Raw genomic sequence first — 57,671 nt, 5'->3', positions numbered from 1 at the left:
AGGGATTAGAAAGATTAGCATTGCAACATATATAGACTGCCGGGAGGTTAAGTCGAGAAGTTCATTAAAGAGATGTCATTTACAAACGTAGCGAGGTAAACACGTACAAGTTCAAAGTACATGAACCGCGCGAGTTTTTTAAGTCTATTCTGACAGACAAATAAGAATAAAGACTATTATTAATACAAGTTAAGAATGGTCAGCGTTCAAACAACACATTTTACAATGGAGAGTTTGATCCTGGCTCAGGATGAACGCTAGCGGCAGGCCTAATACATGCAAGTCGAACGATAGTTACCAGCTTGCTGGTAGCGAAAGTGGCGCACGGGTGCGTAACGCGTATGCAACCTACCTTAATCAGGGGGATAGCCCGAAGAAATTCGGATTAACACCGCATAAAATCACAGTACAGCATTGTACAATGATCAAATATTTATAGGATTAAGATGGGCATGCGTGACATTAGTTAGTTGGCGGGGTAACGGCCCACCAAGACCACGATGTCTAGGGGATCTGAGAGGATGACCCCCCACACTGGTACTGAGACACGGACCAGACTCCTACGGGAGGCAGCAGTAAGGAATATTGGTCAATGGAGGCAACTCTGAACCAGCCATGCCGCGTGCAGGAAGACAGCCCTCTGGGTCGTAAACTGCTTTTATTCGGGAATAAACCACATTACGTGTAATGTGCTGAATGTACCGAAGGAATAAGGATCGGCTAACTCCGTGCCAGCAGCCGCGGTAATACGGAGGATCCAAGCGTTATCCGGATTTATTGGGTTTAAAGGGTGCGTAGGCGGCTTTTTAAGTCAGGGGTGAAAGACGGTGGCTCAACCATCGCAGTGCCCTTGATACTGAAGAGCTTGAATGAATTAGAGGTAGGCGGAATGTGACAAGTAGCGGTGAAATGCATAGATATGTCACAGAACACCGATTGCGAAGGCAGCTTACTATGATTTTATTGACGCTGAGGCACGAAAGCGTGGGGATCAAACAGGATTAGATACCCTGGTAGTCCACGCCCTAAACGATGAATACTCGCTGTTAGCGATACACAGTTAGCGGCTAAGCGAAAGCGTTAAGTATTCCACCTGGGGAGTACGGTCGCAAGATTGAAACTCAAAGGAATTGACGGGGGCCCGCACAAGCGGAGGAGCATGTGGTTTAATTCGATGATACGCGAGGAACCTTACCCGGGCTTGAAAGTTAGTGAATCATTTAGAGATAGATGAGTCCGCAAGGACACGAAACTAGGTGCTGCATGGCTGTCGTCAGCTCGTGCCGTGAGGTGTTGGGTTAAGTCCCGCAACGAGCGCAACCCCTATGTTTAGTTGCCAGCACGTTAAGGTGGGGACTCTAAACAGACTGCCTGTGCAAACAGAGAGGAAGGAGGGGACGACGTCAAGTCATCATGGCCCTTACGTCCGGGGCTACACACGTGCTACAATGGATGGTACAGAGGGCAGCAAGCTGGTAACAGCAAGCAAATCTCCAAAAGCCATTCACAGTTCGGATAGAGGTCTGCAACTCGACCTCTTGAAGTTGGATTCGCTAGTAATCGTATATCAGCAATGATACGGTGAATACGTTCCCGGGCCTTGTACACACCGCCCGTCAAGCCATGGAAGTTGGGGGTACCTAAAGTATGTAACCGCAAGGAGCGTCCTAGGGTAAAACCGATAACTGGGGCTAAGTCGTAACAAGGTAGCCGTACCGGAAGGTGCGGCTGGAATACCTCCTTTCTGGAGAAAGGTAGATTACTCGCTGCGTAAATGATATACCGATTGATCAATTGGTATAAGTAAATGACAACAAATCTCAAAAGAAAAACCCATAGGATGAAACATCGAATAAGTGTTCACCTACTGCAGTAAAGACAATTTAGTCCCGTAGCTCAGTTTGGTTAGAGCACTACACTGATAATGTAGGGGTCAGCAGTTCAAATCTGCTCGGGACTACAGTTATAATTCTAAGGGGGATTAGCTCAGCTGGCTAGAGCGCCTGCCTTGCACGCAGGAGGTCAACGGTTCGACTCCGTTATTCTCCACCATTGGCCCGTACTTAAGATAAAAGGTACAGGAAATAGGATACGAGTAGAAATACAAATATCTGGGACAATAAAGTTCTTTGACATATTGGAAGAAGTTAATAAAGAAGAGCAAACAACAATAGAGACGTTGTTAGCTTGAAGGAAGGTAAAGGTGCTTGCACTGATACAATCCGTAGGGTTAATAACCATCAAAAAAAGCATTTCCATAGGCGCAAAAGGCTATGGAGAGAAGAAAGTAAGAAAGAGTACACAGGGGATGCCTTGGCTCTCAGAGGCGATGAAGGACGTGATAAGCTGCGATAAGCTTCGGGTATTAGCAAATATGAATTAATCCGAAGATTTCCGAATGGGGAAACCTGGCTAGTTGAAGACTAGTCGCATTACGATGCGCAAACCTGCCGAACTGAAACATCTAAGTAAGCAGAGGAAGAGAAAATAATAATGATTTCCAAAGTAGTGGCGAGCGAACTGGAAAGAGCCCAAACCAGCTATGTTACGGCATAACTGGGGTTGTAGGACTACGATGTGGCATTAATGAAATGAAGTGGAACAGGATGGGAAGCCTGGCAATATAGCGTGAGAGCCGCGTACACGTAAGTAACATTAGTCTAGTAGTATCCTGAGTACCGCGAGGTCGGAGACGCCTTGTGGGAATCTGCCGGCACCATCCGGTAAGGCTAAATACTCCTGAGAGACCGATAGTGAACCAGTACCGTGAGGGAAAGGTGAAAAGAACCCCGAACAGGGGAGTGAAATAGAACCTGAAACTGTGTACTTACAAGCGGTCGGAGCGTCCAGGTGGCGTGACGGCGTGCCTTTTGCATAATGAGCCTACGAGTTACTCTTCTCTGGCAAGGTTAAATGTTTAAGACATGGATCCGAAGCGAAAGCGAGTCTGAATAGGGCGTATAGTCAGGGGAGGTAGACGCGAAACCTTGTGATCTACCCATGGACAGGTTGAAGGTGCGGTAACACGTACTGGAGGACCGAACCGATAAACGTTGAAAAGTTTCCGGATGATCTGTGGGTAGGGGTGAAAGGCTAATCAAACTGGGAAATAGCTCGTACTCCCCGAAATGTTTTTAGGAACAGCGTGGTGGTTAAGTTTACTAGAGGTAGAGCTACTGATTGGGTGCGGGGGAGTCAAATCCTACCAAATCCAGACAAACTCCGAATGCTATTAAATATACACTGCAGTGAGGCCCGGGGTGCTAAGGTCACGGGCCGAGAGGGAAAGAACCCAGACCATCAGCTAAGGTCCCTAAGTTACTACTAAGTTGAACTAACGAGGTGCGATTGCCTAGACAGCTAGGATGTTGGCTTGGAAGCAGCCATTCATTTAAAGAGTGCGTAACAGCTCACTAGTCGAGCGATCGTGCATGGATAATAAACGGGCATAAAGTAGTACACCGAAGCTATGGGTAATATTAATATTACGGTAGGGGAGCATTCCAGCGGCAGCGAAGTTTTGGCGTAAGCCAGGGTGGAGCTTCTGGAAAAGCAAATGTAGGCATAAGTAACGATAAGGCAGGCGAGAAACCTGCCCACCGAAAGGATAAGGTTTCCTGATCAACGCTAATCGGATCAGGGTTAGTCGGGGCCTAAGGAGAACCCGAAGGGGAAATTCGATGGACAACTGGTTAATATTCCAGTACTTTTTATAACTGCGATGTGGGGACGGAGTAGTGACACTGCCGCGATCTGACGGAATAGATCGTTAAAGACTGTAGGTATAGGGAATGTAGGCAAATCCGCATTCTTTGCTAAAGGTCGATAGTACCGCAAGCCTTCGGGTAAGTGGATAGCGCAGGTAATCAGACTTCCAAGAAAAACCGCTAAGCTTCAGGTTATAAAAACCCGTACCGCAAACCGACACAGGTATCCGGGAAGAGAATTCTAAGGTGCTCGAGTGAATCATGGCTAAGGAACTCGGCAAAATGGCCCTGTAACTTCGGGAGAAGGGGCGCTGACAGCAATGTCAGCCGCAGTGAAAAGGCCCAGGCGACTGTTTAACAAAAACACATGGCTTTGCAAAATCGAAAGATGAAGTATAAGGCCTGACACCTGCCCGGTGCTGGAAGGTTAAGAGGGGATGTTAGTCGCAAGGCGAAGCATTGAATCGAAGCCCCAGTAAACGGCGGCCGTAACTATAACGGTCCTAAGGTAGCGAAATTCCTTGTCGGGTAAGTTCCGACCTGCACGAATGGTGTAACGATCTGGGCGCTGTCTCAGCCATGAGCTCGGTGAAATTGTGGTCCCGGTGAAGACGCCGGGTACCCGCAACGGGACGGAAAGACCCCATGCACCTTCACTACAATTTAACATTGACATTGGATACAGGATGTGTAGGATAGGTGGGAGACTATGAAGTGGCATCGCTAGGTGTTGTGGAGTCAACGTTGAAATACCACCCTTTTTGTATTCGGTGTCTAACTCTTTCAGGAGAGGACATTGTTTGATGGGTAGTTTGACTGGGGTGGTCGCCTCCAAAAAGGTAACGGAGGCTTTCAAAGGTAAGCTCAATACGCTTGGTAACCGTATGAGGAGTGCAATAGCATAAGCTTGCTTGACTGTGAGGCAGACAAGCCGAGCAGGGTCGAAAGACGGATATAGTGATCCGGTGGTTCTGCATGGAAGGGCCATCGCTCAAAGGATAAAAGGTACGCTGGGGATAACAGGCTGATCTCCCCCAAGAGCTCATATCGACGGGGAGGTTTGGCACCTCGATGTCGGCTCGTCACATCCTGGGGCTGGAGAAGGTCCCAAGGGTTCGGCTGTTCGCCGATTAAAGTGGCACGCGAGCTGGGTTCAGAACGTCGCGAGACAGTTCGGTCCCTATCTGTTGTGGGCGTAGGAATTTTGAGTGGGGCTGACCTTAGTACGAGAGGACCGGGTTGGACTAACCTCTAGTGAATCTGTTGTTCCGCCAGGGGCATTGCAGAGTAGCTACGTTGGGAATAGATAAGCGCTGAAAGCATCTAAGTGCGAAACTAGCCACGAGATGAGAATTCCATATAGGACCGTAGCAGACTACTACGTTGATAGGTTACAGATGTAAAGCTGGTGACAGCATAGTCGAGTAATACTAATCATCCGAAGCTTTCAAGAGCAATAAACTGTTGTTTGTTCTTCATAACTAACTTCTTTCAATAATATGTCATCGTTTGTCTCTGAGCTGGAAACAGGATAACTGTAAAGGTTATTTGGAGAAAAACAAATAAAATACTGATCAATAACAATTGATAAAGACATTTAGGTGCCTATATCGGTGGTGTCCACCTCTTCCCATTCCGAACAGAGAAGTTAAGCCCACCAGAGCCGATGGTACTGCGGTAACACGTGGGAGAGTAGGTCGGTGCCAAATCTTAAAGAAAGCTTGTAGGAAACTACAGGCTTTTCTTGTTTATAGACCATCCGGTTTGTATGCTTTTATAATCTCCTTCTCATGGAATCAGTGCTGATTCTTATGATTTATTATCGCTAAAATTTACAACAATTTTCTATTTTCAAACGTTCTACATACAGATGTATAAAATTCTTTTAGAGTTTGTCTTCACAGATAAACATTTTTTAGCTTAATCTGCTATTAAGTGCTGCCAGAAAGGCATTATGAAATAATTTTGGTTATCTTTGGTGTTAAACTAAAACACACATATAATGAGTTTTTTTGCTGAAAAAAGACGGGAAGTAATGCTTCACATTGAGCAGTATATGCTTGATATGATGGGTACTTACCTGAAACCGATTGATACTAATTGGCAGCCGACTGATTTTTTGCCTGTTTCTACCAGTGATACTTTTATTCAAGATATAAAATCTCTTCGCGAAACTGCAAATGACCTTTCGTACGATCTGGTTGCTGTACTAATTGGCGATACTATTACAGAAGAGGCATTGCCAACATACGAATCATGGTTATCCATGGTTGATGGCGTTTCCAGAAATGAACAGGGTGGCTGGATGAAGTGGGTACGCCACTGGACTGCTGAAGAAAACAGACATGGAGATTTGTTAAACAGATACCTTTATTTATCAGGACGTGTTGATATGCGTCAAATGGAAATCTCCACACAATATCTTATTGCTGATGGTTTTGATATTGGTACCGGTCATGATCCTTACCGTAACTTTATTTATACGAGTTTCCAGGAACTGGCAACCAATGTATCTCACCGCAGAGTAGCTTCTCTGGCTAAGAAAGACGGAGATACATTACTATCAAAAATTTGTGGTGTAATTGCTTCCGATGAAGCGAGACATGCAAAGGCTTATAAAGACTTTATGTCTAAAATCTTTGAGGTCGATCCTAGTGAAGCTATGATTGCTTTCGAAGATATGATGCGTATGAAGATAGTTATGCCAGCTCACTTCCTGAGAGAAATGGGCTTAAAGATGGGACAGACTTTTGGCCATTTTACTGATGCTGCACAACGTTTAGGTGTGTATACTGCAATTGATTATGTAGAGATCATGCAACAGCTTATTGTAGAATGGAAAATTGAAAGTATGCAGGATCTTAATGAAGCCGGTGAAAAAGCACGTGATTATATCATGGCTCTGCCAAGCCGTTTGTTACGTGTTGCAGAAAGAATGAAAACTCCTGTTATGGATTATAAATTTAGCTGGATACATGCATAAAAAAGTATTAACTGCTAACCACAGATCTTATTATACAGAAAAGGCCCGGATAACTTATCCGGGCCTTTTCTGTATAATAAGATTTTGGTATATAAAGTGTAGCTTATTGTAACTTTTGTTTATTGTTTTTAATAATTAATTAAGCGTATAGCTTTGAGTTTATTCTATATTAGACTGGATATATAACTATATGATTAGGAGAAACAAAATGAAAATAGCCGCTGCAATGATTGCATTAACCGTATTTTTTATCGCGGGATGCAGTAAAAAAAATGAAGATAGTTTAACCACTAAACAAGGTACTGGAAACGCTGCCACCGGCAACATGAAAAGTACTACGTTGAAAGAAATGGGGTATAATAATGTAGAAGAGATGCTTAAAAACGGATGGCAGCTTGTTCAGGAGTTTAAGCCTGAACCTGTATCAGCATCCGGAGCTGCATTGAAATCAGGTGCAGCTTCTGCTGTACAACAAGATAACAATATCCCTTTGACTCTAGATCATTTAAGACAATTAGGATATAACCCGGATAATGATGCCGGCAGAATAATTTTGAAAGATTTGTTCCGCCGGAATGGCGTCAGACCTGATGGTATAGTACTCAGCAGAAGTCAGTATATCGAAGGGGGAGTTGTGTCATCAGATGTAGCCAATGGTAGTATACAGGCTTATGTGACGACCGGATCGCCAATAGTAACTGTTGATGCCAAAGGCATTGAATATCCGGATGAAGTATACACTACAGAAGCAATTAATAATGCAGAGACCAGTGCTAAAATTACAGTAGATTATACTTATCAGTCGGGCTATAAAACCAGCTGGGCAAGACAAGTGACAGGTTCCTTTAAACTTGGTGCTAAGGGCAAAATTGGAATTCCTTTTGTTGCCGAAGGAGAGGTGAGCACTGAAATTATGATTGGTGGTGCTACAACTGATGGTACGGAGTCATCCAACACTAAAACCATAAAGAGTGCCTATACAGCTGACGTGCCTGGAAACTCAAAGGTGATTATTACTGTCCTGACTAAGAAAAAACAATCTAAGGTATCCTATAAAGTGCCAATGGCGATAACAGGGAAACTGAGCGTGAATTATCCCAGCGCTGTAGATGGACATTACTTCTGGTATGATAACGCAAACATCTTATTAAAGAATCCTAAAGCAGAAGAAGGAGTTGCTCAGGCAGTAGAGAATATAACCACACAGATTATTGCATCAAAACCTATAAAACTCTAATTCGTCAGTTTATTTTCTAATATGCTGATCAAAAATAAATGGCGGAGAATAATACCATTATCCAGGTATTACTCTCCGCCGTTTATCTGACAAATGTTTTAATGAAGTCTACATATTTCTTCTGTACTGACCACCTACTTCGTAAAGCGCGTTTGAAATTTGTCCAAGTGAACAGATTTTACAAGCTTCCATTAAAGCTTCAAATGTATTACCGCCTGTAACAGCAATTTTCTGCAGATCTTTTAATGCCTGTACAGTCTGATCGGCATTTCTTTTCTGGAATTCATCAAGAGCCTCAATCTGATACTGTTTTTCTTCCTCTGTTGCACGGATAACTTCTCCGGGAACAATAGTTGGTGAGCCATTTTTATTTAAGAAAGTATTTACCCCAACAATAGGATATTCCCCTGAATGTTTTAATGTCTCGTAATACAAACTTTCTTCCTGGATCTTACCTCGCTGATACATCGTTTCCATAGCTCCCAATACACCGCCACGATCGTTGATTCGCTTAAATTCAGCCAGTACAGCTTCTTCTACCAGATCAGTTAAGTCTTCAATGATGAATGCACCTTGTAATGGGTTTTCATTTTTCGCCAGTCCCAGTTCTCTGTTTATAATCAGTTGAATAGCCATAGCTCTTCTTACCGATTCTTCTGTCGGTGTGGTAATAGCTTCATCATATGCATTGGTATGCAGTGAATTACAATTATCATAGATAGCATATAGTGCCTGCAGGGTAGTCCTGATATCATTGAAATCAATCTCCTGGGCATGCAATGATCTTCCGGAAGTTTGAATATGGTATTTAAGCTTCTGTGAGCGATCATTACCTTTGTACTTGTTCTTGATCGCTTTAGCCCAGATACGTCTGGCTACGCGGCCTATTACAGCGTATTCAGGATCTATTCCGTTTGAAAAGAAGAAAGACAGATTGGGTGCAAAATCATCAATATGCATTCCTCTGCTCAGATAGTATTCAACAAAAGTAAATCCATTACTTAAAGTAAAAGCCAGCTGTGATATAGGATTAGCTCCTGCTTCGGCGATATGGTAACCGGATATGGAAACCGAGTAGAAGTTTCTTACTTTTTCATCGATGAAGTATTTCTGGATATCACCCATCATTCTCAGTGCGAATTCAGTAGAGAAGATACAGGTATTTTGTGCCTGATCTTCTTTTAGGATATCTGCCTGAACTGTACCGCGAACGGTACTGATAGCGTAAGCACGGATTTTTGCATAAACATCAGCTGGTAAAACCTGATCTCCGGTAACACCTAAAAGTAAAAGACCAAGCCCATTGTTACCTTCGGGTAATGTTCCGTTGTAAACGGGTTTTTTAATTTTCTTTTCCTTATAGATCTGGTTTATCTTCTCTTTAACTTCTTCGACCAGTCCTTGTTCTACAATATATTTTTCACATTGCTGATCAATAGCAACATTCATGAAAAAGCCCAGCAGCATAGGAGCGGGACCATTGATCGTCATTGACACTGAGGTAGAAGAAGCACACAGATCGAAACCTGAATAGAGTTTCTTGGCATCATCAAGTGTGGCAATACTCACCCCTGAGTTACCTATTTTGCCATAAATATCCGGTCTGATATGCGGGTCTTCGCCATAAAGTGTAACGGAGTCAAATGCTGTTGAAAGACGGTGTGCAGGTTGTCCCAGGGAAACATAGTGAAAACGTTTATTGGTTCTTTCTGGTCCGCCTTCTCCGGCAAACATTCTGGTAGGATCTTCTCCATCCCGTTTAAGTGGGAATACTCCTGCTGCATATGGAAATTCACCAGGTACATTTTCTGTGAGTAACCAGCGGAGGATATCTCCCCAGTCTTTATATCTTGGCAGAGAAACCTTAGGTATTTTTAGTTGCGATAAAGATTCATAGAACAGGGGCTGTTTGATTTCCTTATCTCTGACCTTATAAACAAAATATTCTTCTTTGTATTTTTGAAGGGTTTCAGGCCATTCTCTGAGCAACCTGCGGCATTGACCATCCAGTTGTTCTTCAAGGTGGTTATACACGTCCTGAAGGGAGGTTTTTAATGCTGCTGAGTCTTGTTTTTTTGCTTGTTTTTCTTCGTCATAAAGATCGAGAACACCTTTAAGCTGATATAGTTTTCTCGCTATACTGCTTTGAAGTTCTACCCATTCATTATAAGCCTGACTGGATTCTGCAATTTCTGCCAGATATCTGGACCTGTCTGGTGGAATGATATAGATCTTTTCTGACTGACCGGCAGTCATGAGCATTTTTGCTTTGAAGTCCGTTCCTGTTTTCTCTTTGATTTTAGACATCAGGGCGGTAAACAGGTTATTCATACCCGGATCATTAAACTGGGAAGCCATGGTACCAAATACAGGGATGGTATCATCTTTTGCTTCAAACAGGTTATGGTTCCTTTTGTATTGTTTACGCACATCACGCAAAGCATCCAGTGCTCCGCGTTTATCAAATTTATTAATAGCTACCAGATCAGCAAAATCAAGCATGTCAATTTTCTCCAGTTGTGTGGCAGCACCAAATTCCGGGGTCATTACATACAGAGAAACATCACAATGTTCTGTGATTTCAGTATCAGACTGGCCAATACCTGAAGTTTCTACAATGATCATATCATAACCTGCAGCTTTACAGATATCTATACTTTCCTGTACGTTTACTGATAAAGCTAAATTTGCCTGTCTTGTAGCCAGAGAGCGCATGTAGATCCTTGGATTGTTAATCGCATTCATCCGGATACGGTCACCAAGCAATGCACCGCCAGTTTTCCTTTTAGAAGGATCGACAGAAATAATAGCCAGTGTTTTGTCTTTAACTTCCATCAGGAAACGTCTTACCAGTTCATCAACGAGTGATGATTTTCCGGAACCACCAGTACCTGTAATACCTAATACCGGAGCCTGGCTTTTACTGGTTAGTGTTTTGAGTTCATTTACAAATGCCTGTGCACCTGCCGGATCATTTTCAGCAACCGTGATGGCAGAAGCTATACTTCTTACTTCCTTCTGCGGGATTGTTTCCAGCTCGTTGGTAATTGATTTAGTGGTAATAAAATCGGTTTGTTCAAGCATATGATTAATCATACCCTGCAAACCCATTTTCCTGCCATCATCTGGAGAATAAATTCTTGTGATGCCGTAGGCCTGTAATTCTTCAATTTCAATGGGTAAAATAACACCCCCACCACCTGCAAATATTTTAATCTTTGTGGCCCCTCTCTCCTGGAGCAGATCATACATATATTTGAAATATTCCATGTGTCCGCCCTGGTAAGAGGTCATGGCGATACCCTGAACATCTTCCTGAATGGCACAATTCACCACTTCATCTACAGACCTGTTATGTCCAAGGTGGATGACTTCCGCTCCTGTGGACTGCAGAATACGGCGCATAATATTTATGGTTGCATCATGCCCGTCAAAAAGGGCAGCTGCAGTTACAAAACGAATCTTATGTTTGGGGACGTAGCTCTTAATTGGTTCCATTAATGAAATTATATTTGGTCAGTAAAGGTAATAAAAACTAAATAGCAAGTTTGATTATTGAAAGTCAAAATAAAATACAGGAGCTGTTTTTAGCTATTTTAAAATTACAGGACATAAAAAAGACAAACCCTGTCTGGACATGCATGCCTTTGAAAAAAGGCACGGGAACGGAGAGCGTTTGTCTTTTTATTTTATTGATGCGTAAGCTCTGTAATAGGTTCCCCTATACATCCGCTTGGCATTTGAATATGAAGCATGGCTGCCAGTGTTGCTGCAATATCTGTCATATGATGTGTCTGATTGGTTTTTCCGGGTTTAACATTCCATCCCATAAAAACCAGCGGAATGTGTGCATCATATGGATTCCAGGCTCCATGCGTAGTGCCGGTTTTTCCTCCGTCAAACCAGTTTGGTTGCAGGATGAAGTAAATGTCTCCACTGCGACGGGCATTGTAGCCATTGGTAATCATTTGCTTTTGTACAGCAGTTAATGTGCTTTCTGAGATACGTGCTAAATCAACAGCATCAGCAAATCCTTCAAGAGTTCTGAGATATTCAATAGCAGCAGATTTCATTGCAGTAAAGTCAACCTGTTTGAAATCCGGGTTTTCATGATTAAAGATAATCTGGTTGTTTATCGCTAACAATACAGGTTTTTTAATCTTGAATTTACTTTCCAGGAATGTATTCAGGCTGGTAACAATTGCTTTATCGTCTACTACACCACCTGGCAGTTTGTTTTCTTTCATGAAACCCGGAACATGTGCTGCACCGTGATCTGCAGAAAGAAACAACAGATAATTCCCTTTACCAACTGTCTGATCCAGATAACTGAAAAAATCTTCCAGATCTTTATCCAGACGCAGATAGGTATCTTCTGCCTCGATTGAATTAGGTCCGTACTGATGACCAATATAATCTGTGGATGAGCAGCTTACTGCCAGGAAATCTGTGATATTATCCTTACCTAAATCCTCTGCTTTGATAGCCACTTTTGCAAGATCAAGAGTGATTGTATTTCCATAAGGAGTACTTCTGATCATATCATAGTTTTTTCCTGCATAAAGTTTTAAAGGATGTGGGAAGGTTGGTGTTTGCTCACCTCTGGTTTTGCCTTCATAATCTTTATTATCAGCCGTGCTTTGTGTATAGCTTTCAATAGGATAAAGCGTATTCCAGTTCTGGTCGTAATACTTGTTGGCCATTTTCAGCTTATTATAGTCTTGTACCCAGGCAGGCAACTGACTCATATAATAAGTACTGGTAATCCAGTCTCCTGTTTGTCCGTCATACCAGTAAGCACCATTGGGTGTATGGCCAGCAGGCAGGATAGATCCACGGTCTTTTAATGAAATACCAATTACTTTACCTCTGAAATTTGTTGCCAGACGCAGCTCATCAGTGATTGTACTGCTCAGTAGATTTTTAGGTGACATCATACCTGCTCTGGTAGTTGAACCCACAGAAACTACCGAAGTATCTTCGGTACAGTAAACGCCTCTTTTTAATTGTGGATCATACCAGTCATTACCAACGATACCTGTGATTGCAGGTACAGAACCGGTATAAATGCTGGAGTGACCAACAGCAGTATAAGTTGGTGTATAGGGAATAAAGGTGTTTTCAGCTGAAAATCCGTCGTTGATCAGACGTTTAAAACCTCCGTTGGAATATCTGTCATAATAGCGGTACAGGTAGTCCCAGCGCATTTGATCAACTACAAGTCCGATAACTAGTTTTGGGCGGTCAATGGATGCAGGGTAGTTCCCGGAACTCTTTGTTTTTTTTTGTGCTAAAGTCACACTGCACAAACAACAAAGTGCGGTGAATAACAAGTAAGTTTTTTTCATCAGTGCTAATTGTGGTTTAACGGTAATGAAGCTTGTATGAAACCTTTTAGTTCACGCAAGCTTCATCAGCATTCATTATTTAGTTATGAAATTTTAAAGTGCTTCGGCCACTACGAATGTACTGCCGCCTACAAAGATTAAATCGTCGGCTTCTGCACTCTTTCTGGCTGCATTCAAAGCTAAGGTTACAGTTTCGAAAACGGAGCCTTGTAACATAAATTTTGCCGCCTGTTCTGCCAGTTCAGCAGCTGGCATTGCTCTCTCCAGATCAGGCTGACAGAAATAGTACTTCGCATGGACAGGCAGGAGCTCAAGGACACTGGTGATATCTTTATCTTTAAGCATCCCGATTACGATATGTAAATTGTGATATTCGGTGGCATTGATGTTTTCCAGGACTTCCTGGATACCGGCTATATTATGTCCTGTATCGCAGATCACAAGCGGGCTTTCACTTAGCGTTTGCCATCTGCCCTGTAAGCCGGTAATTTTAGCTGTATCGGCAAGGCCGCTATAGATGGCCGTATCAGGAATATCAAATCCATTCTGATTCAGCGTAAGTACTGACTGAATTACTGTAAGGACATTTTTTAGCTGATAGAAACCGGTAAGGTCGAGTTTAAGATCTTTAAATAAGCATTTGTCCTGTGTATACACAGAGGTAATTAGCTGCATACCTTTGCGGCTCGTGTCCCTGACATGAAGTTCACTGTTTGCAAAAACAAGTTTACTTGAGGTTGCAATAGCTTCATCAATAAATACCTGTGCGGTTTCTTCTTGTTTTTCACCTATAACAACAGGGATACCGGGTTTGATAATTCCTGCTTTCTGACCTGCAATTTCCTGTAGTGTATCTCCAAGCATGTTCATATGATCCATGCTGATATTGGTAATTACAGAAAGCTCCGGATGAATAATGTTGGTTGAGTCCTTTCTGCCACCAAGACCTACCTCAATAATAGCAACATCAACATTCTCTGCTGCAAAGTAAGCAAATGCCATAGCCACTGTCACTTCAAAAAAAGAGGGGCTGATAGCTTCAATCTGATCTTTTTGCTGTGCAGTAAAATCAACGACATACGATTCTGTCATCATTTCGCCGTTGACTCTGATTCGTTCCCTGAAATCTTTTAAATGAGGAGAGGTATATAATCCGGTTTTATAACCGGCTTTTTGCAGAACAGCTGCCAGCATATGGGAAGTTGAGCCTTTGCCATTTGTACCACCTACATGAATAGTCTTATATTTATTCTGCGGGTTTCCGAGATTTTCACACATTACGATTGTATTGTGTAAATCTTTTTTCATTGCTGCTGCACCGATACGGGTAAACATAGGAAGCCTGCTGTACAGGTAATCCAGGGTTTCTGAATAAGTCATTGAAATGATTTTAAGGGTGCAAATTAGTAAAGAAACCTAATTATTTCACTTTAAAATTGAAAACTACGACACCAACCTGAAGATCGGGAGCTGATTCGGACTGATTAAGACGAGCACCCATTACAGCGGCTTTACATTTAGCCCAAAGATCCAGGTCCTGTAAAGTTGTTCCTTTAACTCCCGGAGTAGCATCGACAACTATTCCTTGTTTATTAATACTGATCCGGACAGCTATTTTTCCTGTTTTCTGTCCGTTATCCTGTGGAGTAACCAGGTTTGTGAAACGTCTTAAAGCAATTGGTGTACCTCCAAAACCAGAACCGCCTTCGCCATAATTATTAGCCAGTGGATCTCCGTTCACAGAGCCCTGATTACCTGGGGTTGATCCTGTACCATCCCCCTGGCCTGTACCTTTATTCGCTTTACCTTTGTAAAGTGCATTCTGGTTTACGGTTGGTTTGGCTGGTTTATCAACAACTTTGGTTGTGGCTGCAGGGGTGGAAGGTTTATTCGTTTTTTTTGTATTGATACTTACTGCTTCTTCATTGTCCTGTGTAGCAATTTCCTTATCTGTACTTTCTGAAGATTTTACCGGAGTCACCTGCTTTTCAGGAACTACTTTATCAGGAAGCTGTTTATTGGCATTAGGATCAGCGGAAGGCTCTTCGATACTGGTATAATCAGTACCCATACCTTCTACAGAAGTACCATAATTCACTACCATTCCGCCCATACCCGCTTCTTCCACAGGTTTGAATGTCCCGATAGCAATAAAAAAGCTTAGTATTAATAAACCAGCCATGATGGCGGTGGATATTGCTACGGCTTTAGGATAATTATTTTCTTCTTTATAGTAGGCCATTATTTTTTTGGTTCTACAGCTAATACAACTTTCAGTTTCAACTGATTGGCTACATCAAACACTGCCATAGTATTTTCTATGGAAACTCCTCTGGCAACATATAATACTATGGTCAGATCCGGTGAAGCCTTCTGGTAGGTTTCAATGGTTGCCTTCATATGATCCAGCGTTACCGGTTGTTTCTCTACAAAATAAGTCAGATTGTCATTGATAGAAACAGTCACTGTTTTCTGTGCAGCAGACTGTTGTCCGGATTCAGAACGTGGAAGAAGTAGTTTTACTACCTGCGGATTTACTGCGGCAGAGGCCAGCAGGAAAAACAACATCAGGAAAAACATGATGTCATTCAGCGCAGAAGTATGTACTTCGACAGTTCCTTTATTTCTTTTGCGTAGATTCATTATTTACCTGGTTCCTCTAATAGATCAATAAACTCTAATGCATCTGTTTCCATTCTAAGGATGATTCTTTCTACCATTGCATTCAGGATATGATACAAAACGTAAGCAATAATACCTACAATCAGACCTGTAGCAGAAGTAATCATTTTAGTATATAAACCACCGGATATAGTTCCGATTTCAATAGCACCCTTTACAGATACATCATGGAAGATTGTAATTACTCCGACAATAGTTCCAACGAAACCAAGCATCGGTGCAATACCGGCAATAATACCTAAAATACTGATGTTCTTCTCCAGTTTAGATACTTCCAGTTTACCAACGTTTTCAATTGCAGCTTCTATATCCTTGATAGGACGGCCAATACGTTTTAAGCCTTTTTCCAGCATACGTCCCAGTGGGGAATTTGTATTTCTACATAAAGCTATTGCATTTTCCAGTCTTCCTTCATGAATATATTGTTTAATCTGAAGCATCAGATTAGATTCTGTTTTTGAAGATTTTCTGATAGTCAGATAACGTTCAACGAAGATTACCAGACCAGCAAAAGCAAGAAATGCAAGTGGGAGCATTACCCAGCCACCCTTCATTAATAAATCAAAGAAATGAAGTTCGGGAGGTGCAGCAGTTACAGCCTGTTTCGCGAGGTTGGCGCTATCCGTTAATTGGTGTACTGTATCTGTAGCAACCTGTAGCAAAGTGATCATATTTATTGTTTGTTTTTATAAATGTATATTCCGGGTATCTTTAGTTTTTTTGCTAATCTTTCCAATTCCAGTTTGGCTGATTCTTCATCTTTTAACGTCGCAATACTCATCTTTAGTCTTCTGCCAGACATATTGGTAACCACTTTGGCGTTAATACCGCTTTTTTTCATCAGCTCAATGAACTTGTCTGCTTCTTTCTGATCGTGCATAGAAGCACCAATAATTTCATAAGTTACAGTTGTATCACTGCTTTTTACTACAGTCTGTTTAATGACTGAATCTTTTTTATTAGCAGGGGTACTGGCCGGTGTTGTTGCAGCAGGTACTGGTTTTTTAAGCGTATCAGCTGTAGCGGTTGAATCAGGTTTATATCTTACCTGTATTGGCTGTTTGACAGGCTGCTCAGTTTTTGGCGTGTTAAAAGGACTGTTTTCCAATAGGCCATTGAACCAATCCGGTTTAACGATATAAGCAACAATCATCATAATAATCAGAATCAGCAAACCAAGAATGATCTTCAGATATAATGGTGTTGATCTGGGTTTTTCTTCCTCTTCTTCTTCCGGAGTATAAACCTCTTCGTTTTTATTATAAAAAGGAGCAGGCTCAGTAGTTTTTGTATTATCTTTTATGTTCCAGATTACTTCTTCCTGTTCTGGTACAGTAGTCTTCGTAACAGGAGATTTGGATCTGTAAAAATTCAGGGCTTCAATTTCTGCACGAAGTTGCTTTTCATCTTTACGGGCAGGGACAGGACTGTCAGGAATAAAGTTTTCATGATCAGGAACAACAGTTTCAATTGCAGGCTCTTTAACAGGGATAGGAGCTGGTTCTTCCTCAGGGATAACCAGATGTTCTTCCACCTGCTCTATATGTTCAGCAGGGGCCTCTGTGTGATGTGGGGAAACCGATGTATCTGCAGTAGTTACCGGAGTTGCAATTTCTTCTTCAGGCTTTTCTGTTGTTTCGGTATGTTCTGCTGTTACAGGGATTTCAACCGGGGATACAGTTTCAATAGCAGGCTGCTCTTCAGGAGTCTCAGCAGGCAAGGTAATAACCGGAGCAACTTCTTCTGCTGTTGAATCTTCTTCTTCTTCTGAATGTGTTTCAACCGAAGGAGTTTCAAAAGGAATTACTTCATCAATATGACTATGTGCATTTTCTTCGACAGACGGAGTTTCGGGCATAATCTCTTCAGCCGAAGGTTCCTGTTCTGCTTTTACAACAGGTAAACCATAAAAGTCAAAACCATAATTCAGTTTCTCTGATGGTTCGAAGCGAAGTTCATCATCGGCTTTGTACAATTTGCCTAATTCACCAAAATCTGCTTCCTGCTGATCATTCAGCTGTTGCAGAATACCAGTGCTGAATTCATCAATAAAGTAGTTGGCAGTATCAATTGATACATTTCTTTTTTTACTGATGAATTCGGCTAATATAGTCTCTTCCTTAACTTCAGGTGTAAAGTCAATAGTATAACTGGGAGGTATAAACGAATGCGTTTCTGCATCATACCTTCCCGGTAATTTCTTTTTGTAGACAGTTCCCAATCCGGAAACTCCTACAGCTTTACGGGTTTGAATAAGTTCTGAGAGGTAAGACAAGATATCCATTCTGGTAAAAATAAATTTTAATTCCGTATCAACCAATTATAATTTTAAACAGGCCATTAGAATGAATAGCTGATTCCACCGAATACATTGACACCAATTGCCTGATAGTACAGGTATTTAGTGTATTTTTTATTAAGCAGGTTATTAGCTTTGGCAAAGGCTGAAAATCTGTTATTGATCTTATAGGTTGCACCAATTCCTAAATCTACGAAACCTTTTACATTCACTACCTGTTCGATAGCCGTATTAGGGATGATGTATGGAGAGGCAGGTGCCTGAGTATAGATCTTTGCATTGGATGCATCCTGAATAACTACTGCAGCATTAAAGCCTAATTTATCAGTTACATTGTATAACAGGTCTGAACTTACGCGCAGTTGAGGTTTGAACCAGCTGTAAGTTTCTGAAGATGGTTTGTAATCCTCTACATTTATTTTACCAGTCCATTTTAACTGATCACTTACCTGTACTGAGATTTCACCTTCCAGACCTAACAGTTTCATGTTACCAAAGTCGTAAATCACATCAAACTTATTGAAGTCGGTGAAGTTATTTACAAATAAAGGCATGTCTGTAATTTCTTTACGATATACTCTTGCTTTGTAACCAAAACCGGGGCCACCTGTACCTTTAATACCAGCGCTGAAACTTAGTTTTTCAACAGAGTTTTTGATAGCGATATTATTATTCAGGAAAGGATTCTCATCAGTAAATTCTTTCATTGAATTTCTGTTTACATCACCTTTGATTTCTCCAAATACCTGCAGGTAATCAGGAATAATAGTAAAGTCTGCAGTTACTGCCGGGAAGATTCTTGATTTGGAAACTGTACCAAACTCCTGAACAAAGTTTATCCCTGCTGTAATTTTTATTCCATTTGCCTGTAAACGGATATATGGATTTAAACGCAACAGATTATTCGTTACACTGGTTGAAACATCTTTGGTATTACCAAACTCTCCTGAAGCAGCTAAGCCAAAATTGAAGCTGCTGATTCTTTTGTTTAAATAACCATTAATTACCACAGAATTTTCTCTGGCTGATAACTGGTCTCCCCAGATATAACCATTCAGTTTAGCGGCATAACTTAAAGCATCTTCATCTTCACTATGTTTATTAACCACTTCGGCTTCGGCTTCAATAAAATTGAATGACTGTTTGGCAGGGTTCAGGTTTCTGTCCGGTTTGCTTTCGTCATAACCATAGAAATAAAGACCTTTTCTTTCATAGTTAATACGACCGCTAAAAATAGCTTTCTCACCAATACTGCGACCAAAAACACTTAGCTGCTGCTGATTGAATTTCTGACCTTCTAATTTTCCTGACTGACTGAAGTGTCTGAAATAACCACCAGCCTGTAAATCTTCAGAGCGTCCCATATTGATATAAGCTTCCCCCAGTAATGTATTGGCAGAACCGAATGCACCTTTTACATAATTGTTAATGATCTCTGTCTGTCTTTCGGCAGCTACTTCCTGCGCATAAAGTTTATCAATATCAGAGTTCAGTTCCAGTTTCCTGTCGGTCAGACTATAGTTGAAACGGGCTTTATAAGTTTTAACATCATTTAAATCCGGACTCCTTCTGAGTTTAACTGCTTCAGCCAAAATTGGCTTATAAGGTCTTACTACTTCAATTTCTTCAGTTACCTGTTTGTCTTCAGCAGGTTTTTCAGGAGCTTTTTTATCCGTGTTTTTTTTCTCTGTAGTTTTCTTTTCCGTCGTCTTTTTTTCAGTTGGCTTTTTATCCTGAGCCTTTAAGGTCAGCGTACCTGCGGTTAATAAGAGAACAGTAGTATATATTAATTTGTTAAATCTCATGGTGCTTGGTCTTATTTAATTTTTTCTAATTTTTCTTTGGCAGTAGCGACAATTTCATCTTTACCGTCATAGTTATCAATAATACTTAAGAGCGTACTTTTTGCCTGCAGTTTGTCTTTTAATGCGACATAGTTATCTGCCAGCAGGATAAACGCCTTAGCTACCCAGTAATCGTAAGAAGGCATGTTATTGACTAAATCAAAACAAGTTTTCTGAGATGTTTTATAGTCATGTTTATTATATTGAATTTCTGCCAGTGTATATTTAGCTTCTGCCGCCGCCAGTGTTTTGGTTTTACCCACTACATTGGTAAAGGCTTTTACTGCCATGGTTGTATCTGCTTTCAATAAATAAGCTTTACCTGCATACAGATCTGCACTGTTTACCTCTTCTTCAGAAGCTTTGTCAGATTCTTTGGTCAGAAGCACATATTTAAGTATGTCATCCGGCATGTTTAAAGCAGTGTAGGCTTTAAGCAGGTTGTTAATTGCAAAGGAGTAATGCGCTTTGTAATCTGCAGTGGTTTCCAGTCTTTTCAGATAAACGATAGCTTCATTGTACTTTTTCTGAGCCAGGAATAATTTAGAAATACTTACCAGTGAACGTTCTGTATAATCGCTTGTCCAGTCATTCAGGATAAATTCATAATCAGGCACAGCTTCATCCGGACGATTCAGTTTAACCAGCGATTCCGCTCTCATAAACTTAGCTTCCTTGGCATGTATAGCTTTCGGGTATTTATCAAAGTATGCATTGATACTTTCTACCGTTCCCTGTGCATCACCTTTCAGATATCTGTTTTTTGCGGCCTGGAAAACAATATTATCCTGTTCTGCTACCGTGTAATTACCAATTGGTGTGGTATTCGCATAGGCAATAAAGCCATTGGCGTCACCGCGGTCAACATAGATATTTTTGATGGACTCCAAAGCCTGTTTTGCTTCTTCTGTACTTGCGTAATCATTGATTACCTTTTTGAACGTTGCCAGTGCTTCTTCATCTTTATCCTGATTATACTGTACAAGTCCGATAGTAACCAATGCTCTTGGTACATAACTGCTGTTAGGATATTTCGCAATTAAAGCGGTAAGATCAGTTCTTGATCTGTCCAGATCACCTTTATTGAAATAGGTATAAGCGATTTCAAAACCAGCATCATCTGCGTAGTTTGAAGAAGGGAATTGTTGCAGCAGACTTCCCATTGTAGCGATCTTTGTATCGTCCTGTCCCTGTAATCCCTGAATCATTCCTCTCTGGAACAAAGCATAGTCTTCACCGGTTGATCTGTCGGCAATAATCCTGTTGTAATAAGTTAATGCATTTCCATAACTTTTGCTGACAAAATATGAATCCGCTAATCGCATGGTTGCATCAACTACTGTATTTTTGTCTTTATCATTTCCATTCAGGAAACGTTCAAAATAAGTTGCTGCCTTTGCATATTTTTCATCTTCGAAAGCTGAATAAGCCAATGCATAATTAGCAAAATTATATACTTTGGTTTTATCTGCATCAGGCATGGCAAGGAATTTCTCGAATGTCTTTACCGCTTCACCGTATTTACGCAGTTCATACATTGCCTCAGCCATCCAGTAAGTACTTAATGCATGGATTTCAGCGTCGCTTGGAAGTGCATTTGAGCGTTGAAACATAGAAAGTGCATTTGGGAAAGCACGTTCATTATAAAATTCCAGACCTCTGAAATATAGTACTTTCTGATAAGCCTCTTTAGCTTCAGGTGATTTATTCGGGATAGGATCTAAGATATCTATCGCCGCCTGGTAGTTTTTGCTGGTCAGCAGAATCTCACCTAATAATGTTTTTGCCTCGTTGACTTTACGTGAACCAGGGAATTGTTTTAAGAAACTCTGTGTAGATTCTAAAGCCTGCTGATTAAAGTCAAGTTCATAACTTAATCTGGCATAATTGATCCAGGCATCTTCCTGAGTTACCTTATCAAACTCAAGACGTGACGCACGGAAGAAAGCACTTCTCGCTTTTGATTTATCACCTAATTTGATGAAAGCACGTCCAAGAGTGTGCATTCCGCTTTGAAGATATACATCATCAGCTGTTAACTGCTCTAAAATACCTACCGATTCTCTGTACATACCCAGCTCAAACAGGGAATAACCGTACTGATAAATGAAGAGATTATTTTTAGTTTTGGCAGTTCCGCTTTTTGTGTAAAAATCACTGAAATACAATGCCGCATTTTTATAATCAGATTTGGCAAAATAAGAGGCTGCTATCAAACTAAGCATTTCTGCTTCAAATTGCTGTTTGGTATCTTTTAATATTGGAACAGCATAATTGATGACATCATCATAGCGTTCATCCAGGTAATACATCGAGGTGATGTAATAAGGATAACTTGCTTCGTAAGTTTTAGAACCTTTTAGTTTTTCAAAGTTACTCAGCGCTGTTTTATATTCTTTGTTCAGATAATTGATATAGGCAAAATAGTAGGTTGCACTTTCCTGGAAAGGACCGTCAACTTTTTTTACTGCTTCAAATAATGGTTCTGCTTTCTCTATGTTTTTCAGCTCAAAGTAGGAGTATCCCTGTTTGAACTGGTATTCTGTTCTTTGTTTCTGAGAAAGGGTAGAAGGATCAGTTTTTTCAAACCAGTCCAGTGCTTTCTGATAGTTTTTTTGTGCAAAGTAAGATTTACCTACATGGAAGTAAGCTAATTTGGTGTTAGGATTTAAAGGGTAATCTTTAATGAAGGTTTGAAACAGGCTTTCTGCATCCCGGTTCCCTAATTCCAAAGCACAGACAGCAGCATAAAACTTCGCATTTTCTTTTAATAAAGAAAGCTCAGCATTACTTTCCTGAGCAGTTCCTGGCTTTTGTCTTAACTGTTCAACCAATCTGAATTGTTGAGCTGCAGCGACATACTTTTCGTTTTGAAGTAATTCAAGGCCAGTCTGATAGTTTTTATTGAGGTTTACTAGCGCACTTACCTGCGCATAACCTGCGGTAAGGTTACCAGCTAATAAAAGCGGAATAAAAAAGTATTTTTTCTTCATTGGTGTTTAATTTCTTTAAGCGGTTATGAAACTAACATGAGCCCTTTTGATCGCAGTAAGTTCATGATGGTTGCAATGATTTCAAATATGGTTGCTGCTAATATAAATATTGTAAAGTGTCTTATTAACATAAGAAGTTAACAAGTGTTGATAACACTGTTTAACGCTAATTTAGCGGGAATGGTATAAAAGAAAAGGAATGAGGACTAATCTCTCTGAGATGCAAGGAGATAAAGTACAGCCATTCGGATAGCTACTCCATTTTCTACCTGGTCCAGAATAATGGATTGTTTACTGTCAGCTACATCACTGGTAATCTCTACACCTCTGTTAATAGGACCGGGATGCATCACAATAATTTCTTTATCCAGATTATCAAGAATCTGCTTATTCAGACCATACATCATCGCATATTCTCTTAAGGAAGGGAAATATTTAATGTCCTGTCTTTCCAGCTGTATACGCAGCATATTTGCTACATCACACCAGTTTAAGGCTTTAATCAGGTCATGTTCTACTTTTACGCCCAGGCTGCCAATATGTTTTGGAATCAGGGTGGTCGGACCGCAAACCATAACTTCAGCACCCAGTTTTTGCAGACAGAGTATGTTTGAAATAGCTACTCTTGAGTGCAGAATATCTCCGGCAATAACTACTTTTTTGCCTCTTACGTCCCCTAATTTCTCGCGGATCGAATAAGCATCAAGTAAAGCCTGGGTAGGATGCTCATGTGCCCCATCTCCTGCATTTACAATCTGTGCATTGATATGTTTACTCAGAAATACGCCGGCGCCGGCATAAGGATGTCTCATGACAACCATATCCACTTTCATGGCCAGAATATTATTTACTGTATCAATCAGGGTCTCTCCCTTGCTTACTGAAGAAGAGGAAGCTGCGAAATTAATCACATCCGCTGAAAGTCTTTTTTCTGCCAGTTCGAATGAAAGTTTGGTACGGGTAGAGTTTTCGAAAAAGATATTTGCGATGGTTATATCACGCAGGGAAGGAACTTTCTTAATCGGTCTGTTAATGACACCTTTGAAATTATCTGCAGTCTCAAAAATCAATTCAATATCATTCAGGGTAATATCTTTAATGCCTAAAAGATGTCGTGTTGATAGTTTTTCTGCTGCCATTTCTTATTTATTTCGGTCTGATAATAATATTACTTTGTCTTCTCCTTCTGTCTCTTTCCAGCTTACCTTTACCATTTGAGAATCCAGGCTATCTACCTGTTGCCCGATGTAATCAGGTTCAATAGGTACATGTCTTGAGAATCTTCTGTCAATTAAGACCAGAAGTTCAACTTTGGCTGGCCTGCCAAAAGCGAGCAATGCATCGAGTGCAGCTCTGATGGTCCGGCCTGTCCATAGTACATCATCAATCAGAACGACATTACATCCTTCTATGATAAAATCTATAGTATTGCTGTTAGCGGAAACAATTCCATCTTTTCTACGGAAATCATCCCTGAAGAAAGTGATATCAAGATTACCTTTTCTGATAGTCTTGTTTTTAAGAATTTCTGAAAGTTCCTGTTTGATTCTGTCTGCGAAGTAACTGCCGCGGGGCTGTATACCAATGAGTACGGTATTAGAAAAATCGTTGTGATTCTCAATTAATTGATGACAAAGTCTCTTAATTGTGATTTGGAATTTTTTACCGTCTAGCAGGGTTCTCTTTTGCATTGACAAATTGATTAGGCAAATATAAAAAATCGGATTGAATTATGTGCCCGCAATTTTAATTAATTTCAATGAAGTTCTGCGTTTTAATTATAAAATAAAGCTAATTACTTGATTCATAACCTGAAATTAATGTCAGAGAAGCGGCGCATTGGCATTGTTTTTTTTGCATTGGTGCTAAATGGTTATTACTTTTTTCTGCTGATCGGTCCGGAGCTATTTAATATCAGAGATTGATCCATTGTTTTTAACAAATACTGTTAAAAAATGTTAATGAAGCGATTTTTGTTGCAGGGCAATCCGGCAATTATTAACATTGCTTTTCGTTACTGTTATATATGCTATACATTAGCCGGCAATCCGGTAACTGACTAAATTGAACTATGCAGCATTCTATCATATTTTTTGACGGCGTTTGTAATTTATGTACGGGTTCTGTTAAATTTGTCATTAAAAGAGACCGGAAAGATCAGTTTAGATTTGCCCCGCTGCAAAGTGATGTTGCCCAGCAATATCTTGGGCCTTTCGGATTATCTTTGAGTGAACTAAGCAGTATCATCCTGTTTGAAAATGGCAGGGTTTATCAGCGTTCTGCTGCTGCATTACGAATTACAAGACATTTAAGCGGAGGATGGCCTTTGTTATATGGCCTGATGATCATTCCTGGCTTTATCAGAGATTTTGTTTATAATCAGATTGCAAAGCGGAGATATTCAATTTGGGGCAGGGAGGAGAGCTGTATAGTGCCTACTGCTGAATTGAAGGCTAAATTCCTGTAAGGACTTCTATCTGTTATGACAATGCCCTTTTTCTGAAATAGCAAAGAACCCCATTAAAATTATTAAGTGATTTTCACCACATAAAAAAAGAGGGTGCCTTTTGGACACCCTCTTTTTAATATATAAGCTTTAAGATTATTTAGCTTTGTTTTTGCTTTCTTCGCCTTCCATTTGTTCTTTCAATTGAGCAAGAACACCTAGATCACCAAGAGTTGATTTCTCAACTGAATCTTTAACTTTTTTAACTGCATTGCTTGAAGCTTTAGCATCTTTTTTCTTAGTAGCTCTTTCTTCAGCAGCAACCTCAGCTTTAGCCTCTTCCCAGATACGGGCGTGAGAAACAACGATACGTTTAGCATCTTTGTTAAACTCGATGATTTTGAAATCATTAGTTTCTTCAGCTTTGATAGTAGTACCATCTTCTTTAGCCATGTGTTTAGTTGGTACGAAACCTTCTACACCATATGGTAAAGCAATAACAGCGCCTTTATCAGTTACTTTAACAACAGTTCCCTGGTGAATTGAATCTAACGTGAAGATAGTTTCAAAAGTATCCCAAGGGTTTTCTTCTAATTGTTTATGACCTAAGCTTAATTTACGGCTATCAACGTCTAATTCTAAAACAACTACGTCTAATGTATCACCAACTTTAGTGAATTCGTTAGGGTGGTTAACTTTTTTAGACCATGAAAGATCAGAGATATGGATTAATCCATCAATACCTTCTTCAATTTCCACGAATACACCGAAGTTAGTCATGTTTTTAACTACAGCAGTATGTTTGCTTCCGATTGGATATCTTTCAGCAACATTTTGCCAAGGATCCTGAGTTAATTGCTTAATACCTAAGCTCATTTTGCGTTCTTCTCTGTCTAAAGTTAATACTTCAGCTTCGATTTCATCGCTAACTTTAAGGAATTCCTGTGGACTGCGTAAGTTTTGAGACCAAGACATTTCTGATACGTGAATTAAACCTTCAACACCAGGAATGATTTCTAAGAATGCACCGTAATCAGCTACAGTAACGATTTTACCTTTAACTTTAGATCCAACAACAAGGTTAGTATCTAAACTTTCCCAAGGGTGTGGAGTTAATTGTTTTAAGCCTAATGCAATACGTTTTTTCTCGTCATCAAAGTCAAGAACAACAACGTTGATTTTCTCATCTAAGCTCAATACTTCTTTTGGATGCTCTATGCGGCCCCAAGAAATATCAGTAATGTGAAGTAAACCATCAACACCACCTAAATCGATGAATACACCGAAGTCAGTAATGTTTTTAACAGTACCTTCTAATACCTGACCTTTTTCAAGTTTAGATACGATCTCAACTTTTTGACTTTCTAAATCGTCTTCGATTAAGATTTTGTGCGATACTACAACGTTTTTAAATTCGTGGTTGATTTTCACAACTTTGAATTCCATTGTTTTACCTACATAAACATCGTAATCGCGGATCGGTTTGATGTCGATCTGAGAACCAGGTAAGAAAGCTTCAACACCCATGATGTCAACGATAAGACCACCTTTAGTACGGCTTTTAACAAATCCGTTGATGATTCTGTCATTGTCAAGGGCTTCGTTGATAGATTCCCAAGATCTCTGAGTTTTAGCTCTTTTACGAGATAAAATTAATTGACCATTTGCGTCTTCCGGAGCTTCAACAAATACATCAACTGTATCACCGATTTTCAAATCAGGAGTATCACGGAATTCAGAAGTTGATACTAAACCGTCAGATTTAAATCCTACGTTTAATACAACGTCTTTATTGTTGATTGATACAACAATACCGCTGATAATTTCACCTTGGTTGATTTGATTGAAAGTATCGGTATACATGTCTTCAAACTTTTTACGGTCTTCGTCAGAGTATTTTCCGAAAGCTTTATCGTCTGCATCCCAGTCAAAGTCTTGATCTGGTGTTGCCAGTGATGATTTGATCTGTTCGATCGACAATGAATCTGCTTCAGATTCAATGGTTTCTTTTTCAGTAAGACGAGCGTCTGTACCTTGTAATTCGGCTTTTTTAGCCTCTAATTCTTTTTCTGCTACTTGTTTTTTTGCCATTAATCATTTAATCTCCTTTTCCCTTTAGGGACTGCAAAGATAGAAATTAATATATTTAATGAAAGAATTTTTTAATAAATGTTGTTGATTTTGAACGATTTGCCTTAACTAATATGTATTTCGAATGACAATCGGAGGTTATTTGCAAAATTATTCTTTTAAGCCAGTTGCGGGATAAAAGGGGTAACCTTGTTCAGTGCAAACTCCAGCTGCTCTTTCGGAGTGATATCCGTATTGTCCAGAATGATAGCATCTTCAGCACGGACAAGCGGGCTTTCCTTTCTGGTGGTATCTGCATAATCCCTGTGGGCAAGATTCTCAAAAACGTCTTCAAGAGAAGTTGTCGTATCACCTTTACTCTGTAATTCTTTGAATCTTCTTTCTGCTCTGACTTTAGGATCAGCTGTCATGAACAATTTAACCTGCGCATCAGGAAATACTGTAGTTCCGATATCACGGCCGTCCATAACAATGTTTTTAGATTTACCCATGCGCTGCTGCTGTTTTACCATTTCCTTGCGCACGAGTTTAATAGCAGAAACTTCACTTACATTTTCAGAAACCGGCATTTGTCTGATTTCTTCTGAGACTTCTTCTCCGTTAAGTGTAATATGGGATTCGTAATCCCTGGAATCAAAATTCAGTTCTATATGCTGTAGTGCATCAGCCACTGCTGTCTCATCACTTACATTAACCTGGTTGCGTATAAAATATAAAGTTACTGCCCTGTACATTGCACCACTGTCAATATATATAAACCCCAGTGTCTTTGCCAGTGCTTTTGCCAGTGTACTTTTACCACAAGATGAATAACCATCTATGGCCACAACCACATTTTTTCTCATATGCAGCAAATATACTGATTTGACGGTTTTTTAAAATAGTTTTAAAGAAAAAGAATTATAATTGCCGCTATGTATAAAGATAGAAAAGAACTCGTTAAATCGCTCACCTTTAAAACTTCCAGGAGTGGGGGCAAAGGTGGACAGAATGTCAATAAAGTTTCCAGTAAAGTAGAGGTGATAATTCATGTAGCATCCGCAGAATTTTTCACTACCGAAGAAAAAGCATTACTGGCAGAACGTCTGGCAAATCGTATTGATACCGAAGGTAATCTTCATGTGGTCTCACAGGAAGACAGGAGTCAGCTGGTTAATAAAGAACAAAGCATCATTAAACTGATGTCATTGTTAAAAACCGGTTTACATACCGATAAAAAGAGAAAGCCGACCCATACCCCGAAAAGTGTCCTTCTGAAAAGGAAAAGCGACAAAAAATCAATTGCTGCAAAAAAGGAAAACAGGAAAAAGCCAGGCATGGATGCCTGGTTAAACTGAGAATAAAACTATACGTTAGTTAAATCTGTAAGACACGCTGATTGAACCCCACTGATGTGCTCTTGCCACACTCTTAATCTCTTTCGTTTTAAACAGAACACCAAAGTCGGCAGTAAAACGATCCACACTATAATCTATTCCCAGCTGTTGTGCAAATACCACAGGTTTCTGACTAAAAGTAACCGGACTGTTATTGTTAAACATACTGCCCTCAATAGTCGCATCATAAGCCACTACATTTAACTGAGGTTTAGCGTAAAAAAACATTTCTCTTTTAACCAGTGACTTGGTTTTGGCATGATTACCCACAGCCGCATGCGTATAAGCAGAATTAAAAAGCTGATTCAGGTTTCCGGTTCTGAAAAGCAAACTTGCACCTGCGCCGCTAAAAGTAGTTCCAAGATTTGCATACCCTTCAAAAGATAATTCAACAGCATTTCCGGCGGTACGTGTCAGTAATTTAGTGTACTGTGCAGAAAGATTAAGAGCCAGCTCATTTTTAATCTGGTAATCCCATCCGCCCACATCATAGAAGCCGAAGGTTTTATGCAGTAATTTCTGACCTGCCTCACCCAGTGAATTTTTTCCGGTAGTACCTATCTGTGCACTGACACTGATTATACTTTCATTACTATAAAACCAGTTCATCATTCCACCTATATATAGGTAACCAGCAAAAGGCCGGTCCTGCTTAGCCGGATCAGGGGCATAACCTGAATAAGGATTGAACATCATTTGTCCGGCACTGATTTCGTAGGTTTTCTTTTCCAGTCCTGCTTTTAGCTTTTGCTGATCGGTAGCATGGCGGAAGTAAAGAAACAGTCCATTAGTATAATAACGGTCAGAGCCCTGAGCCAGATAAGAATCATTATCACTTTTAAAACCGAGTTCGTTTTTAAAAGACTGGGCATAAGCAAAAGAGGAAAAAAACAGTAAGAACAAAAGGATTGAATATCCGGTGTATTTCATATGAATAATAAAAAAAAGCCCCGGTTATTCCGGAGCTTTAAATATATGAGTTAAAATTTATCTGCGCAATTAGTTTGCCGCTGGTTTGATTTTGATACTCAGATCCTGAGGATCTTTTACCTGATCTTTCATCAGCGCCAGTTCAATCACTTCTTTCATTTCAGTCACATAATGGAAATTAAGATCCCTGATATAGCTTTCTTTAATTTCCAGAATATCCTTACGGTTAGACTTACATAAAATGATATCTTTAATATTAGCTCGTTTAGCAGCCAGTATCTTTTCTTTAATTCCGCCAACAGGTAAAACCTTACCGCGAAGTGTGATTTCACCAGTCATGGCCAGATTAGATTTTACCTTACGCTGAGTAAATGCAGAAGTCAGTGCAGTCAGCATGGTAATTCCTGCCGAAGGACCATCTTTAGGTGTTGCGCCAGCCGGAACGTGAACATGAATGTCCCAAAGGTCAAACAGTTGGTTGTCAATACCAAACAACGAGGCGTGTGCTCTTAAATAAGCCAGTGCAATGACGGCAGATTCTTTCATCACATCACCCAGGTTACCTGTCAGTGTTAATTTTCCTTTACCCGGGCTTAGACTGGCTTCTATAAACAGAATATCTCCACCAACCTGAGTCCATGCCAATCCGGTAACCACACCAGCTACCTCATTACCTTCATATAAATCCTTGTCATATACAGGCGCACCTAAAATGCGTTCCACATCTTCCAGATTTAAAGCAGGCTCATAAGTCTCTTCCATAGCAATTTTTGTTGCCACGCCACGTACCAGTGAACCTATTTTTTTCTCTAAACCACGAACGCCGGATTCACGGGTGTAATCTTCAATTACTTTTTCAATCAGACTGGATTTTAAAACAATATCTTTTGTTTTGATACCATGCTGTTCCTTTTGCTTAGGCAAAAGATATTTTTTAGCAATTTCTATTTTTTCTTCAATCGTATATCCGTTTACCTCAATAATCTCCATACGATCCAGTAAAGCAGGCTGAATACTGCTCAGTGAATTTGCTGTCGCTATAAATAATACATTAGACAGGTCATAATCAGTCTCTACATAATGATCGTTGAAAGCACTGTTCTGTTCAGGATCCAGTACTTCGAGCAAAGCCGATGAAGGGTCACCTCTGAAATCAGAACCTACCTTATCAATTTCGTCCAGAACAAAGACCGGGTTAGCGGCACCTGCTTTTTTGATAGACTGAATAATACGTCCCGGCATTGCGCCGATATAGGTTTTTCTGTGACCACGGATTTCAGCTTCATCTCTGATACCACCCAGTGCCATACGGACATATTTGCGGTTCAATGCTTTGGCAATAGATTTTCCCAATGAAGTTTTACCAACTCCCGGAGGGCCTACCAGGCAAATAATAGGCGCTTTCATATCACGTTTCAGCTTAAGAACAGCTAAATACTCAATGATACGTTGTTTTACTTTTTCCAGACCAAAATGATCTTTATCCAGTACTCTTTGCGCACGTTTCAGATCAAAATTATCTTTTGTGAAATCGTTCCATGGTAAATCAAGTAATAATTCCAGGTAATTGATCTGTACAGAATAATCAGGAGCAGCAGGATTCATTCTTCCCAGCTTTTCCAGTTCTTTAGCAAAATGATCTTTGACCTGTACTGACCATTTTTTCTTTTTAGCACGGACTTCAAGCGCTTCATATTCCAGGTCGGAAGAGTTTCCACCCAGTTCTTCCTGAATAGTTTTAAGCTGCTGATTTAAGAAATAATCTCTCTGCTGTTTATCTAAATCAACACGGACTTTAGATTGAATCTGGTTTTTTAGTTCCAGCATCTGCAGTTCCAGTGTCAGTAATTCCATAACCATTAAGGCTCTTTCTCTCAGATTATCCATTTCAAGCATTTTCTGCTTGTCCTTTACATCTGCATTCATATTCGAAGAGATGAAATTAATCAGGAAAGAAGTGCTTTCAATGTTTTTAAGGGCCATTGCTGCCTCACTCGGAATATTGGGTGACAGCTGAATGATTTGCGATGACATCTCTCTGATAGAAGCTACCAGTGCTTTAAATTCCTTGTCTTTTTTATGTTTCGCCTCATTAAATTTACTGATAGTAACTTTAATATAAGGCTCAGATTGTACCTCTTCAAGTAGTCGGAAGCGTTGTTTCCCCTGAATAATTACAGTGGTATTGCCATCAGGCATCTGCAGCATTTTGATAATATGTGCTACAGTACCAACTTTATTCAGCTGATCAAACGTAGGGTCTTCGATAGATACGTCAAGCTGGGAAACCACACCAATAATTTTGTCACCTTTATAGGCTTCTTTTATCAGTTTTATAGACTTGTCTCTGCCAACGGTAATTGGGATGACAACTCCAGGAAACAGTACCGTATTTCTCAATGGAAGTATGGCAAGTATTTCAGGTGTTTCTTCGTTATTCATCTCATCTTCATCCTGTTGGGACATCAAAGGGAAAAATTCCGTATCTTCATTTATGATGGGTAATGCATTGCCAAAATCAAACTGATCTTTTATACTCATTAATAGGCCTTTCTAGAATAAAAAAACGACAATGTGACAGTCTGCCGCTTATAAAAATTATAATTATATATTGCTGGTTATAATTTCAACTCCTGTGCCAAACATTCATTATTGGTTTTTATCTGTTAAAAAGTCAGAATATGTAATATTATTTGACTCCCATATCATATTTCGGTTTTTTCAACGTTTACCTTTTAATATCAATAAATGATGTGTAAATTATGGGTAATAATATCTATCATTTTATATCTTTATTCTTTATTAAATAAAATTTGATGAACTATATTAAAAAAGCGCTTATACTACTTTTGGTTGTTTCTGCCAATACCGGCTTTGCTCAAAGCGGGAGTTATGATAAATTAGGAATGCAGGCAATGATGAAAGGCGATTACAAAGGAGCTGTGGCTCAGTTGGAAAAAGCCGATTCCAAAACTCCAAATAACCCGAGTGTATTAAAGATGCTGGGCTACTCATATTTTCAATGTGGTAACTTTGAGAGTTCTATAGAAACCTACAGCAGGCTGATTACAGTAAAACCATCAGATTATTCTGCCTATTATTACAGGGGTAAAGCAAGACAAAATGTGGCCAATGATCCTAAAGAATCGCTGAATCAAATGCGCGATACTTTTTATCTGTCTGCCATTAAGGATTTTAGCAAAGCAATTGAGATTAACGGAGAAGAAGATACCCAGTTGTTGCAAAACAGAGGTTTAGCTTATAAAGATTACGCTATCTACAAATCCTATAAGATTAAAAAACGTGTGGACAAAGATGCCTGTATCGTGTTGTTTAACAACTCAATTACAGATTTTCAAAAGGTGCTGACCGTACAGCCGCTACGTAAAGATATTATTTCATTAATAGATTACGTTAAGGCGCAGATTGCAAGCCTGAAATAAGCTTATCAGTTCTTAAGTTTTGCAGGATTCAAATAAAGATTAAAAAAAAAGCCAGAGCATGTCTCTGGCTTTTTTTTTAATCTTTATTTGAACTTTCCTGTAATGGTGTAGCTTTTGCCATTCAGGAGTTTGATGTGCTGTATCTTTTTAACTTCATATAAACTATCTGGAAAATAGGAAAGCGTATCATTGGAAGTATAAAGTGAATTCACATTACTGATCAGTAATTTAATACCACGAACCTTACCGTTTTTATAACTGATACTTAAAGATTTGACTGGTACCTTTTCATTGTCAGAAAGATAAGTCTCAGTATCTTTGCCCTTTGCTGCTGTAAACAGTCCCTGCCAGGCAGATTTATTAATGTCAGCATCAGAAAAAACAGACAGCTCTTTCGGCCAGTCCGCAATTTTTACTTTCCTGCGCTCTGCAGCCCCGTTGACAATAACTGTCTTATCTATCTCAGGATTGAGTGCTGTAAGCCTTTTAGCTTCAGTAATCATATAATCTTTCAGATCAAAATAGGCTGAAGCAGCAGCCTGTTTTTTGGGCGCTGCAGAATTACAGGCCGCAAAAAACAAAACGCTTAAAGAAAGAAATGATATTTTTTTGTTCATTATATCAAATAATTTCCTGTCATAATCTCAGGTTTTTCAATGCCCATCAATTTAAGAATAGTTGGAGCAATATCACCTAGTTTACCATCTGCAATAAATTTATAATCAGTGCCAACTAAAATACAGGGAACAAGATTAGTGGTATGTGCAGTATTTACTGAACCATCATTATTAACCATGAATTCTGAATTTCCATGATCCGCAAGGATGATAAAAGCATAGCCATTTTCAAGACCTTTTGTAACCACAGCTTCAGCGCAGCGATCTGCCGTTTCCACAGCCTTAACCACAGCATCAAATACACCGGTATGGCCAACCATGTCCGGATTGGCAAAATTCAGACAGATGAAATCTGCCCAGCCAGTTTCCAGTTCCTGGATAATAGCATCAGTAATTCCCTGAGCACTCATCTCTGGTTTAAGATCATAGGTGGCCACCTTCGGAGAAGGAATCATTAATCTTTTCTCATTTTCAAAAGCCAGTTCTCTGCCGCCGGAAAAAAAGAAAGTGACATGAGGATATTTCTCTGTCTCAGCAATGCGGATTTGATTTTTATGATTTCTCTCTAAGATTTCTCCCAGTGTTTCTGTCAGATCATCCTTGGTGAAAACAACTTTTACATTTTCAAAGTTCTCATCATAAGTGGTCATCGTTACATAATATAATGGCAGTTTATGCATACCAAAGTCAGGATAGTCGTGCTGAGTCAGCGCAGCGGTGATTTCTCTGCCTCTGTCAGTTCTGTAGTTAAAGCATATGACCACATCATCAGGCTGAATAGTTGCCAGCGGTTGATTGTCTTCTCCTGTTACAACTATAGGTTTGATGAATTCATCTGTGATCCCATCAGCATATGACTGTTCAATTGCTTTTAGTGGATTCTGTGTGTGCTCACCAATGCCTTTAGTCATCAGATCATAAGCCTGTTTAACACGTTCCCAGCGTGAATCTCTGTCCATTGCATAGTAGCGGCCAATCAGACTTGCTATCTTACCTGTAGAAGTTTTCAGATGCTCATCAAGTTCATTAATGAAGCCCAGTCCTGAATTCGGATCTGTATCTCGGCCATCTAAAAAGGCGTGAACAAAAACATCTTTCAATCCTTTGTCATTTGCTGCATCACATAGACCTTTTAAATGATTGATATGCGCATGTACGCCGCCATCAGACACCAGCCCGATGAAGTGAACAGCTTTGTTATTTTGCTTTGCATAGTCAAATGCGTCAACTAAAGTCTGATTGGTTTTGATAGAACCATCACTTATTGCTTTATTGATTCTTCCCAGTTCCTGGTAAACTATTCTTCCTGCACCAAGATTCATATGTCCAACCTCTGAATTTCCCATCTGTCCGGCAGGCAGTCCTACCGCTTCACCAGATGCTTCCAGTTTGGAATTAGGATAATTTTTTAGCAGAGAATCAAAGAAAGGAGTGTTTGCTGCATAGGCAGCATCCGAATTGTCTTGTTTTCCGTAACCCCATCCATCCAGAATGAGGAGCATTACTTTTTTATTATTCATTTAAATTGAATTGATATTTCGCTGATAAATAATGTCTGAGCATCCTGTTTCTTTCACCCGATTATCGAATTGAGACAGGGATCAAACAAATATAACTTTTATTGATTTTGGAAAAGGTATCTAATTGTAATTTATACACTAGCTTTGATTATTTCCGCAGCCCTTTATAATACAAGGTAAATCAATTAATTCTTCATTAGTATTTTTATAACCTGGATCCCACTGCAGGGAGCTGTGATATTTTTGGGCAATAACAGGGAAACCTGATTGTTTTCAGCTTCACTGAAACTGATTGGCATATCTGATTCCAGCAGTTTGCAGGTCTGAATAGCTGATGCCGGAAATGGTAATACCAGTGATGCAGTGTTTAAGGGTTTAACAATACTTGCAAAAACATATTTCTCCCCATTTGCAGTAGTTTTCTGCGTCAGGTAAACATCTTTGATTGCAGGCGTATTAACATGGGCGGTTCCATAAACGGCCTCTCCGTTAGCTGTTAACCAGCCACCCATTTCGCGTAGGCGCTGAATAGCAGCAGCCGGGATCTCTCCATTTGGTTTTGGACCTATGTTTAATAAGTAGTTGCCACCTTTAGCTACGTTACCAATCAGATAACCCAGCATCTGGTTAGCGGGTTTCCAGTTGTAATCTTTAGCGTGCCAGCCCCAGGAGTTAACCATTGTTGCAGCAGTTTGCCATGGTCTTGTCTGTAGTTTTTCCGGATAAGTATTATCCATCATTTCAAGGAAATCTATATCATCACCTGGATTCAGATAAGAAATACGGCCGTTAATCAAACATTTGGGGCTTTCTTTTCTGATCAGTGCAATCAGCTGGTCACGTCGTTTATCCGAAATAAATGTTTTTTCCTGTTCATCACCCCAGGTATCAAACCAGAATAAATCAGGATTGTAATTGTGAATCAGTTCTGAAATCTGCGGCAGACATTTCTGAGTCCAGTACTGCTCAAATTCGGCATCCGTTTTTCTGGGTAACCATTCCGGTGTTGCACCGCCCGGATGTTCCCAGTCTTCACAATGAGAATAATAAAAGCCAAGCTTTACCCCGTACTTTTTACAGGCTTTCGCTAAATCACCAAGGATGTCTTTTTTATAAGGTGTGCTTCCAATATCATAGGTTGATACTTTAGAGTCCCAGAGGGCAAATCCATCATGATGTTTAGCCGTAATTACAAAGTATTTCATACCCGCATTTTTAGCTTCAAAAATCCATTGATCAGCATCAAAATTTACAGGATTAAATTGTTTTACCAATGCCTGATATTCTTTTGCCGGGACCTCTAATCTTTGCTGTGCCCATTCAGCATACCAGCCTTCAGCATGTTTTAAAGTTGAATCCGGCAGGGTATGCCCGTTGTAACTTCCGCCCAGAATACTGTAGAGTCCCCAGTGCACCATCATTCCAAATTTTGCCTCTTTAAACCACTTTGCGCGGTCATTATTGGGATTCTGGGCCTTTAGTCCGCTTAAAAATATCAGCATCAGGCATAGTGTAGCAGTGGTTCTTTTGAGCATTTTGTTTCGTATTTGGTTTATAGTCAATGGCTAAGTTACAAATGTGTCTTTATACTATCTATGTATTTAAAATATAATCTTATAATTTAATGGCATAATTTGTGTGCGTATTTATTGTTATCTTTAGAATATGATTAGACCCTTACTTATGGCGGCGATATTTGTGACCCAATTATTCAATCCTGGATTGCTTCAGGGGGATATTGTGGATTCACTGTCTGCGTTATTCAAGACTGGAAATTCAAAAGAAATCAGTAAAAGTTTTTCCCCATCTGTAGAATTAACCATAAATGAGGAAGAAGATGTGTACACTAAAGCTCAGGCCGAACAGATACTCAGAGAATTTTTCACAAAAAACACCCCTGTAAATTCTACAGTAGTGCACCTCATTAATACGAATCCGAATTACAGGTTTGGTATCCTGTCCCTAAGCTCGAAAAACGGGAAATTCAGGGTCGCTGTTACACTCAAAAAAACAGCTAACACCTTTTTTATCACAGAATTACGGATTGAACCGGATAAATAGTAATGCAAATTTAGGTAAAAATGCTATTTTTGATCTAAAATACATGTTTTGGATAAGAAATTAATAGACCTATTTATAAAAAATGCTATTGCCGAAGATCTTGGTGATGGCGATCATACCTCTATGTCTACCATCCCTGCCGGTACTCAGGGGAAAGCAAAGCTTTTGATTAAAGAGGATGGTATACTTGCCGGAGTAGAACTTGCAATCGAAATTTTCAACCAGGTAGATTCATCTTTGCAAACCGAAGTCTTTTTGAAGGATGGGGATGCAGTCAGATATGGCGATATCGCCTTTACCGTTAGTGGTAGTTCACATTCCATTTTACTGGCAGAAAGACTCGTACTGAACTGTATGCAGAGAATGAGTGGTATTGCAACCAAAACCCATCACGTTACCCAATTACTTGCGCCTTATCAGACCCAAATCCTGGATACCAGGAAAACTACTCCCGGATTGCGGTATCTGGAGAAATGGGCAGTGAGAATAGGTGGAGGAGTGAATCACCGGATAGGATTATATGATATGATCCTGATCAAGGATAATCACGTTGATTATGCTGGTGGTATTGCTAATGCAATTACCGCTGCTAATCAGTATCTTGCAGATAAAGGGAAAAAACTGGAAATAGAGATTGAAGTTAGAAACCTGGAAGAATTGAACCAGGTATTGGAAAAAGGTATGGTAAATAGGATTATGCTTGATAATTTCAGCTTTGCTGACCTTAAACAGGCTGTGAAACTGATCGATCATCGGTTTACAACAGAAGCATCCGGTGGGATTACCGAAGAAAGTATAACTGAATATGCAGCATGTGGAGTTGATTATATCTCTATGGGTGCATTGACCCACTCAGTTAAAAGTTTAGACATGAGTTTAAAAGCCTATTAAGGTATGATATCTATCTATTCTATTTCTGCAGTTATCCTGGCTTATCTCTGTGGGTCTATCCCGACAGCGGTTTGGATCGGGCAGGCATTTTATGGTATTGACGTAAGAGAATACGGCAGTGGAAATGCCGGTGCAACGAATACTTTTCGCGTATTGGGTAAAAAAGCTGGTCTGGCTGTAATGACCATAGATATTGCTAAAGGATACACTGCTACAAAACTTGCCTATTTTATAGGTCTGTCTGTAACCGGGCCACATAACTCTTCTCAATTTGTTAATTATGAGCTGGCATTAGGTGTGACGGCTGTAATGGGACATTTGTTCCCTATTTTCGCTGGTTTCAGGGGTGGTAAAGGGGTAGCAACGCTTTTTGGAATGATTTTGGCAGTTAATTTTCCGGCAGCTATGCTTTGTGTTCTTGTCTTCGTGGTAGTGCTTCTGGTTACAAAATACGTATCGCTGAGTTCAATATGTGCAGGCTTTACATTCCCTCTGGGAATTGTTTTTATATTTCACTCTTCGATAAAATCTGAAGTGTTATATGGTATGTGTGTCTGTATTCTGATTCTGGTTACACACCAGAAAAATCTGGAACGCTTACTGAAGGGCAAAGAATCAAAAGTCTACCTGTTTAAAAAGAAAACACCTATTAACTAAAGACCGATGAAGAAATTAACATTGCTGGGTATTGCTGCTGTAGTATCGATGACCTACGCATGCTCTACAGTCCCGTTGTCAGGGAGAAACCGCATAAGTTTTGTCAATGAAAGTGAAATGCAGACTGCTGCAGCACAGAGTTACACCACACTTTTAAAAGACCCTAAAACCAAAATATTAAATAATGCTGATGCGGTGAGAGTCAAACGCATAGGGGAGAAGATTGCCTCGGCAGTAACAAAATATATGAATGCCAACGGTTATGCTGCTCAGATTCAGGGATTCAGATGGGAATTTAATCTGATTGACAGTAAAGAAGTAAATGCCTGGTGTATGCCAGGTGGTAAAGTTGCTGTTTATTCAGGTATTTTACCTGTTACCAGGGATGATGCAGGACTGGCAACCGTAATGGGACATGAGATTGCCCATGCGATAGCGCAACACTCTTCAGAGCGTGCTTCAAAAGCAGCACTGGCACAAGGTGTGGGAGGTTTATTAGGTGCTGCGACCGGTAATCAGTCTGAAGCCACACAGGCAGCTATTAGTAAAATCTATGGTGTTGGCGCGCAGGGTTTTTATCTGTTACCTAATTCCAGAACACAAGAACTGGAGGCTGATCATCTGGGCCTTATTTTTATGTCTATGGCCGGTTACGATCCTTCCAATGCAGTTAGTTTCTGGCAGAGAATGGCAGCTGTGAGCCAGGGTTCACAGAAACCGGCAGAATTTTTAAGTACTCACCCTGCAGATGCCACAAGGATTGCTCAGATTCAGAGAGATCTGCCAGAGGCAAAGCGATACTTTAATTCTCCTACAGGAAAGCCGCAACGCTAAAAAAGCAGAATGCAGTAAAGAATAAAATAATCAGTTGAAGGATTATTTCTTGGTACTGACAGGAAAGAAACTATAGAAGGGGCCGCTAATGCGGCCCCTTCAGCGTTTTAATCATAGCTGAAGCTTTCAGCATACATTCTTCATATTCCGCTTCGGCAGAAGAAGCAAAAGTGATTGCTCCGCCAACCTGAAATGACAGATATTTTTTCTCTTCATTATAAAGGATACTGCGGATAACCACATTAAAATCGAAATCACCTTCAGGATCAAAATAGCCGAAAGCACCAGAGTAAATACCTCTTCTGCTGCATTCAGTTTCTTCAATCAGTTCCATGGCCCGTACTTTAGGTGCACCAGTCATAGATCCCATTGGGAAAGTATTGGCTATAGCTTCCACGGGGTGCAGTTCGGGATTCATTCTGCAGCTTACCGTAGAAATCATCTGATGTACCTGGGGGAAGCTGTAAATGCCAAAAAGCTCATTTACTTTAACTGTACCCCTGATTGCACTTTTCGTTAAATCGTTTCTGACCAGATCAACAATCATTACATTCTCTGCCTGTTCTTTAAGATTGTTTTTTAAAGCTGTTTTAATCAGTTCATCTTCAATTTGGTTATGACTTCGTTTAGCCGTTCCTTTAATTGGCTGTGAAATCAGCTGTTCGCCTCGTTTACACAGAAAACGTTCAGGACTTGCAGAAAGAATATATTTGCCGTGGAGTTTGAAAAAACCTGAAAATGGGGTGGGAGATAGTTTGTTCAGATTAAGATAAACTTCATAAGGATTTATAGCCGCATTTTCTGCGAAAAACTCCTGGCAGAAATTGACCTCATAAATATCGCCCCTGGCTATATGTTCTCTAAGCTCATTTACTTTAGACAGGTAAGTCTTCCTATCCATTTTAGGCTCAGGATGCAATGAGGGGGCAGGAGCGGTCTTAGACAGCTGCAATCTGCTAATTGTGTCAGGCAAATCTTCAGGGCCGGCCAGAACTTCAATATTTCCGTTTTTAACGGCAACCAGATATTGCGGGACGAAGAAAAATAAATCCGGGAAATCCAGTTTATTCTCCTTAGCAGAGGTTAAGTTTTCGATCTCATTTTTAAGGTCATAACTTAGTAAACCAAATAACCATCCCGGGTTCTCCTGTGAGAATGTTTGCAAAGTTTTAAATGCGTTGCCTGTGGCAGTATTTAACTCCTGCCGGGCTCCGGCAGCAAGCAGAAAATCATACCTGGAATAAGGATCAGTATATCCATTGGAGTCAAAATAACAGCACACCTCAAACTGAGCTGCCCATTGTAAGGCCTTTTGTTTAAATGAAATTAATTCCTGAGCGTTCATTGTAGTCAAATTGTAGTAATTGTCGTGTATTTCTTTTATCATACACAGCTATCAGGCTTAAATAAAAAAAGGCGGCACCAGGCCGCCTTTTGTATGTAAATTGATCTCTTAAGGAAGGATCAGTGTTTGTACTCTGTCCGGACCAACAGAAAGATATCTTACCGGTACTTCCAGTTCTTTTTCCAGGAAAGCGATATAAGAAGCAAGCTGAGCAGGAATCTGACCAACTTCAGTGATTTTAGTGATATCAGTTTTCCAGCCTTCAATTGCTTTAACAACCGGTGTTGGTTTAATAGAAATGATATCATACGGCATGTAATCAATCGTTTCACCATTATGTTCGTAGTGCGTACAAGCGTAGATTGTATCAAATCCGCTCAATACATCAGCTTTGGTCATTACCATTTCAGTAACTCCGTTCAGCATGATTGCATATTTCAGTGCAGGAAGGTCAATCCATCCGCAACGGCGTGGTCTGCCAGTAGTAGCCCCAAATTCATGGCCTACCTGACGCAGGTTTTCTCCAACTTCATCTTCAAGCTCAGTAGGGAAAGGACCGCTGCCTACACGGGTGCAGTAAGCTTTGAAAATTCCGATCACACTTCCGATTTTGTTTGGCGCAATACCTAAACCGGTACATGCACCAGCAGTAGTTGTATTAGAAGAAGTTACGAAAGGATAAGAACCGAAATCAATGTCAAGTAATGTACCCTGTGCACCTTCTGCAAGAACTTTTTTACCTTCTTTAAGATAACCGTTTACAAAGTGCTCACTGTCTACATGAGGAATAGTTTTGATAAACTCTATAGCCTCAAAGAAAGCAGCTTCTTTTTCTGTCAGGTCATACTCAAAGTTATAATGAGAAAGTAATTCTTTGTGTTTGGTAACCAGTTTATTGTAACGCTCTTTGAAATCCGGTAAAGTAGTATCACCAACACGTAAACCATTACGTCCGGTTTTATCCATATAAGTCGGGCCTATACCTTTAAGTGTAGAACCGATTTTATCTTTACCCATTTTCTGCTCATTTGCAGCATCTAAAAGCTGGTGAGTAGGAAGAATCAGGTGTGCTTTACGTGCAATCACCAGTTTGCCATTGGCAATAGGATCGTGACCTGCAGTTTTCAGGTTGTCCAGTTCTCTTTTTAAAATGATGGGATCGACTACCACACCATTACCAATCAGATTCATGGTACCTTTGTTGAAAATACCAGAAGGAATAGTATTTAAAACAAACTTTTTGCCATCAAACTCTAAGGTGTGGCCGGCATTCGGTCCGCCTTGAAAACGAGCTATCAAATCATACTGCGGACATAATACGTCAACAATTTTTCCTTTGCCCTCATCGCCCCATTGCAGGCCAAGAAGCACGTCTACTTGCGTCATTATTTTAATTTAAGAAAAGATTATAATTGTGTTGTTTAACTTGCGTGTTTAATATCCTCTTTTTGTTTAATGGATGCTTTTGCAGCACAGTCAAAGCAACTGCCATATAAATTTAAAGAGTGATGTTTAATATCGAATTTCAGTAATTCACCTACCATGCTCTGAATCTGGTGGATCCTTGGATCACAGAACTCAACAACTTTACCACAATCAATGCAGATAACATGATCATGCTGGTGGTAGCCATACGATTTTTCGAACTGGGCCATGTTCTTTCCAAACTGATGTTTAGTAACCAGGTCACAGGAAACAAGCAACTCCAGTGTATTGTACACGGTAGCCCTGCTTACTCTGTATTTCTGGTTTTTCATATGGATGTAGAGGGTTTCTACATCGAAATGATCATCTCTGGAATAGATTTCTTCTAAGATGGCAAAACGCTCAGGCGTTTTCCTCAGACTTTTATTTTCGAGATAAGCTTCGAATATTTTTCTAACCAACTCGCTGTTATGGTTTGTAGACATAGTTTTAAAACTCCTTTCAAAGGTATCATTTTTTATACAGAACCCTGCGAAACTCTTTAAAATTTATCTGTTTATTGCTTCATTCTGACTCAGAAGCAATTTAAACAGATAAACTTAAAATTTTTATTAAAAATTCAATTTTAAAATCTCTACGCGTCAAAACGGGTTACTCCTGTTACCCCTTTTACTTCCAGCAGGTTTTTAATCAGGTTATCCAGATGCTCTTTATCGTTGACAAAGATCATAATTGAACCATCAAAAATACCATTATCTGTATCTACTGTAATAGAACGCATATTTACTTTAAAGTCTCCGGAAATTACTTTGGTGATATTATTGATCAGTCCGACATCGTCAATACCAATAATATGCAGCCCGGTAAGGAAAGTAAGTTCCTGTTGTTTATTCCATTTTGCTTTGACTACCCTGTAACCATAATTGGCCATCAGCTGTGCGGCATTCGGGCAATTGGTCCGGTGTATTTTAATTCCTTCACTTACCGTTACAAAACCAAATACATCATCACCAGGAATAGGATTACAGCAGGCAGCAAGCGTATAGTCTATTTTCTGCAGATCTTCACCAATCAGTAAAATATCAGACTCCGGACCTTTTACTTTATTTAATAAAGCCTCAATCTGTTGTCCTTCATTTCTTTCGGTTCCTCTGTTTTCAATTTCCTTTTCGCTGGCCAGGTATTCTTTCAGGTCTTTCAACTCGATCTTTCCGGTTGCTACAGCAATAAAAAGCTCCTGAGTAGAAGATAATTTGAAAAAATAACTCAGTTTGTTCAGATTATCCGTGTTATAGGTAATCTTTAAAGATTTGAGCTTACGTTCCAGTGTTTCCTTTCCACCTTCCGCAATTTTTCTTTTTTCCTCTTTAAGTGAAGACTTGATTTTGGATTTGGCTTTTGCGGTAACCACAATATTCAGCCAGTCTTCTTTGGGAACCTGTTTTCCAGAAGTAATAATTTCTACCTGGTCTCCATTCTGCAGTTTATAGGAAAGCGGAACCAGTTTGTGATTCACTTTTGCCCCTATACATTTTGCCCCTACATCGGTATGGATCTCAAACGCAAAATCCAGTGCAGTTGCGCCCAGCGGAAGCTGTATCAGTGCACCTTTAGGTGTAAAGATGAAAATCTCATCCGAAAACAGGTTCATTTTGAAGTCATCCAGAAAATCCAGTGCATTGGCTTCCGGATTGTTCAGCATTTCCCTCACTTTCAGAATCCACTGATCCAGACCATTGTCATTGCTTGATTCTTTGTATTTCCAGTGGGCTGCAAAACCTTTCTCTGCAATCTCATTCATCCTTTGTGTACGGATCTGTACTTCAACCCACTGACCTTTAGGTCCCATTACTGTGGTGTGCAGAGATTCGTAACCGTTACCCTTGGGAGAAGATACCCAGTCACGCAGACGATCCGGGTTAGGCCGGTATAAATCGGTAACTATAGAATAGGCTTTCCAGCAATCTGCTTTTTCATTTTCAGGTGAGCTGTCCAGAATAATACGGATGGCAAAAAGGTCATATACCTCTTCAAAAGGAATATTTTTCTTTTTCATCTTATTCCATATCGAATGGATAGATTTTGGTCTGCCATAAATGCTGGCTACAAAACCCTGTTCAGCCAGGATTTCATTGATAGGCTCTACGAAATGTTTAACAAAAAGCGTACGCTCTGCCTTTTTCTCATTCAGTTTGGTCGCAATAAATTTATAAGTATCCGGCTCCAGATATTTCATGGAAAGATCTTCCAGCTCAGACTTGATGGCATACAAACCCAGCCTGTGTGCCAGCGGAGCATACAGATAAATAGTTTCAGATGCAATCTTTAACTGCTTGTGCCTTGGCATAAAATCCATGGTACGCATGTTATGCAGACGATCTGCCAGCTTAATTAAAATTACCCTCACATCATCGGCCAGGGTAAGCAGCATTTTCCTGAAGTTCTCGGCCTGTAAAGAGCTGTTATAATCAAAAACACCTGCAATTTTAGTCAGGCCGTCAATGATTTTGGCAGTTTTCTTCCCAAACTCTCTTTCAATATCTTCGAGTGTAATTTCCGTGTCCTCTACGACATCATGCAATAGTGCACATACGATAGATGTTGTTCCGAGTCCGATTTCCTCAGCAGCGATTTGAGCCACAGCAATAGGGTGATAGATATAGGGTTCACCAGATTTTCTGCGCATGTCTTTATGACTTTCAAGGGCCATATCGAATGCTTTTCTGATTTCTTTTTTATCCCCTTTTTGTAATGTTGGCTTACAGGCACGCAAGAGGGCACGGTATCTCTTCAGGATTTCTTGCTTTTCTGCTTCTAAATCAATCACTAGGGTATTCTTCATTTGTATTATTTTCGTAATAATTATAGCTTGTTAATCGTTTAAGAATATATTAGATTTAGTTATAAACCTAATGTATTAAATTTGCTTTAACTTCGTGGGAGTATAAATTTATGAAATTTTGCAGTTTATTTATTCTGTTATTTGTCATTATTGCCGTAGGTGAACTAAAGGCCCAGGAAAGTTCTGTGCCTGTCAGGTTTCCTGTAAAGGGCAAAAATGATACCATCAGGGTAGCTTCTACAAATGAAGACGGCGAAATGATACCATGGATACCTCTTAATGAGGTAGTTATATACGGAACCCGGATTTTCAAAACCCCTGCAGACCGCGCTGCTTTTAACAGACTCCGTTACAATGTCCTGAAAGTCATGCCTTATGCTCTTTTTGCAAAAAGAAGATATGAGCAGCTGGAGCGTGATCTCGCTGTAACCACAGATCGTAAAGAACATAAAAAACTAGTCAAAGCCTGTGACGCTGAGATTAAAAAAATGTTCAATACCGAGATTAAAGAACTGACTATTACTCAGGGCCAGATTCTAACGAAATTAATTGACAGAGAAGTAGGGCGTACCACTTACGAAATTGTCAAAGAAACACAGGGAGGTGTAAAAGCCTTCATCTACCAGTCTGTTGCGAGAGTAGTGGGCCACAATTTAAAAAGCACTTATAATCCTGAGGAAGAAAGAGATATAGAATCTATTATTCAGACTTCAGGTTTTTACCGTCAATAAATATGGAAGAAAAAACTCAGAGTATTTACCAGTTTAATGCAAAACTAATCAATGGACAAGACAAAAAATTAGCTGACTATAAAGGTAAAGTACTTCTGGTTGTCAATATCGCATCGGCCTGTGGTTTTGCTCCTCAATTAAAAGAGCTTCAGGAGTTAAGAGATTCATTAAGTCATGAAGAATTCGAGGTTCTTGGTTTTCCTTCCAATGATTTTGGCGGGCAGGAACCTTTGGAAGGCACTGCTATTTATGAGTTCTGCGAACAAAATTACGGGGTTAAATTTCCGGTATTCGAAAAAATTATGGTCAGAGGCTCACAAGCCAATCCGATCTATAAGTTTTTGGGGAATAAAGAACTCAATGGTCATATTAAATCCACACCAAGATGGAATTTTCATAAATATCTCATTAATAAAAATGGTGAAGTAGTAGACTACTTTTTTCCATTTACCAAACCTTTATCTTCAAAGGTCAGAAAGAAAATTCAGCGTCTTCTTTAAAATGGTGATCGCTCTCTCCAGTAATTAAAACAAAAAAAATGAACCTGGCGTGATTGGCCTGATTATTAAACGCACAGTGTAATAATTAGTTGAATCGCCAAAGGCTCTGTCTAACCAAAAAGACAATATTAAATAAATGAAATTAGATATACTCGTATTAGCCGTACATCCGGATGATGCCGAATTAGGATGTTCAGGTACAATTATAAAACATATTGCACAAGGTAAAAAAGTTGGTATAGTAGATTTTACCAGGGGAGAACTCGGAAGCCGGGGAACAGCCGAAACCCGTGATCAGGAAGCTGCCGACTCTGCAAAAATATTAGGTTTGCATGCCCGTGAAAATCTGAAATTCAAAGATGGGTTTTTCAAAAATGATGAAGAACATCAGCTGGAAGTAGTTAGGATGATCCGTAAATATCAGCCCGAAATTGTACTGGGGAATGCTATACGTGACCGTCATCCTGATCATGGAAGAGCAGCCTCTTTAGCCGGGGATTCCTGTTTTCTCGCAGGTTTGCCTAAAGTAAAAACCATGCAGGATGGGGTAGCTCAGGAAGCCTGGAGACCACGTTTGTTTCTGCAGTATATACAGGATACGTATATTAAACCTGATGTGATCATTGATATCACCCCCTATATAGAAACAAAAATTAATGCTATCAAAGCGTTCAAGACACAGTTCCATAGTCCGGAGTTGAATCAAACACCTGAACTGGATGGGCCTGTAACCTATATCTCATCACCTGAATTTTTTGAAAGTGTCATTGCCAGAGCCAGAGAAATGGGTAAACCTATTGGTGCGACCTATGCGGAAGGCTTCACCTCTGTTAAACTTTTAGGCGTGGATAGTCTTTTCGATCTGCGTTAGGGAACAAAATCGGCTATCAGCTGTTCTATAGAGGAACAGGCTGCTTAAAATCAGATGATAAAAAATACCATTTGATTTTAAGCGGCTTTTAAACCTCTAAAACAGCTTCAATTATGGCCGGAATATTTGCTAAAATAAAAAACGCCTACACGCTCTTTCAAAGTGTAGATCTCGAAAAACTGGATGCCCTGTCTAAAAAAGTAGATCTTAAAAAGATAGTGGATTCTGTTGCAGGACTGGATGAAACCCAGCTTTCCGGCTTAATGAAAATGCTGGGAACCCCGCATAAAAAGAAAGAGCTTCCGCCTATTAACGGGGACTTTTACCACCTGGGCGATGCAGCACTCAATGACGAAGACCGGGCGCTCCAGCTCAAAGTGCGGGCATTTCTGGAAAAAGAAGTCAAGCCACTGGTCAATGATTACTGGCTGAAAGCCGAGTTCCCATTCGAACTGATTCCTAAAATAGCAGAACTTAATATTTGTGGTTTAACCTACCAGGGTTATGGCTGCCCCGGTAAATCTAATTTGATGGAAGGTATGCTGGCGATGGAAATGGCCAGAGTCGATACCTCGATGTCTACTTTTTTTGGTGTGCAGAGTGGCCTGGCAATGGGGTCTATTTATCTGCTGGGTTCAGAAGCTCAGAAACAGGAGTGGTTGCCAGCTATGCAGCAGATGAAAATCATCGGAGCATTTGGTCTGACTGAGCCCGAAGTGGGGTCTGCGGCAGCCGGTGGCCTAACCACTACCGCTAAAAGAAAAGGAAATAAATGGGTCCTGAACGGACAGAAAAAATGGATTGGTAATGCTACTTTTTCGGATGTGACTATTATCTGGGCGAGGGATGTAGATGACAATGAAGTCAAAGGTTTTCTGGTCAGGAAAGGAAACAAAGGCATTAGTGTAGAAAAAATGCAGGATAAAATGGCGCTGCGGATTGTACAGAACGGATTGATTACCCTTACAGATTGTGAAGTGGATGAAGAAGATCGTTTGCAAAATGCCAATTCCTTTAAAGATACAGCCAAAGTGCTGAGAATGACAAGAGCAGGAGTGGCATGGCAAGCCGTAGGATGTGCCCGCGGAGCCTACGAAAGTGCCCTGGCTTATACCAGAATCCGTAAACAGTTTGGTAAGCCAATTGCTTCTTTCCAGCTTATCCAGAATCACCTGGTAGAAATGCTGTCTAATCTGACTGCTATGCAGACCTTGTGTTTCCGTTTATCACAACTGCAGGATCAGGGTTTACTAACTGATGAACATGCTTCACTGGCCAAAGTCTTTTGTTCGCTGCGAACGCGTGATGTAGTCAGCAGGGCCAGAGAAGTAATGGGTGGAAACGGGATTTTACTGGAATACGATGTGGCCCGTTTCGTAGCCGATGCAGAAGCAATTTATTCTTATGAGGGAACCAAAGAAATCAATTCGCTGATTGTCGGCCGTGCAATAACAGGATTTTCTGCCTTTGTATAAGAAAAAAAATGTCATCAGAATTTAAACAGGACATGATCAATCATACGTTTAGCGTAAATAATCCGTTATATTTTGGTTACATAGGCCTGCAACTGATATATTGGTTTAATTTTGAATACATCGAAAAGCAGAAAAACAGGCTTAAATTAAACCAGGCCAGCTGTTAAATATATTAAAACAAAAAAAACAGAATACATGAAAAAATTAGTGCTGTCACTACTGCTGACTACTCCGGCTTTTGGATTTGCCCAGGCAGGAGAATTTACATTGAACGGAAAAATCGGTACACTTGATGCTCCTGCAAAAGTATACCTTACTTACAGAGCAGGCGAAAGTACTGTTATGGATTCTGCCATAGTTAACAAAGGAGCGTTTGCATTTAAGGGAAAAGTAGCCGGACCTACCATGGCAAGAGTTATTGTTGCTCATAAAGGCGAAAGTCTGAAAACACTGGGAAGATTAGCAGATAATGCTATTGTTTACCTGGAACCGGCTTCAATTACGCTGACTGCTAAGGATTCCGTAAAAAACGTTGCGGTTACCGGCTCAAAATTAAATGACGAGAATGCAGGTTATATGAAATATATAGCAGGGCCTCTGGATAAAATAAAGGCGCTGAACAAAGAGTTTGAAGATGCTCCGGAAGAGAAGCAAAAAGACCCGGCTTTCAGAAATTCACTGGGAGCGAAATATGAAACCATACAGGCTGAAATGAAAGGACTTCAGGCTTCTTATATTAAAGCAAATCCTGATTCTTATTTCAGTCTTTTAGCCCTTCGCGAATCAGCAGAAGAAGGTATTGATGTAGCAGCTGTAGAGCCTGTTTATAAAGGACTTTCTGATAGAGTACGTGCTACTGAGGCGGGTGTAGAGTTCGCTAAAGCTATAGATGCTGCACGTGCTACATCAAAAGGTGTGATGGCTCCTGATTTTACACAAAATGACGTTAATGGTAAACCTGTAAAACTATCCAGCTTCCGTGGTAAATATGTACTGCTTGATTTCTGGGCTTCATGGTGCGGACCATGCAGAGCTGAAAACCCTAATGTGGTTGCAGCTTATAATAAATTCAAAGACAAGAAATTTACTATTCTTGGCGTATCTCTGGATCAACCAGGTAAAAAGGATGCCTGGTTAGCTGCCATTAAAAAAGACGGTTTAGTCTGGACACAGGTTTCTGATCTTAAATTCTGGAATAATGAAGCTGCAGTACTTTATGGCGTTAGAGGTATCCCTCAGAACTTCCTGATAGATCCTTCAGGTAAAATCGTGGCTGCTAATTTAAGAGGTGAAGCATTACACGCTAAACTTGCAGAATTACTGAAATAAATCAGATAGGGGCTGTTTTCTCAGCCCTGGAATATGAATAAAAAAAGCACTGACTCCTGAAAGGAGCCGGTGCTTTTTTTTGCCTGTTATTTTTCTAAAACATAACTGAGGGCTGATCATTTACCGGAATTTCCTGACCATAGAACTGTTTCGGAGAAGAAATAGCGCCGTTCCGGAGAAGAAGAAAAATTTACTGTCAGCAGCGTCTCAAACTCTATCCTGTCTGATAATTTGAGATCAGCAATAATTACTCCCGCTTCGCTGTAAAAACAGTGTCCTGGAAGGGGGCAAAAACCGTGTTGGAAGGACCTTGAGAGGGGGTTGAAAGGACGTTGGAAGGACCTTGCAAGGACTCCGGTCCTTTCAACCCCCTTCCAATGCCGGTTTAACCACTATTCAAGCCTTATTCGTGACCCTATTTATCCCCTTAAAATGCGGCGAATGCTAAATTGTTATTCTGATAGAATTAATACTATATTTAGGTTCAGCTAACATTGACCGGTTAGTTTTGGGGAAAAATGTTAAACTATATTCAAAATATAAAAGAGGGCGACCATGTATCTTTTGAGATAGTTTTTAAGCTATGGCATAAGAAAGTATATGCCTATTTTTTTAAGAAAACAGCTTCCGAAGATCAGGCTACTGAACTTACACAGCTGGCTTTCATCAAACTATGGAATTTCAAACATACCCTGTCTGAGGAGCATCCCATCGATCTTCAGTTATTCAAAATTGCTAAAACCACTTTGCTTGATTATTTTAGAAAACTGGCTAACGACGAACGTAACCTGAAGCTTTATTACCATAAAGCAGCCGGAGAAGTAAATGAGCAGGATAGAAGTTTTGAGACCAGGCAGCAACTTGACCAGGTGCTCAATGTCTTGCCACCCACCCGTAAAAAGGTTTTTGTTTTGAACAGGTTACATGGCTACTCCTATAAAGAAATTTCTGAGCAGTTATCTATTTCGCCCAGAACTGTAGAAAAACATATTTCACTGGCCCTGAAACAGCTTAACAGCTATTCTTCTATCCCGGCTATTATTTTCCTGATCAGGTTTCTGAATTAATTTAAATTTATTTTTTACCCGTTACGGGTTTTCCATTGATTCAAACGTATTAGTATTATGCGTATGTCTGAAGAGCTGTTGAATAAATATTTTAAAGGATTGTGTACACCAGAAGAAAAACTACTGGTGATCAGTTATTTGAATGAAACTGAAGATTTACCAGCGCACTTGTTAGGCAAAAATGAATGGGATGAAACTGTTGAAGCAGTTATCCCTGACCATAAAACAGCAGAGATGTTTGAGGTGATAAAAAAACAAACCATCTCCGGAAGGAAGCGTTTGAACTGGTTTAACATCACAACTGCCGCGGCGGTTATACTGGCTGTACTGGGGCTGGTATTTCTGGGATTGAACAGGAATCAGCCAAAGCCTGATCTGGCTAAAAACAAGGTGCAGAATATTAAACAGGCTATTGCGGTGAACTGGAAATCGGTTGTTAATTATACTGAACAGGATCAGCAGCTTACCCTGCCGGATAAATCTACTGTAAAAATATATCCGGGCGGGGAGTTAAGATATACGATACCTTTTGTGAATAGAAACCGGGAAATTTATTTGAAAGGAAAAGGGTTCTTTCAGGTGACTAAAGATAAAAAACATCCTTTTGTGGTCTATGCAAAAGGTGTATCTACAACGGCTTTAGGAACCTCTTTTACGATTACAGCATTAGAGAAAAGTAAACTGATCAAAGTGCAGCTGCATACCGGAAAGGTATGGGTGAAAAGTATTGATTCAACACACCATGTCAAATCATTCAGTGAAATTTTAATGCCCGGAAGAGAACTGGTTTATAATAGCCGGCTCAACAAGGTAAGCGTCATGGATACTAAGGTACCGGTGATTCAGCAGGAAGATAGGCTGACCATTTTAAACTTTACACAGGCACCTTTAGCTGAGGTATTTGCCAGCTTACAAAAGCATTACAACGTTAAAATTATTTATAATCCGGCCGATCTGGAGGAAATGTCATTTACAGGAAGTTTGAAACTAGCACAACCAATAACTACCATACTGAAAGAAATAACCGAACTGAATAAATTAAATCACACCAAAACAACCAAAGGTTACCTGATTAGCAAAAAATAAATCCAAAACCATACAAACCATTACCTCACACGCTGAATAAGCGTGAAGGGAAGGCTTTTGCCAAAAAATCAAACCAAAAATTATAGATTATGTTTAGAAAATTTACAAAACATCTGTTCTTTTGCTTGCTGCTGATAGCGGTCTCGCTGGAAACCCGGGCTCAGACATCAGAGATTACCGGGATTGTAAAAGATGAACTGGGACAACCCTTAATCGGGGCTTCCATCCTTTTGCAGAATATGAAAACCAATGAAAAAAAGGGGATCATGGTGAATATGAACGGGAAGTTCGTGATTAACGGGCTTTCTGCGGGGGTACCCTATAACATCAGCGCTTCTTATATTGGCTATAGTACCAAAACTATAGAGAATTACCTGCTTAAAGCAGGAGAACAAGCTACACTGCTGATTCAGCTGAATCCTGATGCTAAGTCTTTATCCGATGTGGTGATTGTAGGATACGGAAGTCAGAAGGCAAAAGATGTCACGACTTCTATTGCCAGTATCAAAGCAGCGGATCTGGAGAATCAGCCAATCAGTAATGCTGCCGAGGCAATGGTTGGTAAGATGGCCGGTGTGCAGGTTTCGCAGGGATCTGGTACACCTGGAGGAGCGTTGTCTGTTAAAGTCCGCGGTGTAGGAACGATAACTGCGGGATCCAGTCCATTGTATGTAATTGATGGAGTACCGATTTCCAATGATAATATCAATACCCTGAACACTAATGATATTGCTTCCATCGAAGTTTTAAAAGATGCTTCTTCGGCTGCGATTTACGGTTCAAGAGGTTCAAACGGGGTTGTACTGATCACAACCAAACAAGGTAAAAATGGCGTATCTGCGATTAACGTAAACAGTTATACCGGCTGGCAGTCTTTGTCTCATAAAATCAAAATGATGGATGCTTATCAGTATTCGCAAATGGTTCTGGATTCGAGAAATAATTCCTATACCGATGCAATGGAAGCCATTAACCGAAAAAATACTGCTTTAGGTTTGCCACTGGTCAATTATAACGTAAATGATAATAATGGTATTCGTCTGTTTAATACAGCTAACAATACCAATACAGTGATTCCGCAGGAAGTTTTACCCTATCTGCAGGGGCAGCAGGGTTTAACCAATACAGACTGGCAGAATGAAATCTTCAGAGTGGCTCCGATACAGAATCACTCTATTTCAGCTGCCGGTGGTAGTGAATTGCTTAAGTACTATGCTTCCCTGGAATATTTCAATCAGGATGGTATTATCTTAAACAGTGGTTTTAAACGGTATAGCGGCAGATTAAATCTTGAAGGGAAAAAAGGGAAATTCAGATATGGTGTAAATTTCAGTCCATCGGTCATTAATGAAAAAAGGGTGAATGCGAATGGTGCCTATAGTGTAAATGGCGGCGGGATTGTAGCATCGGCTCTGCATTATTCGCCAATTTTCCCGGTATATAATACAGATGGAAGCTATAGTTTTGCACAAAATTCCTGGAGTCCGGGTACGATTACCACTTTGCCAAACAATACCGTTGCCAGCGGTAATGGTGAAACACAAGCCTGGAATCCGGTTGCGCTGGCTATGCTGCAAAAAGATGACGTAAGTTCACACCGGATGACCGGAAGTGCTTTTGTTGAAGCGGAAATCATTAAAGATCTGAAATATAAGATCCAGCTTGGAGCTGATTTATTTAATAGTTCGGAAGATACTTTCAGGCCTTCGATTATTCCTCAGTCCAATACGGCAGGAAATCCATTGTCAGAAGCAACAGGATCGTCCAGAACGATAAAAGAGACCAACTGGTTACTGGAGCAAACCTTAAACTATAATAAGACCCTTGGAGATCATAGTATTAATGCATTACTGGGCTGGTCTAACCAAAAAGATGATTTAAGCGGGAATTATGCTTTTGCATCCAAAGGTTTTATTAGTGATCAGGTAGAATATCTGAGTGCAGGACTGGTGACCAACGGGACATCTACGCGTACCCAGTGGGCTTTGGCTTCAGGTATTGCGAGACTGCAGTATAGTTATAAAGGAAAATATTTATTTACCGGTTCTGTACGTGCAGACGGGTCTTCCAAATTCGGGAAGAACAATAAATGGGGTTATTTCCCTTCTGCATCCCTTGGGTGGAGGTTATCAGAAGAAGATTTCCTGAAGAACTCAGAAACTATCTCTGATTTGAAATTAAGAGCAAGTTATGGTCTGACAGGTAATTTCAATATTCCGAATTACGGGGCGCAGGGAGCGATGACCAATTATGGTTATGTATTTGGCGGTGCTATTCCTGCGGTAGTTAACGGAGCTGCACCATTTGCACAGCCTAATGACGACTTAAAATGGGAGAAAACCGCACAGCTGAATCTTGGTTTTGATGCTGCTTTTTTTAAGAATAAGCTGACTTTATCGGTTGATGTATATAACAGTAATACCAATAATTTATTATTGAATGTACCTGTACCAATTACTACAGGTTTTTCTACCGAGTTGAAAAATATTGGAAAGGTCAACAACAAGGGGATAGATATTAATTTAGGTACACAACAGCAATTCGGTGCTGTCAGATGGACGGCAAATGCCAATTTCTCTAAAAACATTAATAAGGTTGTAGAACTGGGGCCAGGTAATGCAGATATTATCAAAACCGGATCTGTAGCCAATGCTTATTTTATCACCAGGGTGGGCGAACCAATCGGTTCTTATTATCTGCCAGTTGTTTTAGGTGTATTTAAAAATCAGGCAGAAGTTAATGCTTACCCCCACTATACAGATACCCAGGGCAATTACGATCTGAATACCTCTAAACCCGGAGATTTTAAATTTAAAGATGTAGATGGTGACGGTGTGATTGATTTAACCAAAGACCGTGAAATTGTAGGGAATTACCTGCCAAAGTTTACTTATGGTTTTGCTACTTCTGCCGAATACAAAGGCGTGGATATTAATGTGTCAATGCAGGGTGTATATGGAAATAAGATTCTGAATCTTTCGCGCAGATATTTTGCAAACAAAGAAGGGAACATGAACAATATGGTGAGTTCTCTGGATCGCTGGATGTCGGAGAGCAATCCCGGAAGTGGTCAGGACGTAAGAGCTAACCGTGCGTCAAAAGGCAGTAATGGTACAACTTCTACCTGGCATGTGGAGGACGGATCTTACCTGAGAATCCGTAATATCGCTTTAGGTTATACCTTCCCGACAGATTTTGTGAAAAAGATGGCCCTGACCAAGCTCAGACTCTATATCTCTATGCAGAATCCTTTTACATTCACTAAATATTCGGGATATAACCCGGAAGTGACGAACAGGCCTGATGCAACTACAAACGGAGAAGACTACGGTGTTTATCCGACTTCAAAAACCATATCATTAGGTATTAACATCACATTATAAAATCAGAACCATGAAAAATTATATATACATTCTTATTGGTGGTTTAATGCTGACGGCCACTTCCTGTAAAAAATTCCTGGATTTAAAACCGATGGACTCTTATACTGAAAATACATTTTATGTAGATGAAAAAGGGCTTCAGGGTGGTTTGATCAGTTGTTACGATGCTTTGCAGACAGATAGTCTTTACGGGAACAATTTACTGACCCTGGGAGAGATTCGCGGGGATAACCTGACTGATAATGATCCGGGTTCTGGTGCGGGAGTGAGAAATCAGATTGAAGTATTTGCAGAGACTTCGGCAAATAATATACTTTCAGGCAGCTGGCAGGGTCATTACAAGGCTATTTATCGTTGTAATATTATTCTGGACAGAGCACCTGCGATCAGTATGAATGAGACTTCAAAAAATCAGATTACAGCACAGGCGAAATTTATCAGAGCTTTAAGTTATTTCAATCTGATCCGTCTTTGGGGTAATGTACCGTTGGTACTGAAAGTTCAGAAGACAGAAGAGGCCCGGGAAAACAGTCGTTCTACACCTGCTCAGGTTTATCAGCAGGTGGTTAGTGATCTGACAGATGCTGCGGCACAGCTGCCGGCCACATGGTCTGACGCGCAGAGAGGGAGAGCGACCAGTTATGCGGCATCGGCATTGCTGGGTAAAGTATATCTCTACCAGAAGAATTACAATATGGCTGCCACGATTTTACAGCCCGTAGTAGCTGCGATCTATGCAGGAACAACGCTGGCTACTGTGCCACAAACCACTACTTTTCCAAATGGATTAAAGACCAGTAAGGATATCATTTTCGCAGTGCAGTATCTTTCTGGTGGTGTAAAGGAGTTTGTAAATCAGGATAACCGTTACAGAAATAACAATAACACGAACATTATCAACTTGCCGCAGACCCTTTTTGAGGCTGGAGATAACCGTAAGGCGTTGGTTGCAGTAACCGGTACAGGTGGTCGTCCCGGGAAGTTTAATACGCCGCAGGTAAATAATGAAACCAGCAGTGATTTTCCGGTTATGCGTTGTGCAGAAGTCCTGTTAATGTATGCAGAGGCCCTGAATGAGGTGTCTTATGGAAATGCCGCAGCTTTCAAGGCTTTAAATGCTGTTCGTGCCAATGCGGGGATTACGGTGAAAACCCCTGATATGTTAACCTCACAGGCTGATTTCAGAACAGCTTTATATTTAGAAAGAAGACTGGAACTGGCTTTAGAAGCTGATCGCTGGTTTGATATTGTAAGAACCAATCAGATGGCGGCAATTTTCCCTGGTATTCCGGCATTCCGGAGTCTGTATCCGGTACCGCAGGTAGAGATTGATAATGTGAACAGAAAAGATGGCTGGCAGAATACTGGTTATTAAAGCCGGGAGCGCAATGGCATAAAACAATGAATATATGTGGCAGCGATCGCGATTGCTGCCATGTATCTTTAACTCAAAAATAAGACTTATGAAAGTTCCTTTCCTGATATTTTGTGGTTGGCTGATGGTGCTAAGTGCTGTTGCACAGCAGGAGCCATCTAATCAATATGTCCTTCAGCGGACCCATAATGCAGTTCAGTATAAAAACTATTATTTGCTCACTTTGCTGCAGAAAGATCTGGCGGTAAAAACTCTGATTCAGAAAGATCCCATATTCAGTGCT

41 protein-coding genes, 2 tRNA genes and 3 rRNA genes (1 of these 46 cut by a window edge) are annotated in these 57,671 nt (G+C 40.2%); 24 read left to right on the top strand and 22 right to left on the bottom strand.

All coding sequences use genetic code 11. The annotated features are described in order from the left end of the window. The first annotated feature begins 222 nt into the window (after positions 1–222). The 7 genes from PL_RS10950 (at position 223) to PL_RS10920 (ending at position 7,927) form a co-directional block, all read left to right on the top strand. A 16S ribosomal RNA gene (locus tag PL_RS10950) occupies positions 223–1,744 on the top strand. Positions 1,745–1,885: 141 nt separating this feature from the next. Beyond that, positions 1,886–1,960, top strand: a tRNA-Ile gene (locus PL_RS10945). A gap of 15 nt (positions 1,961–1,975) precedes the next feature. Then, positions 1,976–2,052: transfer RNA gene (locus tag PL_RS10940), tRNA-Ala, on the top strand. A gap of 229 nt (positions 2,053–2,281) precedes the next feature. Next, positions 2,282–5,160, top strand: a 23S ribosomal RNA gene (locus tag PL_RS10935). A gap of 144 nt (positions 5,161–5,304) precedes the next feature. Further along, positions 5,305–5,416 (top strand): 5S ribosomal RNA (gene rrf, locus PL_RS10930). The 16S, 23S and 5S rRNA genes sit together here with 2 tRNA genes alongside, the layout of an rRNA operon. Before the next feature lie 293 nt (positions 5,417–5,709). After that, the gene (locus tag PL_RS10925) at positions 5,710–6,690 is read left to right on the top strand and encodes an acyl-ACP desaturase (protein WP_041883402.1); all 981 of its coding nucleotides are present in this window, start codon (positions 5,710–5,712) and stop codon (positions 6,688–6,690) included. Positions 6,691–6,880: 190 nt separating this feature from the next. Further along, on the top strand, positions 6,881–7,927 hold the full coding sequence (locus PL_RS10920; protein ID WP_041883403.1) for an aerolysin family beta-barrel pore-forming toxin: 1,047 nt from the start codon (positions 6,881–6,883) through the stop codon (positions 7,925–7,927). 108 nt (positions 7,928–8,035) lie between these two features. Here PL_RS10920 and PL_RS10915 read toward each other — a convergent pair whose 3' ends face one another. From PL_RS10915 to pyrR, 11 genes are all read right to left on the bottom strand, one after another. Further along, positions 8,036–11,425 (bottom strand): methylmalonyl-CoA mutase family protein, encoded by a 3,390-nt coding sequence (locus PL_RS10915; RefSeq protein ID WP_348621679.1) that lies wholly within the window; start codon positions 11,423–11,425, stop codon positions 8,036–8,038. A 191-nt stretch (positions 11,426–11,616) separates the two neighbouring features. Then, complete coding sequence (gene pafA / locus PL_RS10910; RefSeq protein WP_041883404.1) at positions 11,617–13,275, bottom strand: alkaline phosphatase PafA; 1,659 nt, start codon at positions 13,273–13,275, stop codon at positions 11,617–11,619. A 93-nt stretch (positions 13,276–13,368) separates the two neighbouring features. Next, positions 13,369–14,655: a bifunctional folylpolyglutamate synthase/dihydrofolate synthase gene (locus tag PL_RS10905; protein WP_041883405.1), complete on the bottom strand. Its 1,287-nt coding sequence runs from the start codon at positions 14,653–14,655 to the stop codon at positions 13,369–13,371. Between the two features lie 40 nt (positions 14,656–14,695). After that, the gene (locus PL_RS10900; protein WP_041883407.1) at positions 14,696–15,517 is read right to left on the bottom strand and encodes a hypothetical protein; all 822 of its coding nucleotides are present in this window, start codon (positions 15,515–15,517) and stop codon (positions 14,696–14,698) included. After that, positions 15,517–15,918: an ExbD/TolR family protein gene (locus PL_RS10895; RefSeq protein ID WP_041883409.1), complete on the bottom strand. Its 402-nt coding sequence runs from the start codon at positions 15,916–15,918 to the stop codon at positions 15,517–15,519. Before PL_RS10895 ends, PL_RS10900 begins: the two co-directional genes overlap by 1 nt. Then, positions 15,918–16,628 (bottom strand): MotA/TolQ/ExbB proton channel family protein, encoded by a 711-nt coding sequence (locus tag PL_RS10890; RefSeq protein WP_041883411.1) that lies wholly within the window; start codon positions 16,626–16,628, stop codon positions 15,918–15,920. The genes PL_RS10895 and PL_RS10890 overlap by 1 nt, the downstream gene beginning before the upstream one ends. Before the next feature lie 2 nt (positions 16,629–16,630). After that, on the bottom strand, positions 16,631–18,241 hold the full coding sequence (locus tag PL_RS10885) for a hypothetical protein (RefSeq protein ID WP_152620338.1): 1,611 nt from the start codon (positions 18,239–18,241) through the stop codon (positions 16,631–16,633). Between the two features lie 56 nt (positions 18,242–18,297). Continuing rightward, complete coding sequence (locus PL_RS10880) at positions 18,298–20,061, bottom strand: TonB-dependent receptor (protein WP_041883413.1); 1,764 nt, start codon at positions 20,059–20,061, stop codon at positions 18,298–18,300. Between the two features lie 11 nt (positions 20,062–20,072). Continuing rightward, positions 20,073–23,093, bottom strand: coding sequence for a tetratricopeptide repeat protein (locus PL_RS10875; RefSeq protein ID WP_041883414.1), 3,021 nt, complete (start codon positions 23,091–23,093; stop codon positions 20,073–20,075). Between the two features lie 206 nt (positions 23,094–23,299). Beyond that, positions 23,300–24,232 carry an aspartate carbamoyltransferase catalytic subunit gene (locus PL_RS10870; RefSeq protein ID WP_041883415.1) on the bottom strand — a complete coding sequence of 311 codons (933 nt, stop codon included), beginning with the start codon at positions 24,230–24,232 and terminating at the stop codon, positions 23,300–23,302. A 3-nt stretch (positions 24,233–24,235) separates the two neighbouring features. Continuing rightward, a complete protein-coding gene (gene pyrR, locus PL_RS10865; RefSeq protein WP_041883417.1) occupies positions 24,236–24,784 on the bottom strand; it encodes a bifunctional pyr operon transcriptional regulator/uracil phosphoribosyltransferase PyrR in 549 nt (182 codons plus the stop codon). Between the two features lie 380 nt (positions 24,785–25,164). Between pyrR and PL_RS10860 the strand changes: the two genes are divergently transcribed. Next, positions 25,165–25,560, top strand: coding sequence for a thiol-disulfide oxidoreductase DCC family protein (locus PL_RS10860; protein ID WP_041883419.1), 396 nt, complete (start codon positions 25,165–25,167; stop codon positions 25,558–25,560). 135 nt (positions 25,561–25,695) lie between these two features. On the opposite strand, the gene rpsA is transcribed toward PL_RS10860, so the two are convergent. Further along, positions 25,696–27,630: a 30S ribosomal protein S1 gene (rpsA, locus tag PL_RS10855; RefSeq protein ID WP_041883420.1), complete on the bottom strand. Its 1,935-nt coding sequence runs from the start codon at positions 27,628–27,630 to the stop codon at positions 25,696–25,698. A gap of 158 nt (positions 27,631–27,788) precedes the next feature. Beyond that, positions 27,789–28,475 (bottom strand): (d)CMP kinase, encoded by a 687-nt coding sequence (gene cmk / locus PL_RS10850; protein ID WP_041883421.1) that lies wholly within the window; start codon positions 28,473–28,475, stop codon positions 27,789–27,791. A 69-nt stretch (positions 28,476–28,544) separates the two neighbouring features. Between cmk and PL_RS10845 the strand changes: the two genes are divergently transcribed. After that, positions 28,545–28,967, top strand: a complete 423-nt coding sequence (locus tag PL_RS10845) for a peptide chain release factor-like protein (protein ID WP_041883422.1) — start codon at positions 28,545–28,547, stop codon at positions 28,965–28,967. 15 nt (positions 28,968–28,982) lie between these two features. On the opposite strand, the gene PL_RS10840 is transcribed toward PL_RS10845, so the two are convergent. Both PL_RS10840 and lon read right to left on the bottom strand, forming a co-directional pair. Further along, positions 28,983–29,936 (bottom strand): lipid A deacylase LpxR family protein, encoded by a 954-nt coding sequence (locus PL_RS10840; RefSeq protein WP_041883424.1) that lies wholly within the window; start codon positions 29,934–29,936, stop codon positions 28,983–28,985. Positions 29,937–30,005: 69 nt separating this feature from the next. Beyond that, positions 30,006–32,477 carry an endopeptidase La gene (gene lon, locus PL_RS10835; RefSeq protein WP_041883426.1) on the bottom strand — a complete coding sequence of 824 codons (2,472 nt, stop codon included), beginning with the start codon at positions 32,475–32,477 and terminating at the stop codon, positions 30,006–30,008. 275 nt (positions 32,478–32,752) lie between these two features. Between lon and PL_RS10830 the strand changes: the two genes are divergently transcribed. Continuing rightward, the gene (locus PL_RS10830; RefSeq protein WP_041883427.1) at positions 32,753–33,379 is read left to right on the top strand and encodes a tetratricopeptide repeat protein; all 627 of its coding nucleotides are present in this window, start codon (positions 32,753–32,755) and stop codon (positions 33,377–33,379) included. 83 nt (positions 33,380–33,462) lie between these two features. Here PL_RS10830 and PL_RS10825 read toward each other — a convergent pair whose 3' ends face one another. From PL_RS10825 to PL_RS10815, 3 genes are all read right to left on the bottom strand, one after another. Continuing rightward, a complete protein-coding gene (locus tag PL_RS10825; RefSeq protein ID WP_041885222.1) occupies positions 33,463–33,996 on the bottom strand; it encodes a hypothetical protein in 534 nt (177 codons plus the stop codon). Next, positions 33,996–35,516 carry a 2,3-bisphosphoglycerate-independent phosphoglycerate mutase gene (gene gpmI, locus PL_RS10820; RefSeq protein ID WP_041885219.1) on the bottom strand — a complete coding sequence of 507 codons (1,521 nt, stop codon included), beginning with the start codon at positions 35,514–35,516 and terminating at the stop codon, positions 33,996–33,998. The genes PL_RS10825 and gpmI overlap by 1 nt, the downstream gene beginning before the upstream one ends. A gap of 185 nt (positions 35,517–35,701) precedes the next feature. Continuing rightward, complete coding sequence (locus PL_RS10815; RefSeq protein ID WP_041885217.1) at positions 35,702–37,051, bottom strand: alpha-L-fucosidase; 1,350 nt, start codon at positions 37,049–37,051, stop codon at positions 35,702–35,704. Between the two features lie 148 nt (positions 37,052–37,199). On the opposite strand from PL_RS10815, the gene PL_RS10810 reads away from it, so the two are divergent. From PL_RS10810 to PL_RS10795, 4 genes are read left to right on the top strand one after another with little or no spacing between them, the layout of a single operon-like run. Next, complete coding sequence (locus tag PL_RS10810) at positions 37,200–37,577, top strand: DUF4783 domain-containing protein (RefSeq protein WP_235324621.1); 378 nt, start codon at positions 37,200–37,202, stop codon at positions 37,575–37,577. Between the two features lie 48 nt (positions 37,578–37,625). Next, positions 37,626–38,468, top strand: a complete 843-nt coding sequence (gene nadC / locus PL_RS10805; protein ID WP_041885211.1) for a carboxylating nicotinate-nucleotide diphosphorylase — start codon at positions 37,626–37,628, stop codon at positions 38,466–38,468. A gap of 3 nt (positions 38,469–38,471) precedes the next feature. Continuing rightward, on the top strand, positions 38,472–39,125 hold the full coding sequence (gene plsY, locus PL_RS10800; RefSeq protein ID WP_041885209.1) for a glycerol-3-phosphate 1-O-acyltransferase PlsY: 654 nt from the start codon (positions 38,472–38,474) through the stop codon (positions 39,123–39,125). A gap of 6 nt (positions 39,126–39,131) precedes the next feature. Next, positions 39,132–39,959 (top strand): M48 family metallopeptidase, encoded by an 828-nt coding sequence (locus PL_RS10795; protein WP_041885207.1) that lies wholly within the window; start codon positions 39,132–39,134, stop codon positions 39,957–39,959. A gap of 85 nt (positions 39,960–40,044) precedes the next feature. On the opposite strand, the gene PL_RS10790 is transcribed toward PL_RS10795, so the two are convergent. The 4 genes from PL_RS10790 to PL_RS10775 all read right to left on the bottom strand — a co-directional run bounded on the left by PL_RS10790 (position 40,045) and on the right by PL_RS10775 (position 45,571). Then, on the bottom strand, positions 40,045–41,346 hold the full coding sequence (locus tag PL_RS10790) for an anthranilate synthase component I family protein (RefSeq protein ID WP_348621671.1): 1,302 nt from the start codon (positions 41,344–41,346) through the stop codon (positions 40,045–40,047). Positions 41,347–41,412: 66 nt separating this feature from the next. Beyond that, positions 41,413–42,690, bottom strand: coding sequence for an adenylosuccinate synthase (locus PL_RS10785; RefSeq protein WP_041885205.1), 1,278 nt, complete (start codon positions 42,688–42,690; stop codon positions 41,413–41,415). A 35-nt stretch (positions 42,691–42,725) separates the two neighbouring features. After that, positions 42,726–43,214, bottom strand: a complete 489-nt coding sequence (locus tag PL_RS10780; RefSeq protein WP_041885203.1) for a Fur family transcriptional regulator — start codon at positions 43,212–43,214, stop codon at positions 42,726–42,728. 149 nt (positions 43,215–43,363) lie between these two features. Then, entirely contained in the window at positions 43,364–45,571 is a 2,208-nt protein-coding gene (locus PL_RS10775; RefSeq protein WP_041885201.1) for a RelA/SpoT family protein, read from the bottom strand. A gap of 110 nt (positions 45,572–45,681) precedes the next feature. On the opposite strand from PL_RS10775, the gene PL_RS10770 reads away from it, so the two are divergent. The 10 genes from PL_RS10770 to PL_RS10725 form a co-directional block, all read left to right on the top strand. Next, a complete protein-coding gene (locus tag PL_RS10770; RefSeq protein ID WP_041885198.1) occupies positions 45,682–46,302 on the top strand; it encodes a DUF4294 domain-containing protein in 621 nt (206 codons plus the stop codon). Positions 46,303–46,304: 2 nt separating this feature from the next. After that, positions 46,305–46,802, top strand: a complete 498-nt coding sequence (locus tag PL_RS10765) for a glutathione peroxidase (RefSeq protein WP_041885194.1) — start codon at positions 46,305–46,307, stop codon at positions 46,800–46,802. A gap of 136 nt (positions 46,803–46,938) precedes the next feature. Then, positions 46,939–47,673 (top strand): bacillithiol biosynthesis deacetylase BshB1, encoded by a 735-nt coding sequence (bshB1, locus tag PL_RS10760; protein ID WP_041885191.1) that lies wholly within the window; start codon positions 46,939–46,941, stop codon positions 47,671–47,673. Between the two features lie 113 nt (positions 47,674–47,786). Further along, complete coding sequence (locus tag PL_RS10755) at positions 47,787–49,148, top strand: acyl-CoA dehydrogenase family protein (protein WP_041885188.1); 1,362 nt, start codon at positions 47,787–47,789, stop codon at positions 49,146–49,148. Between the two features lie 195 nt (positions 49,149–49,343). After that, positions 49,344–50,477 (top strand): TlpA disulfide reductase family protein, encoded by a 1,134-nt coding sequence (locus PL_RS10750; protein WP_041885185.1) that lies wholly within the window; start codon positions 49,344–49,346, stop codon positions 50,475–50,477. A gap of 518 nt (positions 50,478–50,995) precedes the next feature. Further along, complete coding sequence (locus PL_RS10745) at positions 50,996–51,544, top strand: RNA polymerase sigma factor (RefSeq protein WP_041885183.1); 549 nt, start codon at positions 50,996–50,998, stop codon at positions 51,542–51,544. Between the two features lie 57 nt (positions 51,545–51,601). After that, positions 51,602–52,630 (top strand): FecR domain-containing protein, encoded by a 1,029-nt coding sequence (locus PL_RS10740; RefSeq protein WP_082036018.1) that lies wholly within the window; start codon positions 51,602–51,604, stop codon positions 52,628–52,630. Positions 52,631–52,719: 89 nt separating this feature from the next. Continuing rightward, entirely contained in the window at positions 52,720–56,013 is a 3,294-nt protein-coding gene (locus tag PL_RS10735; protein ID WP_041885180.1) for a SusC/RagA family TonB-linked outer membrane protein, read from the top strand. Between the two features lie 10 nt (positions 56,014–56,023). Next, positions 56,024–57,388, top strand: coding sequence for a RagB/SusD family nutrient uptake outer membrane protein (locus PL_RS10730; protein WP_348621667.1), 1,365 nt, complete (start codon positions 56,024–56,026; stop codon positions 57,386–57,388). 88 nt (positions 57,389–57,476) lie between these two features. After that, positions 57,477–57,671, top strand: partial view of a YdcF family protein gene (locus PL_RS10725; protein ID WP_348621665.1) — the beginning only. 1,053 nt of this gene lie beyond the right edge of the window; 195 of the gene's 1,248 nt are visible here — the first part of the coding sequence; the start codon lies at positions 57,477–57,479; the stop codon falls past the right edge of the window.

Source organism: Pedobacter lusitanus, from assembly GCF_040026395.1.
Taxonomy (GTDB): Bacteria; Bacteroidota; Bacteroidia; order Sphingobacteriales; family Sphingobacteriaceae; genus Pedobacter; species Pedobacter lusitanus.
This window is presented reverse-complemented; position numbering and strand designations above follow the sequence as displayed.

Excerpts from the sequence above, each read along its gene's own strand:
- PL_RS10810 (WP_235324621.1), top strand. The coding sequence starts at position 37,200 with ATGGCGGCGATATTTGTGACCCAATTATTCAATCCTGGATTGCTTCAG.
- PL_RS10740 (WP_082036018.1), top strand. The coding sequence starts at position 51,602 with ATGCGTATGTCTGAAGAGCTGTTGAATAAATATTTTAAAGGATTGTGT.
- PL_RS10815 (WP_041885217.1), bottom strand. The coding sequence starts at position 37,051 with ATGCTCAAAAGAACCACTGCTACACTATGCCTGATGCTGATATTTTTA.
- PL_RS10825 (WP_041885222.1), bottom strand. The coding sequence starts at position 33,996 with ATGAACAAAAAAATATCATTTCTTTCTTTAAGCGTTTTGTTTTTTGCG.
- PL_RS10755 (WP_041885188.1), top strand. The coding sequence starts at position 47,787 with ATGGCCGGAATATTTGCTAAAATAAAAAACGCCTACACGCTCTTTCAA.
- PL_RS10845 (WP_041883422.1), top strand. The coding sequence starts at position 28,545 with ATGTATAAAGATAGAAAAGAACTCGTTAAATCGCTCACCTTTAAAACT.
- PL_RS10875 (WP_041883414.1), bottom strand. The coding sequence starts at position 23,093 with ATGAAGAAAAAATACTTTTTTATTCCGCTTTTATTAGCTGGTAACCTT.
- gpmI (WP_041885219.1), bottom strand. The coding sequence starts at position 35,516 with ATGAATAATAAAAAAGTAATGCTCCTCATTCTGGATGGATGGGGTTAC.
- PL_RS10785 (WP_041885205.1), bottom strand. The coding sequence starts at position 42,690 with ATGACGCAAGTAGACGTGCTTCTTGGCCTGCAATGGGGCGATGAGGGC.
- PL_RS10750 (WP_041885185.1), top strand. The coding sequence starts at position 49,344 with ATGAAAAAATTAGTGCTGTCACTACTGCTGACTACTCCGGCTTTTGGA.
- PL_RS10745 (WP_041885183.1), top strand. The coding sequence starts at position 50,996 with ATGTTAAACTATATTCAAAATATAAAAGAGGGCGACCATGTATCTTTT.
- bshB1 (WP_041885191.1), top strand. The coding sequence starts at position 46,939 with ATGAAATTAGATATACTCGTATTAGCCGTACATCCGGATGATGCCGAA.
- PL_RS10790 (WP_348621671.1), bottom strand. The coding sequence starts at position 41,346 with ATGATAAAAGAAATACACGACAATTACTACAATTTGACTACAATGAAC.
- PL_RS10780 (WP_041885203.1), bottom strand. The coding sequence starts at position 43,214 with ATGTCTACAAACCATAACAGCGAGTTGGTTAGAAAAATATTCGAAGCT.
- PL_RS10830 (WP_041883427.1), top strand. The coding sequence starts at position 32,753 with ATGAACTATATTAAAAAAGCGCTTATACTACTTTTGGTTGTTTCTGCC.
- PL_RS10775 (WP_041885201.1), bottom strand. The coding sequence starts at position 45,571 with ATGAAGAATACCCTAGTGATTGATTTAGAAGCAGAAAAGCAAGAAATC.
- PL_RS10770 (WP_041885198.1), top strand. The coding sequence starts at position 45,682 with ATGAAATTTTGCAGTTTATTTATTCTGTTATTTGTCATTATTGCCGTA.
- rpsA (WP_041883420.1), bottom strand. The coding sequence starts at position 27,630 with ATGGCAAAAAAACAAGTAGCAGAAAAAGAATTAGAGGCTAAAAAAGCC.
- PL_RS10900 (WP_041883407.1), bottom strand. The coding sequence starts at position 15,517 with ATGGCCTACTATAAAGAAGAAAATAATTATCCTAAAGCCGTAGCAATA.
- PL_RS10905 (WP_041883405.1), bottom strand. The coding sequence starts at position 14,655 with ATGACTTATTCAGAAACCCTGGATTACCTGTACAGCAGGCTTCCTATG.
- PL_RS10765 (WP_041885194.1), top strand. The coding sequence starts at position 46,305 with ATGGAAGAAAAAACTCAGAGTATTTACCAGTTTAATGCAAAACTAATC.
- PL_RS10870 (WP_041883415.1), bottom strand. The coding sequence starts at position 24,232 with ATGGCAGCAGAAAAACTATCAACACGACATCTTTTAGGCATTAAAGAT.
- PL_RS10895 (WP_041883409.1), bottom strand. The coding sequence starts at position 15,918 with ATGAATCTACGCAAAAGAAATAAAGGAACTGTCGAAGTACATACTTCT.
- PL_RS10885 (WP_152620338.1), bottom strand. The coding sequence starts at position 18,241 with ATGGATATCTTGTCTTACCTCTCAGAACTTATTCAAACCCGTAAAGCT.
- pafA (WP_041883404.1), bottom strand. The coding sequence starts at position 13,275 with ATGAAAAAAACTTACTTGTTATTCACCGCACTTTGTTGTTTGTGCAGT.
- PL_RS10735 (WP_041885180.1), top strand. The coding sequence starts at position 52,720 with ATGTTTAGAAAATTTACAAAACATCTGTTCTTTTGCTTGCTGCTGATA.
- PL_RS10840 (WP_041883424.1), bottom strand. The coding sequence starts at position 29,936 with ATGAAATACACCGGATATTCAATCCTTTTGTTCTTACTGTTTTTTTCC.
- PL_RS10860 (WP_041883419.1), top strand. The coding sequence starts at position 25,165 with ATGCAGCATTCTATCATATTTTTTGACGGCGTTTGTAATTTATGTACG.
- PL_RS10730 (WP_348621667.1), top strand. The coding sequence starts at position 56,024 with ATGAAAAATTATATATACATTCTTATTGGTGGTTTAATGCTGACGGCC.
- pyrR (WP_041883417.1), bottom strand. The coding sequence starts at position 24,784 with ATGCAAAAGAGAACCCTGCTAGACGGTAAAAAATTCCAAATCACAATT.
- cmk (WP_041883421.1), bottom strand. The coding sequence starts at position 28,475 with ATGAGAAAAAATGTGGTTGTGGCCATAGATGGTTATTCATCTTGTGGT.
- PL_RS10925 (WP_041883402.1), top strand. The coding sequence starts at position 5,710 with ATGAGTTTTTTTGCTGAAAAAAGACGGGAAGTAATGCTTCACATTGAG.
- PL_RS10890 (WP_041883411.1), bottom strand. The coding sequence starts at position 16,628 with ATGATCACTTTGCTACAGGTTGCTACAGATACAGTACACCAATTAACG.
- lon (WP_041883426.1), bottom strand. The coding sequence starts at position 32,477 with ATGAGTATAAAAGATCAGTTTGATTTTGGCAATGCATTACCCATCATA.
- PL_RS10920 (WP_041883403.1), top strand. The coding sequence starts at position 6,881 with ATGATTAGGAGAAACAAAATGAAAATAGCCGCTGCAATGATTGCATTA.
- plsY (WP_041885209.1), top strand. The coding sequence starts at position 38,472 with ATGATATCTATCTATTCTATTTCTGCAGTTATCCTGGCTTATCTCTGT.
- PL_RS10915 (WP_348621679.1), bottom strand. The coding sequence starts at position 11,425 with ATGGAACCAATTAAGAGCTACGTCCCCAAACATAAGATTCGTTTTGTA.
- PL_RS10880 (WP_041883413.1), bottom strand. The coding sequence starts at position 20,061 with ATGAGATTTAACAAATTAATATATACTACTGTTCTCTTATTAACCGCA.
- PL_RS10795 (WP_041885207.1), top strand. The coding sequence starts at position 39,132 with ATGAAGAAATTAACATTGCTGGGTATTGCTGCTGTAGTATCGATGACC.